This window comes from Acidisphaera sp. L21 (assembly GCF_009765685.1).
In the GTDB taxonomy this organism is placed as follows: domain Bacteria; phylum Pseudomonadota; class Alphaproteobacteria; order Acetobacterales; family Acetobacteraceae; genus LMUY01.
On the sequence record NZ_LMUY01000142.1, the window covers coordinates 9078 to 64352 of the forward strand.

At 66.9% G+C, this 55275-nt stretch carries 58 protein-coding genes and 1 tRNA gene (1 of these 59 cut by a window edge); 27 read left to right on the top strand and 32 right to left on the bottom strand.

Going from position 1 to position 55275, the window contains the following annotated elements; all coding sequences use genetic code 11:
• Positions 1-66: 66 nt before the first annotated feature.
• Together GSQ76_RS26165 and GSQ76_RS26170 are read right to left on the bottom strand one after the other, a co-directional pair.
• Positions 67-1218: an MFS transporter gene (locus tag GSQ76_RS26165; RefSeq protein ID WP_158747023.1), complete on the bottom strand. Its 1152-nt coding sequence runs from the start codon at positions 1216-1218 to the stop codon at positions 67-69.
• Entirely contained in the window at positions 1215-1658 is a 444-nt protein-coding gene (locus tag GSQ76_RS26170; protein WP_158747024.1) for a SufE family protein, read from the bottom strand. Before GSQ76_RS26170 ends, GSQ76_RS26165 begins: the two co-directional genes overlap by 4 nt.
• Positions 1659-1676: 18 nt before the next feature.
• Between GSQ76_RS26170 and GSQ76_RS26175 the strand changes: the two genes are divergently transcribed.
• Entirely contained in the window at positions 1677-2198 is a 522-nt protein-coding gene (locus tag GSQ76_RS26175; protein WP_158747025.1) for a hypothetical protein, read from the top strand.
• Between the two features lie 47 nt (positions 2199-2245).
• On the opposite strand, the gene hslU is transcribed toward GSQ76_RS26175, so the two are convergent.
• On the bottom strand, positions 2246-3559 hold the full coding sequence (hslU, locus tag GSQ76_RS26180; RefSeq protein WP_158747026.1) for an ATP-dependent protease ATPase subunit HslU: 1314 nt from the start codon (positions 3557-3559) through the stop codon (positions 2246-2248).
• A gap of 3 nt (positions 3560-3562) precedes the next feature.
• The gene (hslV, locus tag GSQ76_RS26185; RefSeq protein ID WP_158747077.1) at positions 3563-4123 is read right to left on the bottom strand and encodes an ATP-dependent protease subunit HslV; all 561 of its coding nucleotides are present in this window, start codon (positions 4121-4123) and stop codon (positions 3563-3565) included.
• 125 nt (positions 4124-4248) lie between these two features.
• Between hslV and GSQ76_RS26190 the strand changes: the two genes are divergently transcribed.
• Together GSQ76_RS26190 and GSQ76_RS26195 are read left to right on the top strand one after the other, a co-directional pair.
• Complete coding sequence (locus GSQ76_RS26190) at positions 4249-5616, top strand: MFS transporter (RefSeq protein WP_216851313.1); 1368 nt, start codon at positions 4249-4251, stop codon at positions 5614-5616.
• On the top strand, positions 5613-6509 hold the full coding sequence (locus GSQ76_RS26195) for an alpha/beta fold hydrolase (RefSeq protein ID WP_158747028.1): 897 nt from the start codon (positions 5613-5615) through the stop codon (positions 6507-6509). Before GSQ76_RS26190 ends, GSQ76_RS26195 begins: the two co-directional genes overlap by 4 nt.
• Here the strand turns inward: GSQ76_RS26195 and GSQ76_RS26200 are convergent.
• The 4 genes from GSQ76_RS26200 to GSQ76_RS26210 all read right to left on the bottom strand — a co-directional run bounded on the left by GSQ76_RS26200 (position 6502) and on the right by GSQ76_RS26210 (position 9898).
• Entirely contained in the window at positions 6502-7503 is a 1002-nt protein-coding gene (locus GSQ76_RS26200; protein ID WP_408837312.1) for an ABC transporter permease, read from the bottom strand. The genes GSQ76_RS26195 and GSQ76_RS26200 overlap by 8 nt on opposite strands.
• A 19-nt stretch (positions 7504-7522) precedes the next feature.
• On the bottom strand, positions 7523-7966 hold the full coding sequence (locus GSQ76_RS32185; protein WP_254070642.1) for a hypothetical protein: 444 nt from the start codon (positions 7964-7966) through the stop codon (positions 7523-7525).
• Positions 7848-9104 carry an ABC transporter substrate-binding protein gene (locus GSQ76_RS26205; RefSeq protein WP_254070643.1) on the bottom strand — a complete coding sequence of 419 codons (1257 nt, stop codon included), beginning with the start codon at positions 9102-9104 and terminating at the stop codon, positions 7848-7850. The genes GSQ76_RS32185 and GSQ76_RS26205 overlap by 119 nt, the downstream gene beginning before the upstream one ends.
• 77 nt (positions 9105-9181) lie before the next feature.
• Entirely contained in the window at positions 9182-9898 is a 717-nt protein-coding gene (locus tag GSQ76_RS26210) for a DsbA family protein (protein WP_158747030.1), read from the bottom strand.
• A gap of 136 nt (positions 9899-10034) precedes the next feature.
• Between GSQ76_RS26210 and GSQ76_RS26215 the strand changes: the two genes are divergently transcribed.
• Genes GSQ76_RS26215 through GSQ76_RS26230 form a run of 4 tightly spaced genes read left to right on the top strand, consistent with a single transcriptional unit; the run spans position 10035 to position 13381 of the window.
• Entirely contained in the window at positions 10035-11474 is a 1440-nt protein-coding gene (locus GSQ76_RS26215) for a gamma-glutamyltransferase (RefSeq protein ID WP_254070644.1), read from the top strand.
• The gene (locus GSQ76_RS26220) at positions 11474-11830 is read left to right on the top strand and encodes a hypothetical protein (RefSeq protein WP_158747032.1); all 357 of its coding nucleotides are present in this window, start codon (positions 11474-11476) and stop codon (positions 11828-11830) included. Before GSQ76_RS26215 ends, GSQ76_RS26220 begins: the two co-directional genes overlap by 1 nt.
• 35 nt (positions 11831-11865) lie before the next feature.
• Positions 11866-12213, top strand: a complete 348-nt coding sequence (locus GSQ76_RS26225) for a hypothetical protein (protein ID WP_158747033.1) — start codon at positions 11866-11868, stop codon at positions 12211-12213.
• A gap of 10 nt (positions 12214-12223) precedes the next feature.
• Positions 12224-13381 carry a pyridoxal phosphate-dependent aminotransferase gene (locus GSQ76_RS26230; protein ID WP_158747034.1) on the top strand — a complete coding sequence of 386 codons (1158 nt, stop codon included), beginning with the start codon at positions 12224-12226 and terminating at the stop codon, positions 13379-13381.
• Here GSQ76_RS26230 and GSQ76_RS26235 read toward each other — a convergent pair.
• Positions 13378-13890, bottom strand: coding sequence for a GNAT family N-acetyltransferase (locus tag GSQ76_RS26235; RefSeq protein WP_158747035.1), 513 nt, complete (start codon positions 13888-13890; stop codon positions 13378-13380). The two genes, GSQ76_RS26230 and GSQ76_RS26235, sit on opposite strands and share 4 nt — an antisense overlap.
• A 96-nt stretch (positions 13891-13986) precedes the next feature.
• On the opposite strand from GSQ76_RS26235, the gene GSQ76_RS26240 reads away from it, so the two are divergent.
• Together GSQ76_RS26240 and GSQ76_RS26245 are read left to right on the top strand one after the other, a co-directional pair.
• Positions 13987-14457: a nuclear transport factor 2 family protein gene (locus GSQ76_RS26240; RefSeq protein WP_158747036.1), complete on the top strand. Its 471-nt coding sequence runs from the start codon at positions 13987-13989 to the stop codon at positions 14455-14457.
• Positions 14454-14996, top strand: coding sequence for a TetR/AcrR family transcriptional regulator (locus GSQ76_RS26245; RefSeq protein ID WP_158747037.1), 543 nt, complete (start codon positions 14454-14456; stop codon positions 14994-14996). The genes GSQ76_RS26240 and GSQ76_RS26245 overlap by 4 nt, the downstream gene beginning before the upstream one ends.
• 10 nt (positions 14997-15006) lie before the next feature.
• On the opposite strand, the gene GSQ76_RS26250 is transcribed toward GSQ76_RS26245, so the two are convergent.
• The 10 genes from GSQ76_RS26250 to GSQ76_RS26295 are packed head-to-tail and all read right to left on the bottom strand — an operon-like array spanning position 15007 to position 25864.
• Positions 15007-16533 carry an ABC transporter substrate-binding protein gene (locus tag GSQ76_RS26250; RefSeq protein ID WP_158747038.1) on the bottom strand — a complete coding sequence of 509 codons (1527 nt, stop codon included), beginning with the start codon at positions 16531-16533 and terminating at the stop codon, positions 15007-15009.
• Positions 16534-16552: 19 nt separating this feature from the next.
• A complete protein-coding gene (locus GSQ76_RS26255) occupies positions 16553-17485 on the bottom strand; it encodes an ABC transporter ATP-binding protein (RefSeq protein ID WP_158747039.1) in 933 nt (310 codons plus the stop codon).
• Complete coding sequence (locus tag GSQ76_RS26260; RefSeq protein WP_158747040.1) at positions 17482-18480, bottom strand: ABC transporter ATP-binding protein; 999 nt, start codon at positions 18478-18480, stop codon at positions 17482-17484. The genes GSQ76_RS26255 and GSQ76_RS26260 overlap by 4 nt, the downstream gene beginning before the upstream one ends.
• Positions 18477-19307 carry an ABC transporter permease gene (locus GSQ76_RS26265; RefSeq protein WP_158747041.1) on the bottom strand — a complete coding sequence of 277 codons (831 nt, stop codon included), beginning with the start codon at positions 19305-19307 and terminating at the stop codon, positions 18477-18479. The genes GSQ76_RS26260 and GSQ76_RS26265 overlap by 4 nt, the downstream gene beginning before the upstream one ends.
• Entirely contained in the window at positions 19307-20224 is a 918-nt protein-coding gene (locus GSQ76_RS26270) for an ABC transporter permease (RefSeq protein WP_158747042.1), read from the bottom strand. Before GSQ76_RS26270 ends, GSQ76_RS26265 begins: the two co-directional genes overlap by 1 nt.
• Positions 20225-20259: 35 nt before the next feature.
• Complete coding sequence (locus tag GSQ76_RS26275; RefSeq protein WP_216851314.1) at positions 20260-21258, bottom strand: ABC transporter ATP-binding protein; 999 nt, start codon at positions 21256-21258, stop codon at positions 20260-20262.
• Positions 21246-22256: an ABC transporter ATP-binding protein gene (locus tag GSQ76_RS26280; protein WP_158747043.1), complete on the bottom strand. Its 1011-nt coding sequence runs from the start codon at positions 22254-22256 to the stop codon at positions 21246-21248. The genes GSQ76_RS26275 and GSQ76_RS26280 overlap by 13 nt, the downstream gene beginning before the upstream one ends.
• A gap of 1 nt (position 22257) precedes the next feature.
• Positions 22258-23154, bottom strand: a complete 897-nt coding sequence (locus GSQ76_RS26285; RefSeq protein WP_216851315.1) for an ABC transporter permease — start codon at positions 23152-23154, stop codon at positions 22258-22260.
• Complete coding sequence (locus tag GSQ76_RS26290; protein WP_158747045.1) at positions 23141-24115, bottom strand: ABC transporter permease; 975 nt, start codon at positions 24113-24115, stop codon at positions 23141-23143. The genes GSQ76_RS26285 and GSQ76_RS26290 overlap by 14 nt, the downstream gene beginning before the upstream one ends.
• 12 nt (positions 24116-24127) lie before the next feature.
• On the bottom strand, positions 24128-25864 hold the full coding sequence (locus tag GSQ76_RS26295; RefSeq protein WP_216851316.1) for an ABC transporter substrate-binding protein: 1737 nt from the start codon (positions 25862-25864) through the stop codon (positions 24128-24130).
• Between the two features lie 272 nt (positions 25865-26136).
• Between GSQ76_RS26295 and GSQ76_RS26300 the strand changes: the two genes are divergently transcribed.
• From GSQ76_RS26300 to GSQ76_RS26315, 4 genes are read left to right on the top strand one after another with little or no spacing between them, the layout of a single operon-like run.
• Entirely contained in the window at positions 26137-27795 is a 1659-nt protein-coding gene (locus GSQ76_RS26300) for a M28 family peptidase (protein ID WP_158747046.1), read from the top strand.
• Positions 27792-29147: an LLM class flavin-dependent oxidoreductase gene (locus GSQ76_RS26305; RefSeq protein ID WP_158747047.1), complete on the top strand. Its 1356-nt coding sequence runs from the start codon at positions 27792-27794 to the stop codon at positions 29145-29147. The genes GSQ76_RS26300 and GSQ76_RS26305 overlap by 4 nt, the downstream gene beginning before the upstream one ends.
• Positions 29140-30486 (top strand): LLM class flavin-dependent oxidoreductase, encoded by a 1347-nt coding sequence (locus tag GSQ76_RS26310; RefSeq protein ID WP_158747048.1) that lies wholly within the window; start codon positions 29140-29142, stop codon positions 30484-30486. The genes GSQ76_RS26305 and GSQ76_RS26310 overlap by 8 nt, the downstream gene beginning before the upstream one ends.
• A 32-nt stretch (positions 30487-30518) precedes the next feature.
• Entirely contained in the window at positions 30519-31565 is a 1047-nt protein-coding gene (locus GSQ76_RS26315; protein WP_158747049.1) for an acyltransferase, read from the top strand.
• A 6-nt stretch (positions 31566-31571) separates the two neighbouring features.
• Here GSQ76_RS26315 and GSQ76_RS26320 read toward each other — a convergent pair whose 3' ends face one another.
• The gene (locus tag GSQ76_RS26320) at positions 31572-32801 is read right to left on the bottom strand and encodes an allantoate amidohydrolase (protein ID WP_158747050.1); all 1230 of its coding nucleotides are present in this window, start codon (positions 32799-32801) and stop codon (positions 31572-31574) included.
• Positions 32802-32986: 185 nt separating this feature from the next.
• Here GSQ76_RS26320 and GSQ76_RS26325 point away from each other — a divergent pair, with 185 nt between their 5' ends.
• Positions 32987-33211 carry a hypothetical protein gene (locus GSQ76_RS26325; RefSeq protein WP_158747051.1) on the top strand — a complete coding sequence of 75 codons (225 nt, stop codon included), beginning with the start codon at positions 32987-32989 and terminating at the stop codon, positions 33209-33211.
• Between the two features lie 8 nt (positions 33212-33219).
• Here GSQ76_RS26325 and GSQ76_RS26330 read toward each other — a convergent pair whose 3' ends face one another.
• Both GSQ76_RS26330 and GSQ76_RS26335 read right to left on the bottom strand, forming a co-directional pair.
• Entirely contained in the window at positions 33220-34293 is a 1074-nt protein-coding gene (locus GSQ76_RS26330) for a hypothetical protein (RefSeq protein ID WP_158747052.1), read from the bottom strand.
• 79 nt (positions 34294-34372) lie between these two features.
• Positions 34373-34543 carry a hypothetical protein gene (locus tag GSQ76_RS26335; protein ID WP_158747053.1) on the bottom strand — a complete coding sequence of 57 codons (171 nt, stop codon included), beginning with the start codon at positions 34541-34543 and terminating at the stop codon, positions 34373-34375.
• A gap of 208 nt (positions 34544-34751) precedes the next feature.
• Here GSQ76_RS26335 and GSQ76_RS26340 point away from each other — a divergent pair, with 208 nt between their 5' ends.
• On the top strand, positions 34752-35006 hold the full coding sequence (locus tag GSQ76_RS26340) for a hypothetical protein (protein ID WP_158747054.1): 255 nt from the start codon (positions 34752-34754) through the stop codon (positions 35004-35006).
• A 526-nt stretch (positions 35007-35532) separates the two neighbouring features.
• Positions 35533-37074 (top strand): class I SAM-dependent methyltransferase, encoded by a 1542-nt coding sequence (locus GSQ76_RS26345; protein WP_158747055.1) that lies wholly within the window; start codon positions 35533-35535, stop codon positions 37072-37074.
• Positions 37075-37084: 10 nt separating this feature from the next.
• Here the strand turns inward: GSQ76_RS26345 and GSQ76_RS26350 are convergent.
• Positions 37085-37160 (bottom strand) — tRNA-Ala (locus GSQ76_RS26350).
• Positions 37161-37294: 134 nt separating this feature from the next.
• Between GSQ76_RS26350 and GSQ76_RS26355 the strand changes: the two genes are divergently transcribed.
• From GSQ76_RS26355 to GSQ76_RS26365, 3 genes are all read left to right on the top strand, one after another.
• Positions 37295-37612: a YggT family protein gene (locus tag GSQ76_RS26355; RefSeq protein ID WP_158747056.1), complete on the top strand. Its 318-nt coding sequence runs from the start codon at positions 37295-37297 to the stop codon at positions 37610-37612.
• Positions 37613-37616: 4 nt separating this feature from the next.
• Complete coding sequence (locus GSQ76_RS26360; RefSeq protein ID WP_158747057.1) at positions 37617-38486, top strand: bifunctional 5,10-methylenetetrahydrofolate dehydrogenase/5,10-methenyltetrahydrofolate cyclohydrolase; 870 nt, start codon at positions 37617-37619, stop codon at positions 38484-38486.
• A 70-nt stretch (positions 38487-38556) separates the two neighbouring features.
• On the top strand, positions 38557-38919 hold the full coding sequence (locus tag GSQ76_RS26365; RefSeq protein WP_158747058.1) for a hypothetical protein: 363 nt from the start codon (positions 38557-38559) through the stop codon (positions 38917-38919).
• Here GSQ76_RS26365 and GSQ76_RS26370 read toward each other — a convergent pair.
• From GSQ76_RS26370 to GSQ76_RS26405, 8 genes are read right to left on the bottom strand one after another with little or no spacing between them, the layout of a single operon-like run.
• Positions 38916-39062, bottom strand: a complete 147-nt coding sequence (locus GSQ76_RS26370; RefSeq protein ID WP_174247407.1) for a DUF1674 domain-containing protein — start codon at positions 39060-39062, stop codon at positions 38916-38918. The genes GSQ76_RS26365 and GSQ76_RS26370 overlap by 4 nt on opposite strands.
• A 35-nt stretch (positions 39063-39097) precedes the next feature.
• Positions 39098-39814 carry a c-type cytochrome biogenesis protein CcmI gene (ccmI, locus tag GSQ76_RS26375; protein WP_158747060.1) on the bottom strand — a complete coding sequence of 239 codons (717 nt, stop codon included), beginning with the start codon at positions 39812-39814 and terminating at the stop codon, positions 39098-39100.
• On the bottom strand, positions 39811-40275 hold the full coding sequence (locus tag GSQ76_RS26380; RefSeq protein ID WP_158747061.1) for a cytochrome c-type biogenesis protein: 465 nt from the start codon (positions 40273-40275) through the stop codon (positions 39811-39813). Before GSQ76_RS26380 ends, ccmI begins: the two co-directional genes overlap by 4 nt.
• Positions 40257-40805: a DsbE family thiol:disulfide interchange protein gene (locus tag GSQ76_RS26385; protein WP_158747062.1), complete on the bottom strand. Its 549-nt coding sequence runs from the start codon at positions 40803-40805 to the stop codon at positions 40257-40259. The genes GSQ76_RS26380 and GSQ76_RS26385 overlap by 19 nt, the downstream gene beginning before the upstream one ends.
• Entirely contained in the window at positions 40805-42766 is a 1962-nt protein-coding gene (locus GSQ76_RS26390) for a heme lyase CcmF/NrfE family subunit (RefSeq protein ID WP_158747080.1), read from the bottom strand. Before GSQ76_RS26390 ends, GSQ76_RS26385 begins: the two co-directional genes overlap by 1 nt.
• Positions 42763-43260 (bottom strand): cytochrome c maturation protein CcmE, encoded by a 498-nt coding sequence (ccmE, locus tag GSQ76_RS26395; RefSeq protein WP_158747063.1) that lies wholly within the window; start codon positions 43258-43260, stop codon positions 42763-42765. The genes GSQ76_RS26390 and ccmE overlap by 4 nt, the downstream gene beginning before the upstream one ends.
• Positions 43257-43394 (bottom strand): hypothetical protein, encoded by a 138-nt coding sequence (locus GSQ76_RS26400; protein ID WP_158747064.1) that lies wholly within the window; start codon positions 43392-43394, stop codon positions 43257-43259. Before GSQ76_RS26400 ends, ccmE begins: the two co-directional genes overlap by 4 nt.
• Positions 43391-44158 (bottom strand): heme ABC transporter permease, encoded by a 768-nt coding sequence (locus tag GSQ76_RS26405; RefSeq protein WP_158747065.1) that lies wholly within the window; start codon positions 44156-44158, stop codon positions 43391-43393. Before GSQ76_RS26405 ends, GSQ76_RS26400 begins: the two co-directional genes overlap by 4 nt.
• Before the next feature lie 101 nt (positions 44159-44259).
• On the opposite strand from GSQ76_RS26405, the gene GSQ76_RS26410 reads away from it, so the two are divergent.
• The 7 genes from GSQ76_RS26410 to GSQ76_RS26440 all read left to right on the top strand — a co-directional run bounded on the left by GSQ76_RS26410 (position 44260) and on the right by GSQ76_RS26440 (position 52190).
• Entirely contained in the window at positions 44260-44544 is a 285-nt protein-coding gene (locus GSQ76_RS26410) for a YciI family protein (protein WP_158747066.1), read from the top strand.
• Positions 44544-44951, top strand: coding sequence for an EVE domain-containing protein (locus tag GSQ76_RS26415; protein WP_158747067.1), 408 nt, complete (start codon positions 44544-44546; stop codon positions 44949-44951). The genes GSQ76_RS26410 and GSQ76_RS26415 overlap by 1 nt, the downstream gene beginning before the upstream one ends.
• 49 nt (positions 44952-45000) lie before the next feature.
• Complete coding sequence (gene acs / locus GSQ76_RS26420) at positions 45001-46935, top strand: acetate--CoA ligase (protein WP_158747068.1); 1935 nt, start codon at positions 45001-45003, stop codon at positions 46933-46935.
• Positions 46936-46951: 16 nt separating this feature from the next.
• Complete coding sequence (maiA, locus tag GSQ76_RS26425; protein WP_158747069.1) at positions 46952-47596, top strand: maleylacetoacetate isomerase; 645 nt, start codon at positions 46952-46954, stop codon at positions 47594-47596.
• Between the two features lie 183 nt (positions 47597-47779).
• A complete protein-coding gene (locus GSQ76_RS32190) occupies positions 47780-47986 on the top strand; it encodes an entericidin A/B family lipoprotein (protein ID WP_254070645.1) in 207 nt (68 codons plus the stop codon).
• A 136-nt stretch (positions 47987-48122) separates the two neighbouring features.
• Positions 48123-48728, top strand: a complete 606-nt coding sequence (locus GSQ76_RS26435) for a DsbA family protein (protein ID WP_158747070.1) — start codon at positions 48123-48125, stop codon at positions 48726-48728.
• Between the two features lie 3 nt (positions 48729-48731).
• Positions 48732-52190 (top strand): chromosome segregation SMC family protein, encoded by a 3459-nt coding sequence (locus GSQ76_RS26440; protein ID WP_158747071.1) that lies wholly within the window; start codon positions 48732-48734, stop codon positions 52188-52190.
• Positions 52191-52232: 42 nt separating this feature from the next.
• On the opposite strand, the gene GSQ76_RS26445 is transcribed toward GSQ76_RS26440, so the two are convergent.
• Positions 52233-54683 (bottom strand): glycogen/starch/alpha-glucan phosphorylase, encoded by a 2451-nt coding sequence (locus GSQ76_RS26445; RefSeq protein ID WP_158747072.1) that lies wholly within the window; start codon positions 54681-54683, stop codon positions 52233-52235.
• A 122-nt stretch (positions 54684-54805) separates the two neighbouring features.
• Here GSQ76_RS26445 and GSQ76_RS26450 point away from each other — a divergent pair, with 122 nt between their 5' ends.
• Positions 54806-55275, top strand: the 5' end (the start) of a protein-coding gene (locus tag GSQ76_RS26450) for a TIM44-like domain-containing protein (RefSeq protein WP_158747073.1). The gene runs 487 nt beyond the window's last position; only the first 470 of its 957 coding nucleotides appear in the window; the start codon lies at positions 54806-54808; the stop codon falls past the right edge of the window.

The following is a 55275-nucleotide window of genomic DNA, read 5'->3' on the forward strand; positions in this document are numbered from 1 at the left end:
CTGATGCGTGAGGCGGATGAACTCGCCCAACTGACCGACCGCTTTCAAACCAGGGAGGAGCCCGCCCTACGCCGTGCGCGCGCCGCCTGATCCCGCAACCCGTGACAGCGGGCCAGCCAGTAACAGGCCGGCCCCGCCCAACGCCGCCATCGGCAGGAAGCACAACCCGCCGAACCGGTGATAGCCCAACCCGACCAGCCAGATCAGCAATCCCGTCGGCGCGGAAAAGCCGAGCGCGGCGTGCAGCGCCTGTGCCCCAGCCGCGCGGCCCGGCGGCACATGGCGCCCCAGCATCGTCATCGACGACAGATGCTGCATGGCGAAGGTCGCCGCGTGCAGCAATTGCACGACGACGAGGATGGGGAGCGCCGTGGTGGTGGCCAAGGCCGTCCACCGCACCAGGCAGGCGCCCGCCGCAAGGCCCGTCAGCCGGCCCGGCCCCAGCCGCGCGACCCATTTGCCGCCCCACACGAACAGCACGATCTCCATCACGATGCCCTCCGCGATCAGCAGGCCGATCACCGTGTCGCCCAACCCGGCGGCCCGCCAATGGATCGCGGCGAACCCGTAATAGGCGGCGTGCGACCCCTGTATCAGCGCGCTCGCCAGGATCGTCAGCCGCAGTGCGGGCAAGCGCAGCAGGCCACCCAGCCGCAGCGGCGGACGGCTCACCCGCACCGGCTCCGGCAGCGCCGGCACCAGCAGGGCGGCGGCGGCATACCCAGTCGCCACCAACCCCGGGACTACCCACGACCCGGCCCAGCCCAGCACCGGCCCAGCCGCGGCCGTCGCCAGCATATACGCGGCCGAGCCCCAGGCCCGTGTGCGCGCATACGAGAGCTTGCCGGCCGCCGCCAACGCCAGGGTCAGCGTATCCGTCAGCGGGGTCAGCGCCGACGCGGCGATGCCCTGCAGCGTCGCCAGCAGTAGCAGCGCCCCGATGTCATGCGCCAGCGGGAAACAAGCGACCGCCCCCGCCGCAGCCATGGCGGCCACCAGCAGCATCGGCCGTGCCCGCCCCACCCAATCCGTCGCCGCGCCCCAGGCCGGCACCGCCAACAGCCGCACCATCGAGGCGATGCCCAATAGCGCGCCGATCTGCGCCGGGTCGAAATGCCGCCCCGCCATCCAGAGCGGCAGGAACGCTGTGCTGACCGCGCCGGCGGCGAAGAACGCGCCCGTGAACAGCCCGACCCGCAACCCCGCCGACTGGCTCACCCAAGCTGCGATTGGGCCGCCTCGCGAATGGCGCGGGCCATGGCGGCGATGCCGTTGCCGCGGTTGGTGGACAACGCCTCCAACAAGCCGAGGTCCTTCAGGAACACCGGGTCGGTCGCCACGATTTCCGCCGGGCTGCGGCCGGAGTAGACGCGCAGCAGCAATGCCACCAGGCCGGACACGATCGCCGCGTCGGACGCACCGGCTAGGCGCAGCACATCCCCGTCCCGCGCCGCCTCCATCCACACCTTGCTCTGGCAACCGGGCACCCGGTGCGCGTCGTTCGCCCAGTCTTCCGGGAAGGGTGGCAGCTTACGTCCAAGCTCGATGATGTACTGGTAGCGGTCCATCCAATCGTCAAACACCTCCAACTCCTCGCCAATCGCGGCGATGGCTTCGGCGGCGGACGGCTCAGCGGGAGTGACGAAGGGATCGGTCATCAGCGGGATGTGACCCCGGTGGAACGCTCCGTCAATCTTGTGCTGCGGCGCAAACAGTGGCGTAAGGCGTCCATGCAGACCAATGCCTTTCTCACCGCCCCGTCCGACCGGAGTGCGGATGAGTTTACTCTCGAGCCCGGCCGTAACGGCAGTCCCGCAACATTGCAGTTCAAGGGCCGCCCTGTCGCCGCCGTGGACGGTGATCGGGTGGAGGCGCAATTCCGCTTTGCCGATCACAATGCGCTGGTGCTGGTCAGCAATAATACCCCGCACCAGGAGGTGTTGAGCGTCATCCTGGTCGGTCCGAACCTGCGCCAACGGGATCGCGTGCTGGTGGGCGGCGCCTACGCCCAGGGCTTCCTCGCCTACGCCGAACGCCAGGGTGAGAACGAGGTCGCCTTTTGCTGGCACGACCTGGACCTGATCGTCAGCGTCGGTCGCTATTGGAGCTGGATGAGCCTCCGCCGCCGCTGGCTGAAGCTGCGGGACACGGTGCCGCAGCGGGAGCCTGGCACGCGCGGACCCCTCCGCAAAAAATAAGTCGATGGGGCGATCCCGGGCATACACCCTAGGATTGCCCCACGACCCTACAGGATGAAGCGGCTCAGATCGCCACGGGCGGCCAGCGGGGCCACCTTGGTGTTGACGTAGGCCGCATCCACCTCGACCGATTCGCCGTTCCGGTCACTGGCGGTGAAGCTCACTTCCTCCAGCAACTTCTCCAGCACGGTGGCCAGCCGGCGGGCGCCGATATTCTCCACTCGCTCGTTGATGTCGGCCGCCAGATCGGCCAGGGCGTCGATCGCGTCCTCGCCAAAATTCAGCGTCACGCCCTCGGTCTTCAGCAGCGCCTCGTACTGCTTCAGCAGGCTGTGCTCCGGCTCCACCAGGATCTGCCGCAGATCGGCGCGCGACAGCGGGGCCAATTCCACCCGGATCGGCAGCCGGCCCTGCAATTCCGGCAGCAGGTCGGACGGCTTGGCCAGATGGAACGCGCCCGAGGCGATGAACAGGATGTGGTCGGTCTTCACCGGGCCATATTTCGTGGTGACCGTCGTGCCCTCGATCAGCGGCAGCAAATCGCGCTGCACGCCCTCACGGGACACGTCGCCACCGCGAAATCCGCCCTCGCTGCGGGCGCACACCTTGTCGATCTCGTCCAGGAACACGATGCCGTTCTGCTCGGCATGGGTCACCGCGTCCTTGGTCACCTGCTCGGTATCCAGCAGATGGTCGGCCTCATCCCGGGTCAGCGCGATGCGGGCGGCGGCGACACTCATCCGCTTGGTCTTCTGCGACCGGCCCATCATGCCCTTCATCATCTCGCCGAGGTTGATCATCTGGCCCGGCGGCATGCCGGGAATGTCCATCTGCCCGACTGGAGAGCCGCTATCGGCCACCTGGACCTCCACGTCCTTGTCCTCCAACTCGCCATCCCGCAGCATCTTGCGGAATTTGGCACGGGTGTCGCCACCGGCGCCTTCACCCACCAGGGCAGTGACCAGCTTGTCCTCCGCCTGCAGTTCGGCCTTGGCCTGCACGTCCTTGCGGCTGGCCTCCCGCAGCATGGTGAGGCTGACCTCGACCAGGTCGCGCACGATGCTTTCCACGTCGCGGCCGACATAGCCGACCTCGGTGAACTTGGTCGCTTCGACCTTCAGGAACGGCGCCTGCGCCAGCTTGGCCAGCCGCCGTGCGATCTCGGTCTTGCCGCAGCCGGTCGGCCCGATCATCAGGATGTTCTTCGGCACCACCTCCTCCCGCATTTCCTCCGGGAGTTGCTGGCGGCGCCAACGGTTGCGCAATGCGATGGCCACGGCGCGCTTGGCGTCGTTCTGGCCGACAATGAACCGGTCGAGTTCGGAGACGATCTCGCGCGGGGAATAGGTTGGAACGTCCATGGTTTATAAGGTCTCGATGATGACGTTGGCGTTGGTGTAGACGCAGATGTCGCCGGCGATGCGCATGGCGCGCCGGGCAATGTCCTCGGCGGTCAACCCGTCGATCTCCATCAGCGCGCGGGCGGCGGACAGCGCGTAATTGCCGCCGGAGCCGATGGCGATGATGCCATCCTCCGGCTCCAGCACGTCGCCGTTGCCGGTGAGCGTGTAGGAGTGGTCGGCATCGGCCACGGCCATCATCGCCTCCAGCCGGCGCAGGTAGCGGTCGGTCCGCCAATCCTTCGCCAACTCCACGCAGGCACGCTCCAACTGATTGGGGTAGCGTTCGAGCTTGGCCTCCAGCCGTTCCAGCAGGGTGAAGGCGTCTGCGGTCGCACCGGCAAACCCGGCGAGTACTCTGTCGCCGGCTCCAATGCGGCGAACCTTGCGGGCATTGCCCTTGATGACGGTTTGTCCAAGCGTGACCTGGCCGTCCCCAGCCATGGCCACGTGCCCGTCGCGGCGCACGCACAGGATCGTGGTGCCATGCCAGCCGACTGGGTCGTAGGGGGTGTTGTTTTGCATGGGCTCGCAAATGGCGCGCCCATACGCGATTTCCAAGCCGCCCTCCCATGCAGCCCAGGGGTGGCAGAGTTGGCGATGCCATGGTCTTTTGCGGCGAGACGACGATTCGGGGAACGGAAGTGACAATGAACGCGGGCGATATCGGCGCCAGGCTCGATCGGCTGCCCGCAACGCGCAGCGTGTGGCGACTGGTCGCCCTGCTCAGCTTTGGCGGCTTTTTCGAATTCTACGACCTGTTCCTCACTGGTTATGTGGCCCCCGGCCTGGTGCGCGACCAGATCCTCACCTCTACCACGCCGGGCCTGTTCGGCACATCCGGCGTCGCCGGGTTCGTGGCGGCGCTGTTCGCCGGCTTGTTCGTCGGCACCCTGCTGTTCGGCTTCGTGGCGGACCGGTTCGGCCGCCGCACCATCTTCACCATGTCGCTGCTATGGTATGCCGCTGCATCCGCCATCATGGCGTTCCAATCGGACGCCTTCACGCTCAACCTGTTCCGCTTCATCGCCGGCATCGGCATCGGCGTCGAACTGGTCACCATCGACACCTACATCAGCGAATTGGTGCCGAAGGCGCTGCGTGGCCGGGCCTTCGCGATCAACCAGACCATCCAATTCGCCGTGGTGCCGGTGGTGGCGTTCCTGGCCTATCTGCTGGTGCCGACGGCGCCATTCGGCGTGTCCGGGTGGCGTTTCGTGGTGTGGATCGGCTCGCTCAGCGCCGTCATCGTGTGGTTCATCCGCCGCGAAGTGCCGGAAAGCCCGCGCTGGCTCGCCTCCCACGGGCAGCTTGCCGAGGCGGACCGCGTCGTCTCCGCCCTGGAGGCACGGGTCGCGGCCGAACACGGCCAGTCCTTGCCGCCCCCCGGCCCGGCGGAAATCGTCATCCCCCGCGGCAGCCTGGCCGAGGCGTTTCGCCGGCCGTATCTGTCCCGCACGGTCATGCTGGTCATCTTCAACGTGTTCCAGACCGTCGGCTTCTACGGCTTCGCCAACTGGGTGCCGACGCTGCTGATCAAGCAGGGCATCACCACCACATCCTCGCTGCTCTACACCTTCATCATTGCCCTGGCCTCGCCAGTTGGCCCGCTGGTCGCCGCCCTGGTCGCCGATAAGTGGGAGCGGAAATGGCTGATCGTGGCCGCCGCGGCCGTCATCGCGGTGTTCGGCCTGCTGTTCAGCCAGGTTACCAACCCGATCGAGTTGATCGTCTGCGGCGTGATGCTGACGATGGCGTCCAACATCATGTCCTTCTCGTTCCATGCCTACCAGGCGGAGCTATATCCGACCCGTATTCGCGCGGTGGCCGTGGGCTTCGTCTACTCGTTCAGCCGCATTTCCGCGGTGTTCAGCGCCTTCATGATCGCGTTCTTCCTGAACGAATTCGGCACGCTGGGCGTGTTCACGTTCATCGCCGGCAGCATGGTGATGGTGATGCTCGCCATCGCCACCGGCCCCAGGGTGAACAACCGTCCGTTGGAGGAGATCTCGCGTTGAGCGGGGCCGAGCCGTTTCTGCCCGGCTTCACCAGCCAGGACATCGAACTGCCCGGCGCCCGTATCCACGTGGCAGCCGGCGGCAGCGGGCCGCCTTTGCTGCTGCTGCACGGCCACCCGCAGACCCACGTCACCTGGCATAAGATCGCCCCCACACTGCAGCAGCACTTCACCGTGGTGGCACCCGATTTGCGCGGCTACGGCGATTCCTCCAAGCCCGAGGGCGGGGAGGGCCACGCCAACTACAGCAAGCGCGCCATGGCAGCGGACCAGGTTGCCGTCATGCGCCGCCTCGGCTTCGACCGCTTCGCCCTGGTCGGGCATGACCGCGGCGCCCGCGTCGCGCACCGGCTTACCCTGGATCATCCTGCCGCCGTGGAGCGCGTCGCGCTGTTCGACATCGCACCGACGGCAACTATGTACGCCCGCACCAACCAGGACTTCGCCACCCGCTATTTCTGGTGGTTCTTCCTCATCCAGCCCGCGCCGCTACCGGAACGCCTGATCGCCGCCGACCCGGAATTCTTCCTGCGCACCCATATCGACGGGCAAAACAAGACGCCCGGCGCCACCAGCGAGGCTGTGTTTCAGGAATACCTCCGCTGCTACAGCGACCCGGCCTGCCGCCACGCCATCTGCGAGGATTACCGCGCCGCCGCCACCATCGACCTGGAGCACGACGCCGCGGATGCCGACCACCGGGTCGAAGCGCCGCTGCTGGCACTCTGGGGGGCCAAGGGCACGGTCGGCGCGCTGTATGACGTGCTACAGACCTGGCGGGAGAAGGCGAGCGACGTCCGCGGCAAGGCACTCGACTGCGGCCACACCCTGCAGGAAGAGGCACCGGACGCCGTATTGGCCGAACTGCTGCCGTTCCTGACCGCCGCTACCTGACCCGCGGGTCCAGCACCCGATACGCCAGGTCTGCCAGCAGGTTCAGCAGCACGTAGGTCAGCCCGATCACCAGCGTTGCGCCCAGCACCGCGTTCATATCGGCGTTCAGCAGCGACCCCGTGAGGTATTGGCCAATGCCGGGCCAGGAGAACACCGTCTCCGTCAGCACCGCGCCCTCCAGCAACCCGGCATAGGTCAGTGCCAGGACCGTCACCAGCCGCACCCCGATATTGGCGAAGGCGTGCCGCCAGACCACACGCGCGGCGGATAGGCCCTTCGCCCGGGCGGTGACGATATACTCGCTGCCCAGCGCATCCAGCATGAACGCCCGGGTCATGCGCGCGATGGTGGCCAAATTGGTCACCGCCAGCACCAGCGAGGGCAGGATCAGATGGGCCAGCGCATCGCGAAACGCGTCCCAATCGCCCGCCAGCGCCGTGTCGATCGTCAGAAACCCGGTGACTGTCGGGTCCATGTCCTGGAACACCACATCCTGCCGCCCCGGGCCCGGCGACCAGCCGAGCGTGGCGTAGAACACCAGCAACGCCAGCAGTGCCAGCACGAACACCGGGACCGACCAGCCGCACAGCGTGCCGACCCGGATCGCCTGGTCCGCCCAACTGCCGCGCCGCACCGCCGCCAGCACGCCCAGCGGAATGCCCACCGCCGTCGCCAACAGAATGGCCAGCGTCGCCAGTTCCATCGTGGCGGGGAAGAACGTGCCGATATCGCTGATCACGCTATGCGACGTCATCACCGACCGCCCGAGATCGCCATGCAGCAGATTGCCGACATAGCGCGCGAACTGCACTGGCAGCGGCCGGTCCAGCCCCATCTCCCGCCGCGCCTGCTCCACCACCGATTGCGGCGCGCGATCCCCCACCACGGCCAACACCGGGTCGATCGGCACCACGCGGCCAATCAGAAAGGTGATGAACACCAGGCCGAACAGCGTCACCGGCACGCTGCCGAGCGTGCCGGCCAGGATCCGCAATCGCCGCAAAGGAAGTGGCCTAGCTCTTGGTCAGATTGTCGTAGCGCGTGCCGTCCGACAGCGTGCCCAGGTCGAATCGGCTGACCGCCTTGCGCATCGCGACCACGCCGACTTGCTGCTGAAAGATCACGAACGGCGCGCGTTCCATGAAATCCCTCTGCAACTGCTCGTACGCGGCCACGCGCTTGGCGGCGTTGGTTTCCTTCACTGCGTCCTGCGCACGGCCGGTCAGGTCCTTGTCTTCCCATTTGGACCGCCAGGCGACGGTGCGATTGGTCGCGTCATCACCGTTATTCTCGTTGATGCAGAACGTCTGTGCGTTGGAATGCGGGTCCAAATAATCGCTACCCCAGCGCAGCATCGCCATCTGATGCTGCCGCGCCCGCGTCTTGGTGATGACCTGGCGGAACTCCGCCGCCACCAAATTCACCGTGATGCCGATGGCGCCGAGGTCGGCCTGCACCGCCTGCGCAATGTCGCTGGCCGGCGGGGCGGATTGGTGATCCAGCGTGACGGTGAAGCCCTATTTCCATGCCCGCCCGTTTCATCAGCGCCTTCGCCTTGTCCACGTCCTTCTGGAACGGGTTGGTGTTGACGGCGCCGGGGAAGCCCTCCGGCAGAAACGCCTGGTGGGTTTTGTAGATGTCGGGGGTGATGTTGGTGGCGATCGCATTGTAGTCGATTGCCCATTTCACCGCCTGGATCACGTCCGGATGCGCCAACTCGGGCATGCCCTGGTTCAGCGCGATATAGTTCAGCGTGCCCAGGCTTTTGGACACCATGGTGAAGTCCGGCTTGCCCTTGACGGCCTTCAACTGCTCGGGGTTCAGGTTGCGGGCGATGTCGGCGTCGCCCTTCTGCAGCAGCAGCAACTGCGTGGACGGTTCGGATACATGGCGGATCACCATCCGCTTCAACTTCGTCGGCGCACCCGGCGTCGCATCCAGCACCACGCTGTCGCTCGCCTTCCACGACCGCACCTGCCACGCGTTCGACCCGGCGGACGCTGTCTTCAGCCAGCCATTGCCGAAATCGTCGCCCACCGCGTGGCTCATCGCCACCTTCTTCTCGATAACGCTGCCGACGTTGGCGGACAGGCAGTAGAACAGGAACGTGGGCGCCAGCGCGTCGGCCACCTTGATGGTGACGGTGTGGTCGTCCACGGCCTTGATGTTGGTAAGTGCGGTGTCCTTGTTGAACCCGAACTGCGTCAGGATGAAGCCCGGCGCCTTGTTCATGATCGCCGCCCGCTGCAGCGACCACGCGACGTCATCCGCTGTAATCAGCGCGCCCGAGGCGAACTTGCGATCCTGCTTCAGGTGGAACGTGTAGGTCAGCCCGTCGCCGGCCACTTCCCAATGATCTGCCAGCACGCCGGTGATCTTGGTCGGGTCCGCCTCGTCCGGCTCCACCAGCTTCTCGTAGCAGTTGGAGCCGATTTCGTTGCCCGAGAACTCGAAGCTCTCGCCCGGATCCAGGCTGATGATGTCGTCGATCTGCATCGCCATCACCGCGACATCGCGCGGCGTTTCGGCGAAGGCGGTATTCCAGATCAGCGGTGTGGCGGCAGCGGAGCCGAGCAGGGTGCGGCGGGACAGCATTGGGGTGGACACTCCGGAAGGTTGGACGTTTTGCACGGACCATAGCCGGGCGTGACCCGGCCGCAAATCGGGGGGCGTTATCGGGCGCGTACAGCGCCCACCGCGTCCTGCAACTCGGCCAATTCCACTGCGCCGGGCAGCATGCGCTTGCCGACGACGATGGCGGGCGTGCCTTCCACATGCAGCGCGGCGGCCAGGCGCAGATTTTCCTCCAGCCGCGCCTGGATCGCCGGGTCGGCCAGGTCGCGGTCGAACTGGGCGCCGTTCATGCCCAGCCTCTCCGCCTCCGCCCGAAGCGAGGCGGGGGTCGGCGTCGCGCTGCTATGCATGATCGCATCCTGCAGCCGCATGTAGCCGCCCTGGCGCTGCGCCGCGAGCAGGGCGCGGGATTCCAGGACCGAGGCGGGGCCGAGGATCGGGATGTCCTTGAACACCAGCCGTACCTGCGGATCGGCCTTCACCAGCGCGGCCATGATCGGCAGCATCTGCCGGCAATACGGGCAGCGCGGGTCATAGAACTCCACCACCGTGACGCTGCCCTCGGGGTTGCCCACCACCTGGTCGGCCGGGCTGGACACCAGCGCGGTCTGCTGCGCCGCGATCGCGCTGGCCGCCGCCTCATCCTTGCGGGCGGAATCCTCGCTGCTCATCGCCGCCAACGCGTCGCGCAGGATTGATGGATCGTCCTTCAGCGCCTGTCGCACGATCTGCACGACCTCCGCCCGCTGATCCGGGCTCAGCGCTGCCGCATGCGCGGTGCCGGCCAAGCCTGCCAGCGCCAAAATGCCAGCCATTCCCCACTGCCTGACCATGCCGGCTCCTGCCTTGAATGCTTTGGCGAACGGGAACACATTGCCGCTCGCCGCGAAGACGGTTATGGCACGGGTCCCGGCCGAACGGATATGGGCCGATGGAGGACGTGACACGCCGATGCCAGCCTTGAGACGGACGCGCGCCAGCCTGACGCTGGCCCTGTGCGGCACCCTGGCTGCATGTTCCACTTTGTCGGACGTACAGCAGACCTTCTTCGGCGGCGGCGTGGCCGGCCCTGGATCTCAGCAACGCCGCATCAGCGGCTTCGTCGGCGGCGTGGTGTCGGACGAACCGACCGCGGCCCTCGCGGGGCGCGAGGTATTGGTGCTGGGCGGCACGGCAGCGGACGCCGCGGTGGCCGTCGGCTTCACCCTGGCCGTCACCTATCCCTCGCGTGCCAGCCTTGGGGCCGGCGGCGCCTGCATCGCCTACAGCCCGGCCCGCACCGGTGCTGGTGAGGGCGTGCCCGAGGCGATCGTCTTTACCCCCATCGCGTCCACCGCCGCCGCCTCGTCGCGCACCGATCGCCCAGCCGCCGTGCCGATGCTGGCGCGTGGGCTGTTCGCGCTGCACGCTCGCTACGGCCGCCGCCCATTCGAGACGCTGATCGCCCCGGCGGAGCAGCTTGCCCGGTTCGGCACCCCTGCCTCCCGCGCATTCGTGCGCGATCTGCAACTCGTCGCCGGGCCACTGATGGCGGACCCAAATGCCCGCGCCGTGTTCGCCCCCAACGGCAACGTGCTGACCGAGGGCACGAGCATGGTGCAGCCCGATCTGGGCGCCACCCTGGCCCAGCTTCGCGTGGCCGGTGTCGGCGATCTGTATCAGGGCGCGCTCGCCCGGCGGTTCGAGATCGCCACCGCGACGGCCGGCGGCGGCATCTCCGCAAACGACCTGCGTGCCGCCCTGCCAAAGACCGTGTCCCCGATCATCCTGGCCGCCGGGCGCGACCAGGTGGCATTCCTGCCGCCGCCCGCCGATGGGGGATTGGCCGCCGCGGCAACGTTCCAATCGCTGCAGGCAAATGCCGGCGACTACAGCGGCGCGTTGAACCACGGCCTGGCCACCGCCGCACGCTGGCGCGCCGGTGGCGTGGACGCTGCCGCGCTGCTAGGCGGCCAGGCACCCGCAAGCGGCAGCCTGCCGTCGCTGCCTGCCTCCACCACCTTCGCCACGCTGGACCGCGACGGGAACGCCGTGGTGTGCGCGATCACGATGGACAATCTGTTCGGCACCGGCCGAATCGCACCCGGCACCGGCATCGTGCTGGGCGCCTCACCGGCCAGCAGCACGCCGCCTCTGCTGGCCGCCGCCGTCGCCTGGAACCCCAGCGTGCGAGGCTTCCGCGCCGCAGTGGGCGGCAGCGGGCAGGAGGGTGCGGCCCTAGCCGTGGCCGCCGGCCTGGCCAACACGCTGGGCAACCACGCTGCCACCCCGGTGCCGGAACCTGGACGCGCCAACATCATTGCCTGCTCGCGCTATCTGCCCGACACCGAGTCCAGTTGTGGCTGGACCGCGGATAGTCGCGGCAGCGGCCTGGCCGCCGGCGGCGAGTGATGCGCCGTCTGCTGCCGATCGCTGTGATCATGGTGGCATTCGGCGCGCAGGCTCGCCCGGTGACGTTGACGCTGGGCAAGACGACCCTGCCAACGACGCTGTACGGACCGGCGGACATGTTGTGCGACCTGCACAAATGCCGCCTGTTCAACCTACCGGCGTCGGTGACGCCGATCCGCAATACCATCGTGGAATTCGGCCTGCCGGACATGTCGGGGCAGGACGGGGTGGAGTTCCGGCGCTGCTTTGCCCTGTGCCGGGCAAGCGTGTTGGGTTATGAGTCGAACCCAACGTCGAAAGCGGAACAATCGAACCCGACGCTGTTTATTACACCTATCGAATTGCGGCTTGAGTGAAATATCTAATGGCATTGCAGCAAAGGAACGCCTTCATGCGCCGGCTCGTGATTTTCTCGGTGTTTCTGATGGCGGCGGCGCCGTTGCCGCCCGTGACGTTCCACCTGGCGCCCCCCCAGGCGGGCTCGACCGATTACGGTCCCGCCGACATGCTGTGCGACCTGGACAAGTGCCACATGTTCAAGGTTCCGGGCATGCCGTCCAACGGGACGGTCGATTTCCAGATGCCGTTCCTGAAAGGGCAGGAGCGAACCGATCTGCGTCGCTGCTTCTCACTATGCCGGGCCAAGGCGACTGGCTACCCGTCCGAGCCGGAGCATCGCACGCCGGACCAGCGCAACCCGTCCATCAGCATCGCCGTGACGGAGTTGTCGATCCAGTAGGCCGCATTCCATGCTGAAGGTGGGCCGCACCGCCTCGGTGCCGCCCTTTCGGGTGATGGACGTAATCGCGGCGGCCAATGCGCGACAGGCCGCGTTGCCGCCCGGTGCGCCCGGTATCATCCGGATGGAAGTCGGCCAACCCGGCACCGGCGCGCCCCGCGGGGCCGTTGCCGCCGCGCAAGCCGCACTCGCCGGCGGCGCCTCGCTTGGCTATACCGAGGCATTCGGCCGCCCATCCCTGCGCGCCCGCATCGCCGCCCATGGCCAGGACTGGTATGGCCATGCCGCCGACCCGGCGCGGATCGCCGTCACGATGGGCGCGTCGGCAGCCTTTCCGCTGGTATTCCTCGCGGCCTTCGACCCTGGCGACCGCGTGGCGATGGCGGCCCCCTACTACCCGCCCTACCGCAACATCGTCGCGGCGTTGGGCCTGGTCCCCGTGGTGATCGAGACCGGGGTCGAAACCCGCTACCAGCCGACCATCGCCGCGCTGGAACGGTTGGACCCGCGCCCGGACGGGTTGATCGTCGCCTCTCCCTGCAACCCGGCCGGCACTATGCTGCACCGGGACGAATTGGCCGCCATCGCCACCTGGTGCCACACCAACGGCGTGCGGTTGATCAGCGACGAGATCTATCACGGCCTGCAATACGGCCAGCCCATCGCCACCGCGGCGGCCTTCAGCCCCAGCGCGGTGGTGATCAACAGCTTTTCCAAATACTTCTCGATGACCGGCTGGCGCATCGGCTGGACCGTGCTGCCGGAGGAGTTGGTGCGCCCCGTGGAATGCCTGGCGCAGAACCTGTTCATCTCCGCCCCGCACATCGCGCAGATCGCCGCCGAGGCAGCCTTCGACTGCCACGATGAATTGCAGGCCAACGTCGCGATGTATCGCCGCTCCCGCGACCTGCTGCTGCGGGAGCTCCCCGGCGTCGGCTTCGCCCACCTGGCCCCGGCGGAAGGTGCGTTCTACGTCTATGCCGACATCGCCGACCGCACGAACGACAGCGCCGGCTTCTGCGCCCGCCTGCTGGCGGAGGCCGGGATCGCCGCTGCCGCCGGCGTGGATTTCGACGCCGCCCGCGGCCACACCACGATGCGCCTCAGCTATTGCGGCCCCGAAGCCGCGATGGCGGAAGCGATCGAACGGCTGCGCGGGTTTCGCTAGCGCGGATCCGTCCGTAGCAGCCCATACATCGCGGTGTCCCAGCGCTCCGGCCCAACCTGGACGGCGGAACGCCGCACGCCCTCCTCGACGAAGCCGAGCCCGCGATAGGTCCGAATTGCGGCGTTGTTGAAGGTGTAAACATTCAGTTCGACCCGCTTGAACGCCGGGTCGGCGAAGATGCGGTCGATCACCTGGCGGAGGAACGGCGCAGCCAGTCCCCGCCCGCGGAACGCCGGATTGACCGCGACCCGCCCCAACCGCGCCACGCCATGCCGCCAATCCAGCGCCGCCTGGCAGTGCCCGGCGGTGGCCCCACCCACCACGCCGCTGAACAACCACCGCGCCGCCCGGTCGCCGGCGCCCTCGCGCAGCATTGCGCCAAGCTGCGCGTCGTCCAAGGGGAAGCGCATGTCCGCCCCACCCCATTGGACCAACGCCGCCTCGCTGGCGAACCAGTCGATGAGCGTTCCGAAATCGGCCTCGGTAAACGGGCGGAGTTGCAAGGTCATGCGGCCAGTGTGACGTCACGCGCCTTACGAGGGAAGCTGCTTGACGCGTCGGCAAACTTCTGTACCAATCAGTACAATCCTAACCAGGAGCGCGCCGTGTCTGACTCCCGCCCGCCTTTCCCGCCCTTCACCCGCGACACCGCCATCCAGAAGGTGCGTGCAGCCGAGGATGGCTGGAACACGCGTAACCCCGAGCGTGTATCTCTCGCCTACACCCAGGACAGCCGCTGGCGAAACCGGAACGAGTTCTTCCACGGCCGCCTGGCCATCGTCGAATTTCTCACCCGCAAGTGGCAGAAGGAACAGGAATACCGTCTCATCAAAGAACTATGGGAGTTCACCGAAAACCGCATCGCCGTCCGCTTCGCCTACGAATGGCACGATGTTGCCGGTGCTTGGTTTCGTTCCTACGGCAACGAGAATTGGGAGTTCGATGGCGCCGGCCTGATGCAGACGCGCCATGCCAGCATCAACGACCTGGCCATCCAGCCAACCGATCGCCTGTTCCACTGGCCACTCGGCGCCCGCCCCCAGGACCATGCGGGGCTCAGCGAACTGGGCCTGTGACACCATCGCCAGCGCTTTTGGCCCAATTGGGGGAAGTGTTTCGCGAATACGGGTTCGAAGGCGCGAGCCTATCGCAGATCACCCGCGCCACCGGGCTGGGGAAGGGCAGCCTGTACCACCAATTCCCCGACGGTAAGGACGAGATGGCCGCGTGCGTGCTGGACGAAATCGGCGCGTGGTTCGAGGCACAGATCTATGCCCCGCTCCGCATCGCGCCCGACCCGGCAGCGGCCATCGCCTTGATGATGCGCAACGTGGAAACCTATTTCCGCTCCGGCCGCCGTGTCTGCCTGGTGGGCGTATTCGCGACCGGCGCGGTGCGCGACCGCTTTGCCGATCGCATCGCGGCCTATTTCACCGCCTGGCGCGACGCCCTGGCCACGGCGCTGGGCCGCCTGGGCCGCCCGGACCCGGCGGGCCTAGCAGAAGACGCCGTGGCCGCGATCCAGGGTGGCCTGGTCGCGGCCCGGGCGTGGGACGATCCAGCCGTGTTCGCCCGGGTGTTGCACCGGGCGCAGGCACGGCTTTTGGGTACTTAGGCCAACCCTACTATTTCCACTTGCATAGATAGTAGCGCGGCAGCTCGTCCGGGAAGGCCGGGAAGTCGAGGTTGGCGTCGAAGGCGTAGTAGGTGACGAAGGTGAACAGCGGCAGCCAATACGCCTGGTCCGTCGCGATCTTGATCGCCTCGGCATAATTCTTCTGCCGCTCCGCCGGCTCGGTGACCGAACCACCGGCCTTCACCAGATCCATCACCTTCTGGTCGCGCGAGTAATCGTTGGAGCCACCGCCGAAGTAGTACGGCAGGATCGCCGACACGTCGTTGATGGAATAGCTGCCCCAACTACCGGCATTCATCGGCGTCTGCCCGGCCATCACCTTCTGCACCACGGCGCCGACCTGCAATTGCTGGATGTCGACATTGATGCCGATCGCCTTCATGTAGCTCTGAAGCGCCGCATTCCAAGCCGGCAGCAGGTAACTCACCAGCGTGGTGTTGAAGCCCTGCGGGAAGCCAGCCTCCGCCATCAGTTTCTTCGCCAACGCCGGGTCGTAGCTATAATCCGTCGCCGCCTTCTGGTCGCAGCCGAACTGGGTCGGGTAGCACGGCGCGGCCACCGGATGGCTGTCGCCCTGCACCAAATTCTTCGCCATCGATGCACGATCGATCGAGTGGAAGATCGCCTGGCGCACCTTCTGGTTGGTCAGCGGGCTGTCCTTGGGCACCGCACGCGCCGCGGCGTCCAGCTCCAGATACCCCATCCGCATCGACCCGGCGCGCAGCACGCTCTTGCCCGGCAGGCCCTGCAGGCTTTGGAACTGGTCGGGGTTGAACTGCCAGATCCAATCGGCCTGGCCGCTGATGAACGCCGTCAACTCCCCAGCCTCGTCCAGCACTTCGGTGATCTTCAGGTATTTGATCGCCGGTCGGCCCTTAGGGCTTTCCTTATAGTAATCCTCGAACCGCTCGAAATCGACATTGCTGGTGCCGTTCACGCGAGTGATTTTGTAGGGCCCCGTGCCGACCGGCGCCTTCGAATACCCGGTGGGCCCCACCTTCTCGCGATACGCCTTCGGGTAGATCGCCAGCGTCATGGCGAAATATTCAAGCGCCGCCGGGAAGATGTTCTTGAACTTGATCCGCACCTTCATGTCGCTGATCTTTTCAGCGCCGGCCATGAAGGCGAGGTTGCTGGGCACCGCGACGAGCGGGTCCTTCAACACCGTCTCGAACGTATAAACCACGTCGTCGGCGGTCAGCAGGTCGCCGTTATGGAACTTCACGCCCTCACGCAGGGTGAAATCCATGCTGAGCGAGTCCGCTGCCAACGTCCATTCCTTCGCCAGCGCCGGCACGATCTTGAAGGTGTTCGGGTCGCGATACACCAACGTGTCCCAGGCCTCGTGCGCCAGCACCAACCCGGTACGCAGGCTGTTGCGATACGGGTCCACGTCCGGCACAGCGTCGCGCCAATAGACGCGCAACGTGTCGCGGGCCTTCTGTGCGAAGGCGGGCTGCACCAGTCCGGCGCTGATCGTTACGGCGGCGCTGCCCAGGAATGTGCGTCTCTTCATGGTCGGTTTCTCCCCTATTCTATGCGGCTAGATGACATTCCACCGCACGGCGCGCGGGGGGCTCGGTTCGGCATCGGTCGATCGCAATCGGGCAGCGCGGATGAAACCGGCAACCCGGCGGAATATTCGAGGGATCGGGATACCCTTCGCCCAGCGGCACCTCCGGCAGCCCCAACCCCGGCTCCGGCGTCAGGACGGAGGCGAGCAGGGCGCGGGTATACGGATGCTGCGGCGCGCGAAATACATCCTCGCTGGGCCCATGCTCCACGATGCGGCCAAGATACATCACTGCCAATTCATCTGCGATGTGTTCCACCACGGCCAGATTGTGGCTGATGAACACCAGCGTCAGGTCGAACTCGGCACGCAGATCGCCCAGCAAATTCAGGATCTGCGCCTGCACCGACACGTCCAGGGCGGAGGTCGGTTCGTCGCACACCAAAATTCGCGGCTGGTTCACCAAAGCCCGCGCAATGGCCACCCGCTGGCGCTGCCCGCCCGAAAGCTGTGCTGGGTAGCGTGTGCCGGTTTCGGGGCTCAGGCCGACGCGCTCCAGCATCTTCGCCACCCGGCGCTGCTGTTCACCGCCCCTGATGCCCTGCACCATCAGCGGCAGGCCGATCAGATCATTGACCCGGCGTCGCGGATTCAACGAACTCATCGGGTCCTGGAACACTGGTTGGATCAGCTTGGCCCGTTCGCGACGGTCCATATTCGCCAGGTTTTGCCCATCGACCCGCACCGTCCCATCGCTGGGCGGCAGCAGCCCCAGCAGCACGCGCGCCAGGGTGGACTTCCCGCAGCCGGACTCACCCACGATTCCCAAGGCGCGGCCCGGCGCGATCTTCAGATTGATGTCGTCCACCGCCACCACATGCGCTTGCGGCCCAAACAGCCCCTGGCGTTGGTCGAACACCCGGTGCAGCCCGACGGTTTCGATCGCCGCGTTCATGCCGTCGCGCGCCACCAATCGGGGGCCATGCGGCAGCGATAGGCGTGGTCGGGGCTGGCAAACTGCGGCGGGATATTGCTGGCGCACACCGGCTCGGCAAAGGCGCAGCGGTCGCGAAACGCGCAGCCGACGAACCCGGCGGGAATACGCGGCACGATGCCGGGGATGCTGCCCAATTTGTCGCCCCGGCGCACCTTGCCGGGCACCGGAATCGCATCCAGCAGGCCGCGCGTGTACGGGTGGGTGGGGGCGGCGAACAATGCCTCGGTCGTCGCCTGTTCCACGATTTCGCCCGCATACATTACCGACACGCGATGCGCTACGCGAGCGACGACGCCCAGATCATGCGTGATCAGCAGCACCGCCAACCCCAACTCGCGCTGCAATTCGGCCAGCAGCCGCAGCGTTTGTGCCTGCACCGTCACGTCCAGCGCCGTGGTCGGTTCGTCCGCGATCAACAGCGTCGGCTCGCACAGCAGCGCCATGGCGATCATCACCCGCTGCCGCAGCCCGCCCGAAAGCTGATGCGGAAACTGCCCCAGCCGCATGCCCGGCGCCGTGACGCCCACCCGGTCCAGCATCGCCACGGCACGCTCCGCCGCCTTGTCCCGTGCCAGGCCACGATGGCGGCGCAGCACCTCGGTCATTTGCGAGCCGATCGTGTAGGCCGGGTTCAGGCTGGTCATCGGGTCCTGGAAGATCATGCCGATGCGGTCGCCCCGCAGCCGCGCCATCCGCCGTTCCGACAGCTTGCCGATCTCGTCGCCCGCAAACCCCAGCCGCCGCACCGACCGCCTTGCGCCGCCGGGCAGCAGGCCCATGATCGCCAGCGCGGAGGCGGATTTGCCGCAGCCCGACTCGCCCACCAGGCAATGCGTCTCCCCCCGCTCGACCGACAGGTCGATGCCCCGCACCGCCTCCATCCCGCCGAAGCTGACGCGTAGACCCTCAACCTCCAGCGTCGCGTTCGTCGATCGCTTCAGCGTCGCGCTCATCGGTCGGTATTGGCCCCCAACGAGTCCCGCAATCCGTCGCCCAACAGGTTGATCCCCAACACCAGCACGGCCAGTGCGATGCCGGGTATCTCGATCACCCAGGGCTTGAAGTACATGTAATCCTTGCCCTCGGCGATCATCAGCCCCCAGGACGGCAGCGGCGGCGGCACACCCAACCCCAGGAACGACAACGACGCCTCCAGTAAAATCGCGATCGCCATATCCACCGTCGCGATCACCACCAAATGGTGCACGATATTGGGTAGGACCTCGCGGGTGATGATCCATAGGCGGGAGCACCCGGCGGCCCACGCGGCGGCCACGTAATCCAACCCGCAAACCTGCCGCGTCACCGCGCGGGACACCACGGCAAACCGCTCCCACAACAGCAGCCCGATCGTCAGCACCACCACGGTCAGCGAACTGCCCACCATGAACACCACCGTCAGCGCCACCAGGATCAGCGGGATGGCCAGGCGGCAGGACACGATGAACATCACGAACGCGTCCACCTTGCCGCCGAAATACCCGCCCAGCACGCCCAGCACCGTTCCGATCGTGCCGGACAGGATGATGGTCGCCACCCCGATCAGCATCGAAATCCGCGCACCCAGGATCAGCCTCGACAGGTAATCCCGCCCCAGCCCATCCGTGCCGAACCAATGCTCCGACGAGCCGCCAGCCATCCACGCCGGGGAGATGTAGCGTTGCGCCAAATTCTGCGCGAATGGGTCATGCGGCACCAGCAGCGGCGCCGCCAGGGCGACCAGTGCAGTCACCCCGACGATGACCGCGCCGACCAGTAGCGGGATTTGCCGTGTCCGCATCAGCGCCCCCGCAACCGCGGGTCCAACGCCGCGCCCACCAGATCCGACAGCAAGGTCAATCCGACGAAGATGATGGAAAACAGCAGCACCACCGCCTGGATGACCGGGAAGTCGCCCTTGCCGATCGACTCCCACGCGAGGTAGCCGACGCCGCGAATATTGAACACGACCTCCGTCACCACCGAGCCGCCGAGGATGAAACCGAGTTGCACGGCAGACACCGCCACCACCGGCATCGCCGCATTGCGCAGCGCGTGCTTGGCCACGATGGAAATTCGCGCCAGCCCCTTGGCCCGCGCGGTGCGCACATAGTCGGACCGCATCGCATCCACCATGCCGCTGCGGGTCATGCGCAGCATCACCGGAATGGCCACGAAGGCCAGCACGATGGAGGGCAGGATATACCCCGTCCAATCGTCCAGCCCGGCGATCGGCAGCCATTGTAGCCCTACGCCGAACCACAGGATCAGCATCAGCCCCAACCAGAAACTCGGGATCGCCTGCCCAGCCAGCGCCACCACGCCGACGGCGACATCGATATACGTGCCCTCATACAACGCGGCCAAAATGCCGAACGGCACCGCCACGACCACGGCGACCGCAATCGCGATCAGCCCCAGCGTAATCGTAACCGGCAAATGCTCCTCGATCAGGCTCGACACCTTTTCGTGGAACAGGAACGACTCGCCGAAATCGCCATGCGCCGCCCGGTTCGCCCAATCCACGAACTGCACCGGCAGCGGCCGGTCCAATCCCAATTCGTGGTTGATCTTGGCAATGTCCTCGGCCGACGCGTCCGCCCCGGCGATGCTGATCGCGAGGTTGCCGGAGGCGCGGGATAGGCCAAAGCTGAGGATGAGCACGGTCAAGCAGACCATCGCCGCAAGCACGACCGATCGGACGATGAATCGTATCACGCCGCGCTTATAGGGTTGCGCATCACGCGGGGCAACTATGCGGCCGCCGCGTTTGCCGGTGAAGTCAGGTGGCAGGCGGCGCGGTGACCCGGCGCCACCTCCAGCAGCGCCGGAACCTCCTGGGCACAGCGGGCGAACGCGTAGGGGCAACGGTCCCGCAGCCGGCAGCCGGAGGGTGGCGACACCGCATTGGCCAGGCCGCCAGAAATCGGCAAATCCTCCCGCGATTGGTCGGTGCGTGGGCGCGGCACGGCCTTGATGAGCGCCTGGGTGTAGGGGTGCGCCGGGCGGCTGATGACCTCGCTGGTCGGCCCGTCTTCGACGATGCGGCCGAGATACATCACCAGCGTCCGCTCGCACACATACCGCACCAGCGTCAGGTCGTGGGAGATGTACAGCGCAGTCAGCCCAAGCCGATCCCGCAACTCCCGCATCAGGTTCAGGATGCCCGCCCGCACCGACACGTCCAGCATCGACACCGGCTCGTCCGCGACCAGGAAGGATGGGCGCCCCACCAGCGCCCGCGCCAGCACCACGCGCTGCAACTGCCCGCCCGATAGTTCGGAGGGGTGCTTGTCGGCATAGCGATGGAAGTCGCCCAAATGCACCAGCCGCATCGCCTCGGCGATCCGCCCATCGCGTTCGGCACGGGGAACGCCCGTATTGATCAGCGGCTCGGCCACGGCGCGGCGGATGGTGAAGCGGGGGTTCACCGAATCGAACGGGTTCTGGAACACCAATTGGGCCTGCTGGCGAAACCGCCGCAGACTGTCCCCGGACAGGCCGGACACGGCGGCGCCATCGAAATTCAGCGTTCCGCCGGATGCCTCCGTCAGCTTCAGCAGCAGCCGCCCGACCGTGGTTTTGCCGCTGCCGGATTCGCCCACCAGACCCACGCTCTCGCCACGCTGGATCACCAGGTCGATCCCGTCGACGGCACGCACCACCGGCCGCTCCCCCCGCAGCATCTGCCGCGTGGTGCGGGATGTCGGGTAGTGCTTGGTCAGGTTGGCGGCGGCGATCAGCTCTGCCACGTCGCCGCCTCCGTCGCCTGGGCGCGCAAGGTCTCGGCCTCCCCCACGCGATGGCAGGCAGCCCAATGGTCGGGTGCCACGTCCGTGGGCGCCGGGTAGGTGGTGGTGCAGACCGGCTGCACGAACGGGCAGCGTGCGGCGAAGCGGCAGCCGGTGGGCGGCGTGTGCAGATCGGGCGGGCTACCCTCGATCGGCGCCAGATCCTGCGTCGGGCCTTCCAGGTCGGGGAACGCGTTCATCAGCCCCATCGTGTAGGGATGCGCCGGCCGCGCCAGCACATCCGCCGTCGGGCCGTATTCCACGATGCGCCCGGCATACATCACGGCCGTCACGGTACACAGATAGGCGACCACGGCGATGTCGTGGGTGACGAAGATCGCCGTCAGGTTCATGTCCTCGCCCAGCCGGCGCAGCATGTCCAACACCTGGCGCTGCACGATCACATCCAGCGCCGTCACCGGTTCGTCCGCGATCACCAGCTTGGGGTGCAGCGCCAACGCCAGCGCAATTGCCGCGCGCTGTCGCATGCCGCCGCTGAATTGGTGCGGAAAATCATTCAGCCGCACCGGGTTCAGCCCCACGGCCTGGAACAAGTCCGCCGCCCGCGTGTCGGCCGCCCCACGCGACAAATCGCCCCGCCCGCACAACACCTCCCGCATCTGCGTGCGCATGCGGTATACCGGGTCCAGCGAGTTCATCGACGATTGCGGCACGAAGCTGATATCGCGCCACAGCAGCGCCCGGCGCTTGGCTGCGGACAGCGCCTGCAAATCCGTACCATCCAGCACGATCCTGCCGCGCGACACCCGGGCATTACCCGGCAGCACCCCCATCAACGCCCGCGCCAGCGTGGTCTTGCCGCAGCCCGACTCCCCCACCAGGCCCAGCATGGCGCCCGCCGGCACCTCCAAATTCACGCCATCCACGGCGGCGACGAGCCCGGCCTGGGTGCGGTACGTCACGGCCAGGTCGCTGACCGATAGAAGCGCCGTTGTCACGCTACTGCTTCAACTTCGGGAAAATGAGGTTTTCATAGCCGCGGCTGAGGAAGAACCCGGCGGCTACCACGAACACGATGCACAGCCCCGGCGGCACGAACCAATTATACTGCGCCTGGCTTAGCGCTTGGGACGCATAGGCGTCCTGCAGCATGAACCCCCAGGAGATGGTGTCCTGGTCGCCGAATCCCAGGAACGACACGCTGGCCTGCGTCAGGATCGCCCAGCCGACCGATATCGAGCCGTATAGCAGCGACAGCGGCAGGATATTGGGCAGGATGTGGACCAGGATAATGCGGCTATGGCTGGCCCCCGTCACTCGCGCCGCCTCGATGAATTGGCGCTGCATCAGCGTCAGCAATTGCGCCCGGATGATGCGCGCCGCGTTCGGCCAAAGCAGGATGACGACGGAGAACACGACGTTCTGAAGGCTCGGCCCCAGCAGCGCCGCCAGCACGATCACGAACGGCAAAAAGGGCAGCCCCAGCACGACGTCCGTCAGCCGCATCAGCAGCGTGTCCACGACGCCGCCAAAATACCCGGCCAGCACGCCCACCGCCGTGCCCAGCGCCGACACACCCACCGCCGCGGTGATGCCGACGAACAGCGACGGCCGAATCCCCATCACCAATTGGGAGAAGATGTCCCGCCCCAAATTCGTCGTGCCCAGCCAATGCGCCGCGCTCGGCGGGAGAGAGGCTGCCAATTGTCCGTCATCGGTGAACAGGATCTCGGTCGGGTCGTACTGCGCCAACCATCCCGCGAGGATGCCGAGCACGATGAACACGACGTAGATCACGCAGCCGACCACCGCATACGGGTCGGCGAAATACCGGCGCAGCGCCGTGCGCAAACCGCGCCGTTTGGCCGGCAGGACGATGGTGCTACCGCCGTCCATGCGCCACCCTCGGGTCCAGCAGGCCATACGCGATGTCCGCCAGCAAATTCATCGTCACCAGCACCGCCGCGATCATCAGGAACGCGCCCTGCGCCAGCGGATAATCGCTGCTGCTGACGGCGTCGACCAGCATGCGGCCCAACCCGGGCCAACTGAACACCGTCTCCACCACGACATCGCCACCCAATGTCGCGCCAAAGCCGAGCGCGAATGCCGTCACCAACGGCAGCAACGCATTGCGGGCGGCGTGGCGCAGCATGATCGTGCGCTCCGGCAGGCCCTTCATCCGCGCCATGATGACGAACTCCTCGCCCATCACCTCCAGCATGTTGGACCGCATCAGCAACAGCGGCAGCCCTTGCAGATAGATCATCAGCGTGAAGGCCGGCAGGACCAGGTGGCGCAGGAAGTCGGCCGAGCTATAGCGCGCCAGATTGGACGTAAACACCGCGCCCGGCGACGTCGCACCGCCAGCGGGAAACCAGCCAACGCCGAACGCGAACACCGCCAGCAGCACCATGCCGATCCAGAACTCCGGCGCGGCCCTGGTCGCCAGCACCAGGGGGATGCCGATCGTCTCCAACGCGCCGCCGCGCTTCCATGCCATCAGCGCGCCCACCAGCGCCCCGAACGCATAGGCCGCGATCAAGGCGACCAGCGTCAGCAGCAGGGTATTGGGAAGCACGCTCAGGATCATGTCCGTCACCGGCAGACGCTGGCGGAAGGACAATCCGAACTGCCCGTGCAGCAAATTGCCCAGGAACAGCACATACTGCCACCATAACGGCTGATCCAGGCCGAAATCATGCAGGATCATCTGCCGCTGCTCGCCCGTGAAGCTGGGGTCCAGATAGGCGATGGTCGGGTCGCCGGGCAGCAGGCGGAACATCAGGAACAGGATGGTCGCAATCGCCCACAGCACGAACACCATGTGGGCGAGGCGCTTCGCATAGAACACCATAGGGGAGGGTGGCTAGCCGGCGGCTAGCGTCTCCTTCTTGCCCGCCGGGTAGTGCAGCACGTTGCCGTCCAGCACGTAGCCGGCTTCCTTCAGCATGTCCGCCGACTTCTTCACGTCGCCGCCGTCGATCAGCGAGCCCGGCTCGTGCCAGAATGGCAGCGCCGTCGACACGCACGACCCGGCGGGAACGCCGAACCCGTTATACGCCGCCGCCGCCATCAGCTTGCGGCTGACCGAGGCTGACAATGCGCGACGGAACGCCGGGTCATCGAACGGGGCGCGGCGCAAATTCATCGCCAGGAATTGGAAGCCGAGATCGGTCTCCGTCACAACTGTGATCTGTGGCGCGCTCTTGGGCAGTTCGGCCAGCACGCGCGGGTCGCCGGTGAACAGCGACAGGAAGTTCATCTCCCCCGTCTTCATCATGCCCAGCGTCGCTTCCTGATTGGGCACGATGCGCAGGATCCAGCGCGCCAGTTTCGGCGCCGCCCAATGGTCGGGGTTGGCCTCCAGCATCACCTCTTCGCTGTTGCGCCAATGGACGAAGCGGAACGGGCCGGAGCCGACATGCTTCTCCTCGTTGAAATTCTCCAGCATGTCCGGCTTGCCTGTCATCCCCGTCAGCAGCGGCTCCCACACATGCTTGGGGATCAGGTTGATCTTGGACAGGGTGGTGGTGGGGAACGAGGCCTGCGGTGCCTTCAGCGTAAAGACGATGGTGCGCGGCCCGGTCTGCTTCACGCTGTCGATATTGCTGACGAAGGGGAAGAATTGCGGCGTCTTGTCCTTATGCGTCGGCAGTTCGAAGGAATACAGCACGTCCTCCATCGTGATCGGCGTGCCGTCGTGGAACTTCATGCCGTCGCGCACCACGACCTCCATCGTCGTGTCGCTGGTCCATTTGAACGAATCCGCACCCCAGGGCCGCGGCTCCCCATCCAGGCCGACGCGGGTCAGCTTGTCCCATACCAGATCGGTCACCCAACTGCCGATCGCGTCCATGCGGACGGGGCTGATGTAGTCGATCTCGTTGTTGCAGTTCAGCACCATGTCCTTCTGCGCGCCCAACGGCTCGGCGCCGATGAAGGTCCAGAAGTTTCGGATGCCGATCCCGGCCTCGGTCACGATGCTGGCGGCCTTCCACACAGTGTTGTTGAACGCGGCGGAGCGGCGGGGATAGACGAGGTAGATGTAGGGCACGTCCTTGCCGATCACGTCCTGCGCCTGCTTCACCAGCACCTGGCGCTTCGGCCGATCCAGTTCCTGCCGTTGCGCCTGCGCCAGCGAGTCGTATTCGGGGTTCTGGTAGCCGACGAAATCGTAGCCGTTATCGGCCAGCGAGGAGTTGAACAGGCTGAACACCAATTCGTCCGGGTCGCTCCGCTCGGGCCGGCCGACCATTTCCCAGGTCGTCATGTCCCATTTGTCGCGCTTGTTCCACACCGTGGCGTTTTGTTCGGATGCGCTGACCACCTGCACCGTCACCTGCAGGCCCAGCTTGCGCCATTGCTGCGCCGCCAATTGGGCCGCCTGGAACAGCGACGGGTCGCTCGCCTGCGGCTTGGACAGCAGCACGATCGGCCGGATCTTATCCCCCGGCGACCCGGCGGCCTGCGCCCCCACGGCATGCACCGCCAGCGCGGCGGTGGAGGCGGCCAGCATGGCGCGCCGCGTCGTCTTGATCGGGTGGTTGATCGACATGGTGAAACCCTCGCGTCCTACCCGGCCGAACGACCGGACAAACTCCATCGGCCCCCCGAACACGGTCCGGGTGGCGCATAGCAACTGGTGTCATCCCGAATGCGTCGCGGTCGGAAGCCTGCCGCGCCACTTGTTCGAACATTGCTAGGCAGCGCCGGGCTTTGTCAACGCGGCTGGCAGGAATATTGCGTATCTGAGGCGTGCCTCGTCACGTGCCCGGGCCGAATGGGCCGTGCGGCGAAACATCAGCAATGCTGCCCAGTTGACGGGCAGCCCCGCAAGGTTTTGGGTTCGGGCCGCGTATCAGGCGGGAGGGTGAAATGGACATCGCAACTTTTGAACCGGCGAACCAGGTGGATCGCGATCGGCTCATGGGCCACTGCCAGGATTTCGCCCGCTGGGTCAAACTTTCCGGATCGCCCGACGAACTGGCCAGCATGAAGGAAGTGCAGGCCAAGATCGCCAATTACGGCTATCGCACGAAGCTGATTCTGCACGACGCCTATATCAGCCTGCCCGGCACCGCCCGTGTGGTCGTCGATGGTGTGGATCTGACCGCCATCACCCATTCGTTCTCCCGCCCCTCGCCGGAGGGCGGCCTGTCCGCACCACTGGCCTATCTCGGTGAAGGCACCGACGTCGATTTCGCCGGGCGCGACGTGCGCGGTTGCATTGTCATGGTGGAAGGCATCGCCAGCCCGGCAGTCGCAGTGCGCGCGGCGCGGGCCGGGGCGGTCGGCCAACTGCACATCAGCCCGCACGAGCATCTGCACGAAATGTGCATCTCCCCCGTCTGGGGCAGCCCGTCACTGCAGACGCTGGGCGACCTGCCGACCACCGTGACCTGCACGATCTCTGACGCTGACGGTGGTAAATTGCGCGACCGCCTGGCCGCCGGGGAGGCGCCGGCGGTCACGCTGCACGCCACCGTCGACACCGGTTGGCGCAAGACGCCGATCCTGCAGGCCGACCTGGACGGCCCGGAGCCGAACGGCCCCTTCGTCCTGTTCAGCGGCCATCACGACACCTGGTATTACGGCGTCATGGATAATGGCAGCGCCAACGCCACCATGCTGGAAACGGCGCGACTACTGGCGCTCGGGCAGCAATCCTGGCGTCGCGGCGTGCGGTTCTGCTTCTGGTCCGGGCACTCGCATGGCCGCTACTCCGGCTCCGCCTGGTACGTCGACAACCATTGGGCTGAGTTGGAGCGGCGTTGCGCCGTGCACGTGAACGTCGATTCCACCGGCGGCATCGGCGCCAGCGTCATGACGGAGGGCGCCGTCGCGTCCGAACTCGCCGCGCTCGCGGCCGGCGTGGTGAAGGCCGAGACCAATGCGGAGCACGAAGGTCGCCGGGTCGGCCGCAATAGCGACATGTCGTTCTGGGGCGTGGGCATCCCGACGCTATTCGGCAGCCTCAGCCACCAGCCGCCCAGCCCGGTGAAGATGCGCAACCCGCTCGGCTGGTGGTGGCACACGCCGCACGACCTGCTGGACAAGATCGACCCCGACAATCTGGCGCGCGACACCCGGGTGTTCGTCTCGGCGCTGTGGCGGCTGGTGACCGATGCGCGCCTGCCGATGAATTACGACGACCATGCGACGGCGTTGCAGGCCGAACTCGGCAAGCTCACCGCGGCCCTCGGCGACCGCATGGACCTGTCCGACTTGGTCGCCGCCACCACTGCCCTGCAACGCACCGCCGCTGCCGTGAAGGGAGAAGACACCGCCGTCAACAACGCGCTGATGGCCGCCTCCCGCGCCCTGGTGCCGGTCGACTACACCGCCGGCGACCGCTTCAGCCACGACCCGGCGCTGCCGCAGAAACCATGGCCCGTCATGGAGCCAATTCGCACGTTGGCCGCGGCAAAAAGCAATGACGACATCCGCTTCGCCAGGGTCGAGGCCGTGCGAGCCCGCAACCGCATGGTGAACGCGGTGCAAGCAGCGACCCGCGCCCTAGCCAAAGTTGCATGAGCAAGAAGATGCTGCGCTTCGGCGCGTTCATGAGCGTGCCGGGCTGCCATCCCACCGGCTGGCGCCACCCGGACGCGATCTGCGAAACCGACATCTCGTTTCGCTGGCTGGCCCACATGGTGCGTGTGGCGGAGCGGGGCAAGCTGGATGCGATGTTCTTCCAGGACAGCGCCGCCGTGGTCGGTAGCAACGTGGCCTATAACGCCGAGCCGTTCAACGTGCGCAACGGCCGCCAGGCGCATATCGAACCCGTCAGCGCCATCGCCGGGCTGGCGGCGATCACCAGCCATATCGGCCTCATCTCCACCTGCACCACCACGTATAACGAGCCGTACAATCTGGCCCGCCGCTTCCTCACCATCGACCACATCAGCGGCGGCCGCGCCGGGTGGAATTTGGTCACGTCGCAGGCGGAGGACGAGGCGGGCAATTTCGGCCAGCCCGCGCATCTGGAGCACGGCGCCCGCTACGACCGGGCCTCCGAATTCTACGATGTGGTGCGCGGCTTGTGGGATAGCTGGGAGGACGATGCCTTCCTGCGCGACAAGGCAAGCGGCATCTGGTTCGACATCGACAAGATGCACATTCTCAACCACGAAGGCCCGCATTTCCGCGTGCGTGGGCCGCTGAACGTCTCCCGTTCCCCGCAGGGTCGCCCGGTGGTTGCGCAGGCCGGTTCGTCCGGCGTGGGCATGGATCTGGCGGCCCGCTCGGCCGACATGGTGTTCACTGCCCAGCGCACCATCCCCGACGCACAGGCCTTCCGCAGCCAGATGCACGCGCTGATGGCCAAATACGGCCGGGCGCCGGACGAGGTCCGCATCTTCCCCGGCATCATGCCCATCGTCGGGCGCAGCGCCGCCGAGGCGCAGGACAAATACGAGCAACTCCGCGACCTCGTGGACGACAACACGGGGCTCCGCGGCGTGGCGCGGCTGGCCGGCGGCGTCGACATTCTGTCGCTGGATCCCGATGGCCCGCTACCCGAACTGAAGCCATCCAATGCCGCGCGTGCCCGGCAGGAAATGATCATTGCCATGGGCCGCAGCGGCATGACGATCCGGCAGATCGGCCGCGTGCTCGGCATGTCGCAGGCGCATCGCGTGCTGTATGGCACGCCGCAATCCATGGCCGACGATATGGAGGAATGGCTCGACGCCGGGGCCTGCGACGGTTTCAACCTGCTATTTGCCCACTACCCGAAGCCGCTGGAGGAATTCGTCGATCTGGTGGTGCCGGAATTGCAGCGTCGCGGCATCTTCCGCACCGAATACGAAGGCAACACCTTGCGCGGGAATTTGGGCGTTCCTATTCCCCGCAACAGCTTCGCCCGGGTGCCCGAACATGCCTGAGCCGCGGATGCTGAAACTGGGCGCCTTCCTCAGCGTGCCCGGCAATCATCTCGCCGGCTGGCGCCATCCGGACGCGGTGGCAACATCCGACATGGACTGGAAGCAGTATCTGCATTTGGCCCAGGTGGCGGAGGCGGCGAAGTTCGACACCATCTTCTTCCAGGACACTGCCGCGGTGAACGGCAGCCGCGCCCTGGCCAAGGGCGACACCAGCCGCGCCAAACTCAGCCGCACCGTCAAGTTGGAGCCGACAGCCGTGCTGGCAGCCATGGCGGCACTCACCACCAATATCGGCCTCATCGCCACCGCCACCACCACCTATAACGAGCCGTACAACATCGCCCGTCGCTTCGCCGCCATCGACCTGATCAGCGAGGGCCGCGCGGGTTGGAATCTTGTCACCAGCCAGATCGAAGACGAGTCGGAAAACTTCGGCTTCGACGCGCATATGGACCACGCCAGGCGCTATGCTCGCGCCAGCGAATTCTACGACGTCGTCATCGGCCTGTGGGATAGCTGGGAAGATGGCGGGCTGCTGCGCGACAAAGAATCCGGCATCTACATGGACCGCGCGAAAGTGCATTTCCTGGACCATGAGGGCCCCAACTTCAAGGTCCGCGGCCCGCTGAACGTCCCGCGTTCCCCACAAGGCCGTCCCGTCGTAGCCCAGGCCGGCTCGTCCGAGGCCGGGCGGGAGTTGGCGGCGAAAACAGCGGACGTCATCTTCACGGCCCAAACCGAAATAGGCCGCGCCAAAGAGTTCTACGCCGATGTGAAAGCCCGCACCGTGCGCTACGGCCGCTCGCCGGACGACGTGAAGGTGATGCCCGGCATCACCCCCGTACTCGGCGCCACCGAAGCCGAGGCATGGGAGAAATACGAGGAACTGCAGGCTCTGCTACCAGACGACGTGGCGCTGCAATCCCTCTCCCACATCAGCGGCGGGCTGGACCTCCGCAACTATCCGCAGGACGGCCCGCTGCCGGACCTCCCGCCGTCCAACGCCGCCAAGGCCCGGCAGGAATTGGTGGTCCGCACCGCGCGGGAGAAGAACATGACCCTGCGGCAAATCGCTCGCCACACCGCCGCCGGCACCGGCCATCGCGTGCTGGTCGGCACTGCCGAATACATGGCGGACGAATTGGAGACCTGGCTGAAGCAGGAGGCCGCGGACGGGTTTAACGTCATTTGCAACCATTATCCCGTTCCGTTTGAAGACTTTGCCCGCCAAGTTGTTCCGGAATTGCGCCGCCGTGGTATATTCCGAAACGAATATGAAGGCACCACTTTGCGAGAAAATTTAGGCCTCAAGGTACCCCCTAATCGATACGCCATGTGATACACCGGCGCCGGCATGGAGTAGCAGCCGGCATGAACCGCAACATCCAGGGTCTTCGCGCCCTGGCCGCGTATGGCGTTGTGGGTCACCATGTGGTGGATAGCCTGAAAAATTACATCGCGGTCGGCCGCTTCACCGCCAGTCCGCAGATTGGCGCCACCGGGGTGCAGATCTTTTTCGTCATCAGCGGCTTCATCATGGTGATGACCACGATGCGACGGCCGATTACGCCAGCCGCCTTCCTCCAGCACCGGATCATCCGCGTGGTGCCGACCTACTGGATCTTGACCTCGGTCGCCACGGTGTTGCTGATGGCCGGGTTGCATATCCTGGGGCAGGGCGGCGTCGCCCCCGTGCAATTGCTGAAATCACTCGCCTTCGTGCCGGATTTCACCGCCGAGGCTTCGATGCGTCTGCCGGTGCTGTTCGTCGGCTGGACGCTGAATTACGAGATGATGTTCTACGTCCTGTTCGCCCTGTGCCTGTTCGTGCCGGTGCCGACGCAGCGCCTATGGGCAATTTCGGTAGCGTTGCTCACCCTATGGATCGCCGGGCAAAGCGGGATCAGCGACTATCTGGCCTATTGGGGCAACGACATCATCCTTGCCTTCCTGGTGGGCATCCTGCTGTGTCCGTTGGACCGGGCAAGGGCATTGCCGCCACGGCTGGCCATCGCGGCGCTGCCGGTTGCCCTCGCCGGACTGGCGTTGCCGGATCTGCTGCCGGCGCTGGGGGTCGCACCTCATGGCCTGCTGGTGGTGACGATGGCGGCCGGCTTGCTGGTGTTCGCCGTGCTCAGCCTGGAACGGGCGGGCATTCGCCTTCCCGTCGGCTGGATCACCCGGCAGGGCGACGCCAGCTACGCGTTGTATCTGGTTCATCCGTTCGTGCTGCAAATCATCAACAAGCTGGTGCTGAGGCTTGGGCTCAACGCCAGCCTCATCGGGCTGGTGGGCACGGTGGTCGCGATGATGGTTGCCTGCGGCGTGTGCGGCAGGCTGTTCCATCTGTGGGTGGAAATGCCGCTCTACCAGCGCGTTCGCCGCCCGCGGGAGGTCCCTATCCTGGCCGTGTCGTAGCCCGGCCTATGTCGCGCGGGCCAGGATCGCCCGCAACAGCACGGTCGCACCGGCCTCCACATGCTCGGGCGTGCACCACTCCAACTCGTTGTGCGACAGGCCATCGCGGCAGGGCACGAAGATCAGTTGCGTCGGGCACAGCCGCGTCATGTTGAACGCGTCGTGCCCTGGCTTCGTACGCATGCGGGTGACGCTGTGGCCGGATTGGGTGGCAATCTGCTCCACCAACGCGGTCAACGCCGGGTCGAACCGCACCACGTCGCGCTTGCGGTTGTTCAGCATGCGGAATTCGAGCCCCGTCTCGGCGGCAACCGCGCCGGCGGCCTGCTCCACCTCGGCCGCCATCTGCGCCAGCCCCTCCGCATCGGTATGGATCAACCCGTAGGAGAAGGTGGCCCGGTGCGGGATGTTGATGCGGTTGTTCGGCCAGATGTCGATCACCGTGGCGCTGGCTGCCCCGTTGGCCGCGCGGGCGCGCCCGATGCGATCGATCTCGGCGATCATCCGCGCCGCGCCCACCAGCGCATTGCGCCGCCGCAACATCGGCATGCTGGAGATATGGGCATTGTCGCCCAGCCACTCGATATCGGCGTACAGCGAGTAGTTGCTGTGCGTCACCACCCCAATGGTGATCCCCGCCTCCTCCAGTTCCGGCCCTTGTTCGATATGCAGCTCGAAATAGCTGTCGACCGGGCGGCCGCCCAATGCTGCCGAGCCATTGGCGCGGATGCGCACCAGTTCCTCGCCGGCGGTGCGGCCGCTGCGGTCGGCGGCGGCATGCGCGGTTTCCAGCGGCAACACGCCGGCGAATACCGCCGATCCCATCAATCCGGGGAAGAAGCGGGCGCCTTCCTCATTGGTCCAATTCACCACCTCGATCGACCGGGCTGGCGCGACCCCGGCCGCATCGATGGCGCGAATGGCGGCCAGCGCGGCCAGCACCCCCAGCGGCCCGTCGAACCGGCCGCCCGGTGATTGCGTGTCCAGATGGCTGCCGGCGAACACGGGGGGCAGGCTCGGATCCGTGCCCTCCCGCCGCGCGAACATGTTGCCCATCCCGTCCACCGTTACGGCCAGCCCGGCCTCCTGGCACCAGAACGCGAACAGGGCGCGACCGTCACGGTCGGCATCGGTCAGCGCCAGCCGGTCGCAACCGCCACGCGGCAGGGCGCCGATCTGCCCCAGGGTCATCAGGTCCGACCACAGGCGGCCCGCGTCGATGGTGGGGGATGACATGCCGGCGGTCTCCGTCTGGATCGGGGTTAACGCCGTGGAAGGTTGGCGGCGATCGGGTTGCGAGACAATGCCGGTCAGTGGCAAACCGCGCGCCCGGCTCGGCCGAATGCGGCTGAGCGGCGAGGTCTGAACGAAAAATTAAGAAATCCACGTCAGGATCGCAACGGATTTGGGATTTCAGGGTGATGACGCAGGACAAGCTGAACGACATTTGGATCCTGCTCGCCGCGAACTCGATCGTGTGGGGCTGGGTCGGCGCCACGCATGGCGACCTCCAGACCCTGGTGCTGAACGAGCGGCAACTCTGGTCCCGCCGGGCCGTCGGCGGGCAGCAGCCGGGCGAATGGGTCGAAATCCCGCTGGCCCTGCGGGACCTCAGCCGTGTCGCCAGCACCACTGGCGCCCGATAGCGGACGGGCTACTTGGCCGGATGCTCGACGTGGCTGTCGATCCAGCCAAGCAGCAGGTCGGCGATTTGCAGGTTGTTCTTGTCCAGCATGAACATGTGGGTGTTGCCGTGGATCCCCATCTCCGGCAGGTGCATGAACGTCACGTCACCCCCCGCTTTCTGGATGCTCGCGGCAAAGTCGCGGCACTGCCCCATGGACGTCGTCCAGCGTGACCCGAACGGCTCGGGCGCATCGGCATGGTGGTCGGCAAACACGATCAGCATCGGGATCTTCGCCAGCGTCGCACGCTCCTGCTCGGTAAACGACGTGGCACAGGCGTAGCCGCTTTCCAGGCTGATGATGCCCTTCACCGCCGCCGGGTTCAGCAGGGCCGACCGCTCGGGGAACATGAAGGATTCCGAGTGCCCCATCAGCACCGCGCCCCCGGCTTTCTGGGCCAGGGCGGCCAGGTCCGAATAGCTGGGATCCTGCGCCGGCAGGGCGGCGTTCAGGTCCGGGATCCACATCTTGTAGAACGCATCGATCGCGTCGACCGGGAACTGCGTGTCTGGGTAGGGCGTGCCGAATTTCGGCCCGATCCGGAACCAGGTATAGGCGTATTCGTGGCCGATGATCTGCACCGGCGGCTGGTCCGCCGCGGCCTTCGTGCCCAGCTTGGTCGCGTTGTAAAGGCTGCCGTCGAACCCCGATCGGCCGCGCCCGGCCTGGTCCACGACGTAGACGGGGCGCCCGGCACGCAGGAAATACTCGTTCCACCCCATGCGGCCATCCGGCGTCGTCTCGTAGCCCTGTCCGCTCAGCCCGCCGCCATGGATCATGACGACGGGCACGTGCTGCGGTGAAACCGGGATCTGATACTGCACGTACATCTGCCCGGTGGTGACATCGCCGGCCCGCGTCACGTCGGGCCCCGTGGTCAACCCGCTGAGCCCGTCGGCGTGCTGCACGGTGCCGCCGATGAAGAAGCTTCCCTGCGATTGGATCGTCAGCGTCCCCTTCGTGTCCACCGGCTCCGCCGCGCGGGCAGGGGTTATCAGGCCGCACAGGCCCGCAATGGCCGCGTAGCGGAGCAGAGTGTTCATGATATCGTTTCCCAGCCTTGCCATTTATTGATCTGCGCTCGGCAGATCATGCCATACGGCGCGGTGGGTCAGAAGGCCCCTAGGCGATGTAGAGTGCGAACAATGCCCCGATCGCCATCAGCAACGGTAACTCCGCCACCCATTCCGGGACGTGAGGGTTCAAGCTGGGCTGCCCGGCCCGCATTTCCTGCAATGCATCATCGAACGGCGCCATGTCGCTGTCGTGGATCGCGTCGGTTTTGTCGCTCATCGTGGCCTCCTGCCGCGGGTGAAAACTCCGCGCGCAGTCTGCCGGAAGGATTATTACCAAGTCGTTTCCAAACTTCCGTCCAGCGCCGCGAAACCCGGGCATCCTCATCATTGTTTCCCAAACCAATCGGCCCTAGCGTTACGGGAACGCGGCCAGTGCCGACCCATGGCGCGATCATCGTGCCGGCTCCGACAAGAAAGGGTTTTGTATGCGACGCATCATTCATCTGACGTTCGCGATCGTCATGGCCACCGGCGTTGCAGGCACCCCCGCCTTCGCCAACTCCTGCCAGGCCGGGCGCCTGATGTGCGCCACGGCGATGCCAGCCGGCGGCTACTGCGAATGCACCTCCCACGGCGCGACCGAAAGCGGAACGGTTGTCGACCGGCCGATGTCCCGCCGCCCGGTCAACGCGAAGGCCGGCGGTTGCGGCGCCCATCCGGACGCCCCAGGGTGCCACTAACAGCGCCGGTCTAACGAGCCGGAGCGGCATCCCGTTTGGGGTGTCGCTCGCAGCCCACTGGCTCGGCATCTCGGGGGCAAATGGCGCCCGCGCCGCCTGCTTGTGCTCCATTGATTGCCTGACTACCGTCCGGGACCGAGACGATACGCCACATAAGGTGAGCATGCCCGGCGAGACCGAGTCCGACCCCCGCCAGCCACTCGTCAGCCCAGCGACCGTGCGCAGCGAGTTCAACGGCTTCGCGTTTGCTGGCAGCCATGGTGCGTTTGGCGATCATCTCGGGGCGGGCATACTGTATTACGCCCTCGCGCAGATGGTTCGTGCGCAGGTTGCCGTCTGTATCGGTTCGGGTGGGGGCTTCGTTCCGGCGCTCGTGCGACGTGCCCAACTCGACGCCGGGATCGCCCCGGCGGCCACCTACCTCGTCGATGCGAACCTGCCCGACCTGGCATTCGGCAGCCCGGTCCAGCTTGGCGGCTGGATGACGGCGGAGAATCCCTTCCTTGCCCGGGAGTCCGACATCGTCGTGCTGCCGATGCTGTCGAGCGACGCTGCCAAGCTGTTTGCCGCGCAGCGGATCACGATCGATTACCTGCACATCGATGGCGACCATTCGCGCGACGGCATGCTGGCGGATTTCCGCGATTACGCGCCGCTGGTGAGTTCCGAAGGCGTGATCACCTTCCACGATCTCGCAATGCCGAGCATCGGCGCCGCGCTCGCCACCATCGCCGCCGAGTATCCAGAGTGGGAGCATGTCGGCTTCGCGGAGATCGGCGCCGGCACGGGCGTCCTCCGGCGGCGCCAGCGTGGTCCGGTGCAGCGGCGGACGCAGAACAAGGAAGGTTTCGTCGACGCAGGCCGTTGCGTGACCCTGCAAACGGCACCGGTCCGGGACGCGATCGTCGAAAGCCAGGAACGCGCCCGCTACGAACGGTGGCATTACCTCGCCAGCCCGGCCTACCAACTCCGCTATCGGCTCGCAGCGACGGAGATCGATACCTCGGGGGCAACGATCGTCGAGATCGGCGGCTTTCCCAATTCGGTCGTCGGGGTGATCGCGCAGGCGCTCCGCGTGCATGCGATCGAGCCCTACGCGCCGGACGCCTATCGGGCGAAGACGGAAGCGGACGCGCGCGCGAAAGGCATCGACTGGCTGTACCATCCGGTCGCGCTGTCCGCGTTATCGCTGCGGCCAGCCGATCTTGGCGCCTACAACCTGTTGGCGCTCGGCTTCGATTTGACGGCCGGGGAGGACAGTGTCGAAGGGCTGGCGTCCGCGCTGCACAACTTTGCCAGGTTGCTGGCGGCGGCCAAGCGTGCCGTCGTCGAGATTCCCGGCTACCGCCCGTCGGAAGCTGCGTGGGAAGCCGTCGCAGCCGCACTGGAGCCGAAGATCGTTTTTGACGTCACGATGGATTTGCGCCGAGACCCGGTCGCCAGCGTCTATTTCGTGCGCGACGAACGTGCCTTGCGGCGGATGATCGTGATCGACGGCACCGCCTGCGCCGACGTGGATGCCGCATCTGTCCAAGCGGCCCTGCATGCCACCGCGGTGGTGCTGATCGGTGCAAAACAGGCCCAGGCGGCGCCGGTCGATCCGGACTACGCGATTGGCACGGTGATCACCTTCAACACAGTCGGCAATTCGGATCTTTTCGTCCGCAGCGGCTGGCGGGGCGCGGAAGCGCGGTTCCGCTGGTCCACCGGCGAGGAGGCGAGGTTATCCCTGCGCCTCGCGGAGGACGATCTCGGTCAGGCATCGATGTTCATCGCGCGAGTGACGATCGAGCCCTTCGTCGTGCCTGTGATCCATCCCAGCCAGCGCATCCAGATCGCCGTCAACGGGCAAGCATTGGCCGAACACACCGTCACCGAACGCACCACGCTGACGGTCCCGGTTTCACGAGCCAGCTTGCTGAGCCAGCCGGTCGCCCAGTTCTCATTCATGCAGCCAGACTATCGCCGCCCGTTCGACATTCTTCCCGGCAACAAGGACAAAGCCCAACTCGCCTTCCGCTTTTTCGACTTCGTGCTGTTGCCTGTCACGCCGGGGAATGAGCGATAGGCAAGGCGGATGGTGGAGTTGAGGGGAATCGAACCCCTGACCTCCTCATTGCGAACGAGGCGCTCTACCAACTGAGCTACAACCCCGCCTTGCAGGGGCCGGGGTATGCCCAGCACCGCGGTGCGAGTCAAGCGCCCGGGCGTGCCAGACCGGCAGAGTTCACGTTGCGAATGACGAAAAGCAACGCTAGGGTCCGGCGCCGCGCAGGGGGTTGTATCGCTTGGTCACCATTATCTATCAGTTGCTTGACCAGATTCTGAATCTCTACTGGTGGGCCGTCATCCTCGCCGCCGTCATGAGCAATCTGATCGCGTTCGGCGTGCTGGACACCCGTAACCGGCTGGTTTGGACCATCGCGGATTTCCTCTACCGCATCACCGAGCCCGCCTTGCGCCGGATCCGCAACGTCGTGCCCAGTTTCAGCGGCATCGACCTCAGTCCGCTGGTGCTGCTGCTGCTCATCTGGGTGCTGCGCAACGTGTTGGCGCGTGTGTACCAGGCGGTGGTGTTCGGCGGCCTGCAACCGCTGTTCTACTAGCCGGATGACCGCCCAGCCGATCGACGGCAAAGCCCCGGCCGCCCTGTTGCGCGGTCGGGTCGCCGCGCGGGTGGCCACGCTGGCGTTTCAGCCCGGACTAGCCGTGGTGCTGGTGGGCGACGACCCCGCCAGCGCCGTCTACGTCCGCAACAAGGACAAGGCCGCCCAGGCCGCTGGCCTCGCCGTGCAGACGATACGCCTTCCGGCGAACAGCACCCAGGCCGAGATTCTGGCAGTCGTTGCCGGGCTGAATGCCGACCCGGCAGTCGATGGCATCCTGGTGCAACTGCCCTTGCCGCCGCAACTGGACGCCGACGCCGTCATCGCCACGCTGGACCCGGCCAAGGATGTGGACGGGCTGACCACGCAGAATGCTGGCCGCCTAGCCTCCGGCGCCGCCGTCTTGTCGCTGGACGCGCCGGGTGGCACGGCGCTCGCGCCCTGCACCCCGCGGGGCGTCATGGTGCTGCTGGCCTCGGTTCAGCCATCGCTTTCTGGCGCCCGGGTGATCGTGATCGGCCGGTCCGCCCTGGTGGGTCGCCCGGTGGCCCAAATGCTGACGGCGGCGGACGCGACCGTCACCATCACCCATTCGCGCACGCGGGATCTGCCGGCGGAGTGTCGCCGGGCGGACATTGTGGTGGCCGCTGTGGGCCGGCCGGAAATGGTCCGCGGCGACTGGCTGGCACCAGGCGCCGTGGTGATCGACGTTGGCATCAATCGCCTGGCCGATGGCCGCCTAGTGGGTGACGCCGCCTATGACGAATGCGCCGCCGTGGCGTCTGCCATTACACCGGTGCCCGGCGGCGTCGGGCCGATGACGATCGCCTGTCTGCTGGAAAACACCGTCGCGGCTTCCATTGCCCGACGTTAGCCTCGGCGCGTTAACGGTCCGGTAGCGTTTCGCCGATTACCCTCGCCTCCGGCTCTCAAGGAGGCGAAAAATGCGTCGTTCGTGCCAGGCTATTGCCATTGCATCGCTGGTTCTGCTGCCCTTAGCGGCCCAGGCAGCCGGCGGGGATTTCACCCTCACCAACCGGACCGGCCAGCAGATCGACCGGATCTCCGTCAGTCAAAGCAACGACCGCCAATGGAGCGGCGACGCCGTAAATCCGCCGCAGGTGCAGGATGGCGGGCGGGTCAGCATCAACCTGCCGACCGGGACCCGGCAGTGCCAGTTCGATTTGGAGGTTGAATATCACGGCGGCCGCACCGCAAGCTGGAGTGGCCTGAACCTTTGCGCGACCCCGCGCGTATCCCTGTATTGGGACACGAAGACCCGAACGACCAGCGCCCAACCCGGCTAGAAATCGGTGCAGCGGCCCTTCTGTTCCCAATCGCCGTAGCGCGTGGGTTCGGGGCCGGCGGGGCCGCCATATTCCTTGGGCATCGGCGCAGGCGCCGGCTTCGGGGCGGGGGCAGCGGGCTTGGGCTCGGTTGTGTCGTCCATTTTGCCTATGTGGGCGATGGCCGCGCCCATCGCAACTAGGGCGGTGGTGCGGTCGCGAGGCGTTGTTCGATCTCGCCCCGCCACGGCGCGTCGGCCGGCGCGGCAGCCAACGCCTGGTGATACAGCGCGGCGGAGGCGGGGCTGATCTTACCCTCTGCCCGGCTTGCCGCATCGGCCGTCATCGCGGCCAGCACCGGGTCGAAATGCTGCGCCAGGGCGGTGCGCCAGGCGGTCGCGGCCTGGGCGAACCGGCCACGGCTGGCCTCCACGTTGCCGAGCATGATCTGGCCCTCCCGCGCGCGGGGGGACGCCGGGTCAATCGCAGCCAGCGCCGCGCGGAGTTGGGTGGCGGCCTGGTCTGCCTCCGCCAAGTGGGCATCGGCCGCCTGGATACGCTCGGCCAGCGGCTGGGACGGCAAATCGGGCCGCCCGCTAATGAGGTACAGCACCAGAGCCAGCATCGGCACCAGGATCAGCCCCAGCACTAGCGGCCCGCGATCCGGCGTTTGGCCGGGCCGCTCCACGGCCTCGGACGCGGCCAGCAAACGACGCTGTAGTTCCAACATTGCGGTCGCGTGGTCGGTGGGGGCGATCCGCTGTTCGGCCAGGTCGCGATCCAACTCGACGATCTGCGCCCGATACAAGGCGATGGCGGCCTCGTTCCGGCCGCGCACGCGAATGCGGTTGCGCAGCATCCACCCCGCGGGGCTCAGCGCGCACAGGGCCAGGATGGCGGCGGCCAGCCAGATCACGGACGGGTCAACTCCGCCAGGCGTGCCCGCTCGGCGTCGGTCAGGGGGGCCGGTGGGGCAAGGCGTGCGCGGCGCCCCAGAATCGCCAGGCCCAGCCCGATACCGACCGCCAGCAGAGGCGACAGCCACAGCAGCGCCGTCACCGCATTGAACGGCGGCCGCAGCCGAACGAAGTCGCCGTAGCGGGCCACCATCCAGGCCGTCACCTGGGCGTCCGTGTCCCCGGCCACAACGCGCTGTCGCACGATGCCGCGCAAGTCGCGGGCCAGGTCGGCGCCAGAATCCTCTATGCTCTCGTTCTGGCACACCAGACAGCGCAATTGCCGGCCGATCTGTTCGGCGCGGGTCTCCTGCGCCGGGTTTGGCAGCATCTCCGCCGGGTCGTTGATGGCGTGCGCCGGCCAGGCGGCCAGCAGCACCCAGGCCACCAACGCCGGCGCGATCAGCCGAGCGCGCGCCATGCCGGTTGCAGCCGATCCTGGATCACGCTGGCATCCAACGGGCCGGGCCAATGCCAGCGCACCACGCCCCCGCCATCCACCAGAAAGCTTTCGGGCACGCCGGACAGGCCGAAATCGATCGCCACCCGGCCCGGCGTGTCGCGCCCGATGCGCTGATACGGGTCGCCATGGCGCTGGATGAACTGGGCCGCCTTGTCCTCCGGGTCCTTGTAGGCGATGGCCCAGATTGGCATCCCCGACTTGGCCAGCGCCAGCAGCGCCGGATGTTCCTGCACACACGGCACGCACCAGGACGCGAAGAAGTTCAGCAGCACCGGCTTGCCCTGCGCCAACTCGGCACTGGTGAAGCCCTGGCCTGGCGCCTGGGCCGGCAGATCGAAATGCGGCACCGGTTGCCCGGTGATCGGGCTCGGCACACCGCGCGGGTCGAACGTGCCGCGCTGCATGCCGCGCAGCATGGTCCAAAACGCGGCTCCGCCGAGCGCTGCTACGCCCAGCGGCGCCGTCAGCAGGACCTGCCGCCGGTTCATCAGGCCGATACCCCCAGCGGCACCGTTTTGCGTGCCGGCGCACCGACCCGCAGGCGCCGATCGGCCAGGGACAGCCCACCGCCGATCGCCATCACCAGCCCACCCAGCCAAATCCACGGCGCCATCGGATTGTAGTGCAGCCGCATGACAGCGGCGCCGTCCCGTTCCTCGCCCAGTACCGCGTAGATGTCGGCGAACCCGGTGGTGTGGATCGCCGCCTCGGTCGTGGTCACGGTTTGGGTGGTGAAGGCGCGGCGAGAGGGATGCATCTCCAAATCCGGCTCACCCGGGCGGATCACGCGGATATTGGCAACGCGCTCATTATAGTTCGGGCCCGTTCGGTCGGTCAGCGAGTCCAGCGCCCAGGTGAGCCCGGCGGCCTGGATTTGCTCGCCAGGGTGCACCAGCACCACTTGCTGCCGGGCCAGCGACATGCCGGCGATCCCGGCCACCGTCACGCCCAGCCCGGCATGCGCAATGGCGGCGCCGAATGCCGCGATCGGTAGGCCGCGCAACCGCGCCATGCTGTTGCCGGCGGGCAGGCGGAACAGGCGAATACGCTCCACGATATCGGCGGCTGCCCCGGCGATCATCCAGGCCGCACCTCCGAAGGCGAGGGCCGGTAGCACCGGCGCCTTGGTCAATGCGATCAGCCCGACCATCACCGCGATCAGCGCCGCCCACCAGATCCGCAGCAGCGCCGGTAGCAGCGCGGCTCGCTTCCACGGCATCACCGGCCCAATCGTCATCGCGGCAAACACCGGCACCGCCAGGGGGATCACCGTCGCGTTGAAGAACGGTGCCCCGACGCTCAGTTTGTCATGCAGGATCAGATCGCTGAACAGCGGATACATTGTGCCCGTGATCACCACGGCGGCGATCGAGCACAGCAGCACGTTGTTCAGCACCAGCGCGCCCTCCCGCGACACGGGCGCGAAGATGCCGCCGGCCGACAAAGCGGGCGCGCGGATTGCGAATAGCAGCAGGCTGCCGCCAATCACCACGCCCAGCAGGCCCAGAATGAACACGCCACGCGCCGGGTCGTTGGCAAAGGCATGCACGGAGTTGAGGATGCCGGACCGCACCAGGAACGTGCCGGACAGGCTGAGCGAGAACGTCGCGATCGCCAGCAGCACGGTCCAGATCTTCAGCGCCTCCCGCTTTTCCACCACGATGGCGGAATGCAGCAGTGCCGTCCCGGTCAACCACGGCAGCAGGGAGGCGTTTTCCACCGGATCCCAGAACCAAAAGCCGCCCCAGCCCAGCTCGTAATAGGCCCACCACGAGCCCAGCGCGATCCCGCAGGTCAGCAGGCACCACGACGCCAGCGTCCACGGCCGCACCCAGCGGCCCCACGATGCATCGACCCGCCCCTCGAGCAGCGCCGCGATCGCGAACGCGAACGGCACCGCGAACCCGACATATCCGGCGTAGAGCATGGGCGGATGGAAGGCGAGGCCAGGGTCCTGCAGCAGCGGGTTCATGTCGCGCCCGTCGATCGGCGCCGGCCATAGCCTGGTGAACGGGTTCGACGTCAGCAGCGAAAACAACAGAAACCCGGCGGACGACGCACCCAACACCCCGATCACCCGCGCCCGCAACGCCCCCGGTAGATTGCGACCGAATCCGGCAACCGCCCCGCCGCACAACGCCAGGATCAGCGCCCACAGGATGATCGACCCTTCGTGGTTCCCCCAACTCCCGGTGATTTTGTACAGCAGCGGTTTCAGGCTGTTGCTGTTCTCCGCTACATTCAAGACGGAAAAATCGTCCACTACGTTGGACCACACCAGGCAGAACGCCGACACGCCCAATGCCAGCAACTGCCCGCAGGCCAGGCCGGGCGCCGCCGCAATCAGCCGCTCGTCACGCCGCCAGGCGCCATAGATCGGTAGGATCGCCTGAGCAAACGAAAGCGCGCAGGCCAGCGCAAGCGCGAAATGGCCGAGTTCCGGGATCACCCGGCCGTCCTCGTCGCCATGGCGTTCCAGGTGGCGGCGGGCGGCGGCGGCCCCTTGGTCGGGTCCCACATGCCAGCCTTCTTAAGCGCGTCCGCCACGTCTTTCGGCATGTAGGTCTCGTCGTGTTTGGCCAGCACCTCGCTGGCGCGGAATGTACCATCCGGCCGCAGCGTGCCCAACGTTACCACGCCCTGGCCCTCGCGAAACAGATCCGGCAGGATGCCGGTATACGACACATCCACGCTCGCCTTACCGTCGGTGACGCGGAAATGCGCTACCGGCTCCCCACCTTCCGACACCCGATGGACCGAACCGGCCTCCACCAGCCCACCGAGCCGGAGCGATCGTCCCGGCTGGCCGTTGGCCGCCAGGTCGGAGGGTGCGACGAAGAACACCATGTCGCTGCTGAACGCCAAGAGCGACAGCGCCGTCGCCGAACCCAGTCCAACCCCGCACACGAGCACGATCGCCCAGCGTCGTCCCTTGCGGGTCATTGCGCTGCCCGCGGATCGATCGCGGCCAGCCGGCGCCGCGCTAGCGACAGACGGCGTGCTGCCCCCAACCCAAATCCCAAAGGCACGATGAGGGCCAGCGCATAGGACAGCGCGATGAATCCCAGATGCGTCATGCCGAAGCCTCGCTCCGCGCCATCAGTAGCGCCCGGATCCGCCGCTCCATCACCGCCGCCCGGGTGCGCGCCACCACCAGCGCCGCGAACACCAGGGTGAACCCGATGGCGCACACCAGCAGCGGCCACAGCATGGTCAGCGCCATGGTGGGCGCGCCCATCAGCGTGATCGTCGCCGGCTGATGCAGCGTGTTCCACCAATCGACCGAAAACTTGATGATCGGCAGGTTCACCACCCCCACCAGCGCCAGGATCGATCCGGCGCGATACCCGCGCTGCGGCTCGTCGAACGCGCGCACCAGCGCGATATGGCCCAGATACAGGAAGAACAGCACCAACACCGACGTCAGCCGCGCATCCCACACCCACCAGGCGCCCCACATCGGCTTACCCCACAGGCTGCCCGTCGCCAGGCACAACGCGGTAAATCCAGCCCCCACGGGCCCGATCTCCGCCGCCGCCAAATCCGCCAGCGGGTGCCGCCAGATGATCGACGCCAGCGAGCAGAGTGCCAGTCCGGCATACCCCATCGAGGCGAGCCAGGCGGCCGGCACATGCACATACATGATCCGCACCGCATCGCCCTGCTGCCAATCCGCCGGCGAGATGAACAGCGCCCAATACAGCCCGATCGCAGTGACGATAATGGCGCTCCCAGTCAGCCAAGGCTGCACGGCGCCGGCCAGCCGCAGGAACCGGCCCGGGTTGGCGAAGCGGTGCAAGCCCCGGCCAGCGCGCGGGGCAATGAGGGCGATGGCGTCCACGCTGCCAATATAGCACGCGCGGCATACGACTTAGAAGCCACGCGGTTTGCCGGTGGCCCCAGATGACATAGTCTTAAAGATACGTTTTTGGGAGGACCGCCATGCTGTTTGCCATCACGTGCATCGACAAGCCCGACAGTCTGGACCTGCGCATGGCCACCCGCCCGACGCATGTCGACTACCTGGCCGCGAATAACCTCGTCATGGCCGGCCCGCTGCTGGACGACGCGGGCAAACCCTGCGGCTCCCTGCTGGTGATCGACGTGGCGGACCACGCCGCCGCCGCCGTGTTCGCGGCCGACGATCCGTATGCCCAGGCCGGCCTGTTCGCCAGCACGACCATCCGGCCCTACCGAATCGTCTTCAAGGACGGTGTTGCCGTCTGATGGCCTACTGGCTCATCAAATCCGAACCCGACGCCTTCAGCTGGGACCAGCAGGTCGAACATGGCGTCGAGCCATGGACCGGCGTGCGCAGCCACCAGGCGAAGAACAATCTGGCCGCAATGCGCAAGGGCGACCGCTGTTTCTTCTACCATTCCAACATCGGCAAGGAGATCGTCGGCGTGGTGGAGGTGGTGCGCGAGGGCTACCCCGACCCGACCGACGAAAAATGGGTCTGCGTCGACATGAAGGCCGTCGGGCCGCTGCCAAAACCCGTCACGCTGGTCACCGTGAAAGCCGACCCCGCGCTCGCCGAGATGGCGCTGGTCCGCCTGTCCCGCCTCTCCGTCGGCCCGGTGACGGCGGCCGAGTGGGCGCATGTCTGCAAGTTAGGCGGCTTTAAGCGCTAGCCCCGATCCGCTAGCGTGCCTGCAAAAGAACCCCCCGGGAAGTTCCACCATGTCCGAGCCGACAACATTCCACGTGAAGCCCGACGCTGCCGCCAACGCGCACGTCAACGGCGAAAAATACCGGCTGATGGTGAACCACGCCACCACCAACCCGGACGCATTCTGGGCCGAGGAAGCCAAGCGCATCGCCTGGATTCGCGAGCCGACGCTGATTAAGAACACCAGTTTCGAGGGTGACGTCGCGATCAAATGGTTCGAGGACGGGCGGCTCAACGCCTCCGCCGTGTGCCTGGACGCCCACCTGAAGGCCCGCGGTAACCAGGTCGCCATCATCTGGGAGGGCGATGACCCCAACAGCAGCCGCAGCGTCACCTACCGCCAGCTGTACGAAGAGGTCTGCCGCCTCGCCAACGTGCTGCGCGAGCGCGGCGTCAAGAAGGGGGACCGGGTGACGATCTACCTACCCATGGTGGTGGAGGCCGCGGTCGCCATGCTGGCCTGTGCCCGCGTCGGCGCGGTGCACGCCGTAGTGTTCGCCGGCTTCTCCCCGGACAGCCTGTCCAACCGCATCCAGGATTGTGGGTCCACCCTACTGATCACCGCCGACGAGGGCCGTCGCGGTGGCCGCAAGGTCGCGCTGAAGGCCAATGTGGACGAGGCGCTGAAGACCTGCCCGACCATCAAGGACGTGCTGGTGGTGAAGGTTACCGGCGGCGACGTCGCCATGCAGGAGGGTCGCGACCACGACTACGCGACCCTGCTGGCCGCCGCCGAGCCCACCTGTGAGCCGGAGGCGATGGGCGCCGAGGACCCGCTGTTCATCCTCTACACCTCCGGCAGCACCGGCAAGCCGAAGGGCGTGCTGCACACCACGGGCGGCTACATGGTCTGGGCCAGCTTCACGCACGAGCTGGTGTTCGACTACCGCGCTGGCGAGGTCTACTGGTGCACCGCCGACGTCGGCTGGGTCACCGGCCACACCTATATCGTGTACGGCCCGCTCGCCAACGGCGCCACCACGCTGATGTTCGAGGGCATTCCCAGCTACCCGGACGCCTCCCGCTTCTGGCAGGTGGTGGACAAGCACCAGGTCAACATCTTCTACACCGCCCCCACCGCCATCCGTGCCCTGATGCGCGACGGCGACGCCCCCGTGAAGGCCACCAGCCGCGCCAGCCTGCGCGTGCTGGGCAGCGTCGGCGAGCCGATCAACCCCGAGGCGTGGCTCTGGTACTACCGCGTCATCGGCGACGAGCGTTGCCCGATCGTCGACACCTGGTGGCAGACCGAGACGGGGGGCATCCTCATCAGCCCGCTGCCCGGCGCCACCGCGCTAAAGCCCGGCTCCGCCACCCTGCCGCTGCCCGGCGTGCTGCCGGCGCTGGTGGATGCGGAGGGCAAGATCCTGGAGGGCGCGGTCGAGGGCAATCTCTGCATCACCGATAGCTGGCCGGGACAGATGCGCACGCTGTATGGCGATCACGAGCGGTTCGTGCAGACCTACTTCACCACCTTCCCCGGCAAATACTTCACCGGCGATGGCGCGCGGCGGGATGCCGACGGCTATTGGTGGATCACCGGCCGGGTCGACGACGTCATCAACGTCTCCGGCCATCGCATGGGCACGGCCGAAGTCGAATCCGCCTTGGTGGCCCACCCGAAAGTGGCCGAGGCCGCCGTGGTCGGCTTCCCGCACGACATAAAGGGGCAAGGCATCTACGCCTACGTCACCCTCAAGACCGGCGCGGAACCGACCGAGGAATTGCGCAAGGAACTGGTCGCCTGGGTCCGCAAGGAGATCGGGCCGATCGCCTCCCCCGATGCGATCCAGTGGGCGCCGGGTCTGCCGAAAACCCGCTCCGGCAAGATCATGCGGCGCATCCTGCGCAAGATCGCCGCCAACGAGACGGAGGGGCTTGGCGACACCTCCACCCTCGCCGATCCGGCGGTGGTTGACGAACTCATCGGCAACCGCGTCCCATAGCATGGAGCTATACGGCATGGACCTCTACGGCTACTGGCGCTCAGCGGCGACCTACCGGGTGCGGGTGGCGCTGAATCTCAAGGGCATCGGGGTGCACGAAATCCCGATCGATTTGGACAAGGGCGAGCAAGACGCACCGTATTTCCGCGCGATCAACCCGCAAGGGGCCGTGCCCGCCTTGGTAGAACCCGGCCTACCGCCGCTGACCCAGTCGCTCGCCCTGCTGGAATACCTGGAGGAACTGCACCCGCATCCGGCCCTGCTGCCAGCCGACCCGCGCGGCCGGGCGAGGGTGCGCTCGCTCGCGGCAGGCATCGCCGCCGACAGCCACCCGCTGATCGTTCCACGCGTCCGCAACTACCTGATGCAACGTGAGGGCTTCGATGCGACCCGCTGGAAAGCCTGGCAGACCCAGTGGTTCGGCGAGGGCCTGCGCACCCTGGAAGCCCGTCTGACCACGGAGCCCGGCACTGGCAAGTTCTGCCATGGCGACATGCCAACCTTCGCCGATCTGTGCCTGATGAGCTGCGTCATCGGCGTGCGCGTGTTCAAGCTGGATATCGGCCCGACCCCGACGGTGGATCGCATCGCAACGGCATGCGACGAGTTGGAGGCTTTCGCCCGGGCACATCCCAAACTACAGGCCGGCGCCCCCACGTAGCGCGTCCTCGCGATGGCGAAGCTGCGGCCCCCTTGTATCCGATGATCGCCGCGCTGCCGTCCGAGAACCACGGGGTCAATGCAAAGCTGATCGAGGCCTCCGGCGGCATGATGATCTCACGAGCGTTGCAACCGCCGTTATGGCAACGCGTTCTTCGTCCCGTAACAAACGGGAATAAGACCAATGTCCACTCATCGTCCCAACCGGCCTGTCGCAACTGTGGCGGGTCCCGCGGCGCAACGCCGGGTTGGGCTACTCGGGTTGGCCGTCGTGATGGCGGCAGGGCTAGCGCTCAGCGGCTGCAACACCACCGCAGGCGTTGGCAAGGACGTCTCCGCAACCGGCAGTGCCGTTACCCGCGGTGCGAACGACGTCAAGAGCGGCCTCTAACCTCTAGCCTGGAGCATGCCCGGTTGGATGAACCGGGCATGACTTTCGCGTAGGGAGCCTCGCGCGATTGCGGGCGTGCTTTGGCGCTGTGCTAAATGCACAGCGCCGACTCGGCACTCACCTGTAAGAGGCTCCGATGCTCCTCTCCCGACGCGTTCTGATCGCCACCTCCGCCGCCATCGCCGTGGTTCCTGGGCTTGCCCGGGCTGCGGATGCCGACCCCCGCATGTCCGACCGCATCCTCGGCAAGGCCGACGCACCGGTGACCATGCAGGAATGGTTCTCGCTCACCTGCACGCATTGCGCCGCCTGGGGCAAAGAAGTGTTCCCCGAGGTGAAGGCCAAGCTGATCGACACCGGCAAGCTACGCTACATCTACCGCGATTTCCCGCTGGACCAGGTCGCGCTGACCGCCGCCATGGTGGCCCGCGCCCTGCCGCCGGAGCGCTACGAGGCGTTCGTCAGCACCCTGCTGGCCAGCCAGGACCGCTGGGCTTTTGCCCGCGACATCAACCCGACGGACGAGATCTTCAAGCGGGCGGCGCTGGCGGGCATGCCGCGCGCGCTATTCGACACCACGGTGGCCGATCAGCCCCTGAAGACCGCTATCCTGGCGGAGCAACAGGGTGGGGCAGACAAATATAAGGTCGACAGCACCCCGACCTTCATCATCAACGAGAAGGCGTATTCCGGCGAGCAGCCCTACGAGGCGATCGCCAAATACGTCGCAGCGGCGAGCTAACCCTTGCCCATCGCGTTCAGCCGCCTGCGGATCGCCGGCTTCAAGAGCTTTGCCGAGCCGCAGACGGTGGAGATCCTGCCAGGGCTGACCGGCGTGGTCGGCCCCAATGGCTGCGGGAAATCGAACGTGGTGGAGGCGCTGCGGTGGGCGATGGGCGAGAGCAACGCCCGTTCCCTGCGCGGCGGCGAGATGGACGACGTGATCTTCGCCGGGACCGCGGGCCGCCCCAGCCGGAACCTCGCCGAAGTGACACTGACGCTGGAGGAAGCGGCGGGTGCCGCCCCACCGCCCTTCCACGAGGCCAACGAGCTACAGATCAGCCGCAAGATCGAGCGCGGCGCTGGCAGTGCCTTCCGCGTCAACGGCAAGGAAGTCCGCGCCCGTGACGTCCAGACGCTCTTCGCCGACCTGGCGAGCGGCGCACGATCCTCCGCCATGGTCAGCCAGGGCAGGGTCGGCACCATCATCAACGCCCGCCCGGACGAGCGGCGGGCGGTGCTGGAGGAAGCCGCAGGGATCACCGGGCTACACGCCAGGCGGCACGAGGCGGAGCTGAAACTGCGCGCTGCCGAGTCCAATTTGGAGCGCGCGGAGGATCTGCGCACCCAGTTGGACGGCCAATTGGCCGGGTTGCAGAAGCAAGTGCGGCAAGCCAATCGCTGGCGCACGCTGTCGACCACGGTGAAGGAATCCGAGGCCGAACTGCTCGCCTTGGCCAAGGCCCGGGTCGAACTGGCCCGCGCCGAAGCCGCCCAGGCGCTTGCCACCGCCCAGGCCTCCGTCGGCCAGGCCGCGGAGGCTGCCGCGAATGCGGCACAGCAAGCGGCGGACGCCACAGCATCCGTGCCGGCCTTGCGCGCGACCGAGGCCGAGGCCCGCACCGCGCTGGAACGCCACCGCATCGTGCGCGAGCAGGTGGCCGCCGAGATCTCCCGTGCCAAGGACGCCTTGGCCGCCGCCACCGCGCGGCAGAACCAGGTCAGCCGCGATCTGCAGCATGCCGAGCAGGTGAAGGCAGACTCGGACTCTGCCTCCGCCCGCCTGGCCGCGGAGGAGACGAGGCTGCGGGACGCCGATGCCGGCTCGGCCGAGAAGATCGCCGCGGCCGATGGCGAGGTCGCGGCTGCCAAGGACGCCGTGCGCGAGGCCGAGGCGGCCGCCAACACCGCAACCGAGCGCGCGGCGGAATTGACCGCGACCAGCCAGGCCCTGAACCAGGGCCTGGCCCAGGCCGAAGCCCGGGCGAAGCGCCTGTCCGGCCAAGTGGCGCAATTGCGTGGCGAGAAAGACCGTGCCGCCGTCGGCCAGGTCGACCCGGCGCGTGTCGCCGAAGCCGCCGCCCTGGCCACCAAGACCGAGGCCGAGGCAAAGCAAGCCCGCGAGACGCAGGACGAAGCCGAACGCGCCCGCTCCCGCGCTGGCGAGGCTGCATCGCTAGCGCGCCAAAAGGACGCGGTCGTCGCCACCGCCCTGTCCAAACTGTCCGCCGAAACCTCCGCCCTGGCCGAAGTCCTGGGCGTGAAGGATGGCGAGCGTTGGCCGCCGATGGTCGACGCGCTGACCGTGCCGCCGGGGTTGGAAGCCGCCCTGGGCGCGGTGCTGGGCGAAGAATTGGGCGGGTCCGCCGATCCGACCGCCGCCCGCCACTGGGTCGAATTGCCAGATCTGGCGCCCGCGCCGCTGCCTGGCACGCCACTGGGCGAACTGGTCGCCGGGCCAGTGGCGCTGCGCCGGGCATTGTCCGGCATCGGCTTGGTGGAAACGGATGCGGAGGGCGATGCCAAGCACCCGCAACTCACCGCCGGGCAAACCCTGGTATCGCGGGCCGGCGCGGTCTGGCGCTGGGACGGCTACACCATCCGGGGCGGCACGCCGACCGCGGCAACCGTCCGGCTGCAGCAGCGCAACCGCCTAAACGGTCTGCGCACCAAGTTGGCCGAGGCGAAGGCGAGCGCTGCGGAATCCACGGCTGCCCGCCAGGCTGCAGACCAGGCCGACAAAGCCGCCGCCGCTGCCGATGCCGCCGCCCGCACTGCCCGCCGCGATGCCGAGCAGCGCTGGGAACGCGCCCGCACCGACAGCACCCGCCTCGCCACGCAGTCCGAGGCCGCCGGCGCCAAACTGGCCGCTCTGGACGAACAAATGGCGCGCCTGGCGCCCGAGGCAGCGGAGGCGGACGCTGCCCTGGCCGCCATCCAGGCCGAGCGGGCAAAGCTGCCCGACCTGACAATGCTGCGGCAAACCGTGGACCGTGCCCGCGCCGCCCTCACCACGGCCCGAAGCCGGGACAACGCGGCCGAGGCGGCCCTGCGCGACCGCAACCGCGAGGCTGCCGCCCGCGCCGCTCGGTTGAAGGCCATAGCCGCCGAAATCGCCGACTGGACCCTGCGTGCCTCCGGCGCTGGAGGCCGTGTGGTCGACCTACGCGCCCGCGCCGCCGAAGCCATTGCCGAGCAAGCCCGACTGGAAGACGGCCCGGCCACGGTCGCCACCCGCGCCGCCGAAGTGACGGAGGCGCTGAAGACCGCCGAACTGGAGCACCGCCGCGCCGCCGACACGCTGAATGTGGCTGTCGCTGCCGAAACCAAGGCCGCAACGCTCGCCCGCACCACCGAGGCTGCGCTTTCCACCGCGCGTGAAAACGTCGTCCGGTCCGAAGCCGCCGCCACCCAGGCCGACCACGCCTGGGGCACCGTCGCCGAGCGCATCCTGGAACGGCTGGGTGCCAACCCGGCGCTGCCGCCCCCGCCCGCCGATCTGTCGCAGGAGGCGGAGGAAAAAGCCCGCCGCCGCCTGGAACGCTTGACCCGAGAACGCGAGGAGATGGGCCCGGTCAACCTCCGCGCCTCCATCGAGGCGGAGGAAATGGAAGGCCGCATCGCCGGCATTACCGGTGAAAAGGAGGAACTGGGCACCGCCATCTCCAAACTCCGCGGCTCCATCGGCCACATCAACCGCGAAGGGCGCGAGCGGCTGACCCAGGTGTTCGCCGAGGTCGACCGCCACTTCCAGACACTGTTCGCCCGCATGTTCGGTGGCGGGCGCGCCCATCTGGCCCTGGTCGGATCCGATGACCCGCTGCAGGCCGGGCTGGAAATCTACGCCCAGCCCCCCGGCAAAAAGCTGGCAACGCTCTCCCTGCTGTCAGGCGGCGAACAGGCGCTGACCGCTCTGTCGCTGATCTTCGCGGTGTTCCGCTGCAACCCGGCGCCCGTCTGCGTGCTGGACGAGGTCGACGCCCCGCTGGACGACGCCAATGTCGAGCGGTTCTGTAGCCTGCTGAGCGAAATGGTGAAGGACACCGGCACCCGTTTCCTGGTCGTCACCCACCACCATCTGACGATGGCGCGGATGGACCGGTTGTACGGTGTCACGATGCAAGAGCGCGGCGTGTCCCGCCTGCTCTCGGTCGACCTGGCGCGTGCGTCCGAAATGGTGGAACAGCGAGTGGCGGCGGAGTAACCCGCCGCCCAGGTGCGACACCCAATTGCGATAGCGCGGGTGCTACAGCCCCGGTTTGACGTTCCAGGTGCCCGCCGCATACTCGCCGATCGTCCGGTCGGAGCTGAACCAGCCCATATTGGCCGTGTTGATCACAGCCGAGCGCCACCAGGCCACCGGGTCGCGCCACTTCGCGTCCACCAAGTCCTGCGCCCTGTCGTAGGAGTCGAAATCGGCGCAGACGAAGAACGGGTCGGAATGGATCAACCGATCGGCGAGCGCGGCGTAGCGTTGGGGCTCTTCCGGACTGAATACGCCGCTGCGCATCGCCTCCACCACGTCGCGCAACGCCGGGCAGGCCGCAACGGTGGCGGTTGCGTCGAACCCAGTGCTGGTGCGGCGCGCCTCCACCTCCTCCGTGCTCATCCCGAAGATGAACATGTTGGCGGCGCCGACCCGCTCGCAGATCTCGACGTTGGCGCCGTCCATGGTGCCGATGGTGAGCGCCCCGTTGAGCGCCAGCTTCATATTGCCGGTGCCGCTGGCCTCCATTCCCGCGGTGCTGATCTGCTCCGACAGGTCGGCCGACGGGATCAGTAATTCTGCCAGGCTGACGTTGTAGTTCGGCATGAACACGACCTGCAGCAGCCCCCGAACCGTGGGGTCGCTGTTCACCACCCGCGCCACGTCGTGCGCCAGGCGGATGATCTGCTTGGCCAGGGTGTAGGATGGGGCCGCCTTGCCGGCAAAGAACTTCACCCGCGGACGCCAATCCCGCGTCGGCTGCGCACGGATCGCGTTGTACTGGCTGATCGCGTGCAGGATGTTCAGCAACTGCCGCTTATACTCGTGGATGCGCTTGATCTGAATGTCGAACAGCGCCTCCGGGTCGACGACCAGCCCCAATTGTGCCGCGACCAGCCGCGCCATCGCCTGCTTGCGTGGCACACGTTGCGCCTTGAACGCCGCGCGAAAACCGGCATCCTCCGCATGCGGCATCAGATCGGTCAGCGTCATCGGATCGCGCAGCACACGGTCCCCCAGCGTGTCGACCAACAGCCTGGTCAGCCCCGGGTTGGTTTGGTGCAGCCAGCGGCGGAAGGTGATGCCGTTGGTGCGATTGACGATTCGCCCACCCACCGCGGCGTCCAGATCGCGGAAAATGGTGCGGCGCATCAGGTCGGTATGCAGGGCGGACACGCCGTTGACGGAGTGGCTGCCCAGGAACGCCAAATGCCCCATCCGCACCCGGCGTCCGCTGCCCTCGTCGATCAGGCTCAACCCGGCCAACAGCCGGTCATCTGCGCCGGCAGCGCGCTGCGTGTCCAAATGCCGGGCGTTCAGCAGATAGATGATCTGCATATGCCGGGGCAGCAGCCGCTCTAGCAGCAGCACCGGCCACATCTCCAACGCCTCGGGCAGGAGGGTGTGATTGGTGTAGCTGATGCAGCCCTGGGTGATCCGCCACGCCTCGTCCCACTCCAGTCCATGCACGTCCAACAGCAGGCGCATCAGTTCGGCGATGCCGATGGCGGGGTGGGTGTCGTTCAACTGGATAGCGACGAATTCGGCCAGGTTGCGAACGGTGTCGTGCTCCACCAGGTGGCGGCGTAGCATGTCCTGCAGGCTGGCGGAGGCGAAGAAATACTCCTGCCGCAGCCGCAATTCCTGGCCGGCGGGGCTGTCATCGCCGGGATACAGCACGCGGCTGACGGCTTCGGCCCGTACCCGGTCGGTCAGTGCGCCAACGTGGTCGCCACGGTTGAACGCGTCCAGCGCCAGCGGGTCGGCGGCGCGGGCGGACCACAGCCGCAGCGTGTTGGCATGGTGGCCGCCATAGCCCACCATGGGCGTGTCGAACGCGACGGCGAACAGGGTTTCCCCCGGGTTCCAGGTAAACGCCGTGCGCCCCGCCTCGATCGCGCCGGTGACGCTGCCGCCAAACCCTACGCGATAGGACAGTTCCGGCCGCTGGAACTCCCACGGGTTGCCGGAACTGAGCCAATCCTCCGGGATCTCCTGCTGCCAACCATCGGTAATGGTCTGCCGGAACAACCCGTGGTCGTAGCGAATGCCGTAGCCGAAGGCGGGGATGGCAAGGGTGGCCATGCTCTCCATGAAGCACGCCGCCAGCCGGCCCAGCCCGCCATTGCCGAGGGCGGCATCCGGCTCCAGCGTACGCAGATGGTCGAGGTCGATCCCCTCCAGCGCCAGGGCATTGCGCAACATCTCGACCATGCCCAAATTGCCGGCAGCGTCGAACATCAGCCGGCCGATCAGGAATTCCAGTGAGAAATACGCCACCCGCTTGGCGCCCTGCGCCCGCGCCCGTGCCGCGGACGACGTCCAAACATCGACGATCCGATCCCGGATGGTCAGCGCGGTGGCGGCATACCAATCCCGCTGGCTAGCCCGGCTGGGCGTCTTTCCGATGTTGTAGAGCAGTCGCGCCAGGATTGCGTCGTGCAAGCTTTCGACGGAGTGCTCGGCAGTCGGCTCGGCGGGCACGTCCATACGGGAAGCTCCATGCGGTCACGTCTGGCAGCATGCCATAAATCGCAACCCCGGTCAGGCGGTGATCTCCTTTTCTGCTGCGAGACGCACTATATGATCGGTGCCATTGGAGAATGACGCCCATGAACCGCCTTCGGCTCCCGCTTGCAGCCGTCCTCGCTCTCGCTATCGCGCTGGCTCCCGGCCTCGCCCTCGCAAGGGTCGGCGGGGGCGCGTCGATGGGCAGCCGGGGTGGCAACACCTACTCCGCCCCGCCCTCCACCGGTACCGCACCCTATTCCGCGGCGCCCATGCAGCGCAGCTATACCCCGCGATCCGAACCGTCGATCGGCGCACCGAGCCCTGGCTACTCGCCCGGCTATGGCGGCGGTTTTGGCGGCATGCGCGGCGGCTTTGCCTCCGGCCTGCTGGGCGGCCTCGTTGGCGCTGGCATTGGCGGGATGCTGTTTGGACATGGCATGTTCGGTGGCATCGACGGTGGTGGCAGCATCATCGGCCTGCTGATTCAGTTCGCGCTGATCTTCTTCATCGGCCGTTGGCTGCTGCGGATGTTCTTCAACCGCCAGCCGATGTTCGCCGGGTTCGGCGGCGG

What these genes read in the sequence shown, in the direction of transcription:
- GSQ76_RS26330 (WP_158747052.1), bottom strand. Translation starts at nt 34,293, where the DNA reads ATGAACACTCTGCTCCGCTACGCGGCCATTGCGGGCCTGTGCGGCCTG.
- GSQ76_RS26190 (WP_216851313.1), top strand. Translation starts at nt 4,249, where the DNA reads ATGAACGCGGGCGATATCGGCGCCAGGCTCGATCGGCTGCCCGCAACG.
- GSQ76_RS26365 (WP_158747058.1), top strand. Translation starts at nt 38,557, where the DNA reads ATGCGTCGTTCGTGCCAGGCTATTGCCATTGCATCGCTGGTTCTGCTG.
- GSQ76_RS26360 (WP_158747057.1), top strand. Translation starts at nt 37,617, where the DNA reads ATGACCGCCCAGCCGATCGACGGCAAAGCCCCGGCCGCCCTGTTGCGC.
- GSQ76_RS26265 (WP_158747041.1), bottom strand. Translation starts at nt 19,307, where the DNA reads ATGCGGACACGGCAAATCCCGCTACTGGTCGGCGCGGTCATCGTCGGG.
- GSQ76_RS26290 (WP_158747045.1), bottom strand. Translation starts at nt 24,115, where the DNA reads ATGGTGTTCTATGCGAAGCGCCTCGCCCACATGGTGTTCGTGCTGTGG.
- GSQ76_RS32190 (WP_254070645.1), top strand. Translation starts at nt 47,780, where the DNA reads ATGTCCACTCATCGTCCCAACCGGCCTGTCGCAACTGTGGCGGGTCCC.
- GSQ76_RS26305 (WP_158747047.1), top strand. Translation starts at nt 27,792, where the DNA reads ATGAGCAAGAAGATGCTGCGCTTCGGCGCGTTCATGAGCGTGCCGGGC.
- GSQ76_RS26300 (WP_158747046.1), top strand. Translation starts at nt 26,137, where the DNA reads ATGGACATCGCAACTTTTGAACCGGCGAACCAGGTGGATCGCGATCGG.
- GSQ76_RS26215 (WP_254070644.1), top strand. Translation starts at nt 10,035, where the DNA reads ATGCCAGCCTTGAGACGGACGCGCGCCAGCCTGACGCTGGCCCTGTGC.
- hslV (WP_158747077.1), bottom strand. Translation starts at nt 4,123, where the DNA reads ATGCAAAACAACACCCCCTACGACCCAGTCGGCTGGCATGGCACCACG.
- GSQ76_RS26325 (WP_158747051.1), top strand. Translation starts at nt 32,987, where the DNA reads ATGACGCAGGACAAGCTGAACGACATTTGGATCCTGCTCGCCGCGAAC.
- ccmE (WP_158747063.1), bottom strand. Translation starts at nt 43,260, where the DNA reads ATGACCCGCAAGGGACGACGCTGGGCGATCGTGCTCGTGTGCGGGGTT.
- maiA (WP_158747069.1), top strand. Translation starts at nt 46,952, where the DNA reads ATGGACCTCTACGGCTACTGGCGCTCAGCGGCGACCTACCGGGTGCGG.
- GSQ76_RS26320 (WP_158747050.1), bottom strand. Translation starts at nt 32,801, where the DNA reads ATGTCATCCCCCACCATCGACGCGGGCCGCCTGTGGTCGGACCTGATG.
- GSQ76_RS26435 (WP_158747070.1), top strand. Translation starts at nt 48,123, where the DNA reads ATGCTCCTCTCCCGACGCGTTCTGATCGCCACCTCCGCCGCCATCGCC.
- hslU (WP_158747026.1), bottom strand. Translation starts at nt 3,559, where the DNA reads ATGGACGTTCCAACCTATTCCCCGCGCGAGATCGTCTCCGAACTCGAC.
- GSQ76_RS26170 (WP_158747024.1), bottom strand. Translation starts at nt 1,658, where the DNA reads ATGACCGATCCCTTCGTCACTCCCGCTGAGCCGTCCGCCGCCGAAGCC.
- GSQ76_RS26400 (WP_158747064.1), bottom strand. Translation starts at nt 43,394, where the DNA reads ATGACGCATCTGGGATTCATCGCGCTGTCCTATGCGCTGGCCCTCATC.
- GSQ76_RS26225 (WP_158747033.1), top strand. Translation starts at nt 11,866, where the DNA reads ATGCGCCGGCTCGTGATTTTCTCGGTGTTTCTGATGGCGGCGGCGCCG.
- GSQ76_RS26445 (WP_158747072.1), bottom strand. Translation starts at nt 54,683, where the DNA reads ATGGACGTGCCCGCCGAGCCGACTGCCGAGCACTCCGTCGAAAGCTTG.
- GSQ76_RS26235 (WP_158747035.1), bottom strand. Translation starts at nt 13,890, where the DNA reads ATGACCTTGCAACTCCGCCCGTTTACCGAGGCCGATTTCGGAACGCTC.
- GSQ76_RS26250 (WP_158747038.1), bottom strand. Translation starts at nt 16,533, where the DNA reads ATGAAGAGACGCACATTCCTGGGCAGCGCCGCCGTAACGATCAGCGCC.
- GSQ76_RS26255 (WP_158747039.1), bottom strand. Translation starts at nt 17,485, where the DNA reads ATGAACGCGGCGATCGAAACCGTCGGGCTGCACCGGGTGTTCGACCAA.
- acs (WP_158747068.1), top strand. Translation starts at nt 45,001, where the DNA reads ATGTCCGAGCCGACAACATTCCACGTGAAGCCCGACGCTGCCGCCAAC.
- GSQ76_RS26385 (WP_158747062.1), bottom strand. Translation starts at nt 40,805, where the DNA reads ATGAACCGGCGGCAGGTCCTGCTGACGGCGCCGCTGGGCGTAGCAGCG.
- GSQ76_RS26230 (WP_158747034.1), top strand. Translation starts at nt 12,224, where the DNA reads ATGCTGAAGGTGGGCCGCACCGCCTCGGTGCCGCCCTTTCGGGTGATG.
- GSQ76_RS26295 (WP_216851316.1), bottom strand. Translation starts at nt 25,864, where the DNA reads ATGGAGTTTGTCCGGTCGTTCGGCCGGGTAGGACGCGAGGGTTTCACC.
- GSQ76_RS26380 (WP_158747061.1), bottom strand. Translation starts at nt 40,275, where the DNA reads ATGGCGCGCGCTCGGCTGATCGCGCCGGCGTTGGTGGCCTGGGTGCTG.
- GSQ76_RS26415 (WP_158747067.1), top strand. Translation starts at nt 44,544, where the DNA reads ATGGCCTACTGGCTCATCAAATCCGAACCCGACGCCTTCAGCTGGGAC.
- GSQ76_RS26210 (WP_158747030.1), bottom strand. Translation starts at nt 9,898, where the DNA reads ATGGCTGGCATTTTGGCGCTGGCAGGCTTGGCCGGCACCGCGCATGCG.
- GSQ76_RS26335 (WP_158747053.1), bottom strand. Translation starts at nt 34,543, where the DNA reads ATGAGCGACAAAACCGACGCGATCCACGACAGCGACATGGCGCCGTTC.
- GSQ76_RS26260 (WP_158747040.1), bottom strand. Translation starts at nt 18,480, where the DNA reads ATGAGCGCGACGCTGAAGCGATCGACGAACGCGACGCTGGAGGTTGAG.
- GSQ76_RS26340 (WP_158747054.1), top strand. Translation starts at nt 34,752, where the DNA reads ATGCGACGCATCATTCATCTGACGTTCGCGATCGTCATGGCCACCGGC.
- GSQ76_RS26370 (WP_174247407.1), bottom strand. Translation starts at nt 39,062, where the DNA reads ATGGACGACACAACCGAGCCCAAGCCCGCTGCCCCCGCCCCGAAGCCG.
- GSQ76_RS26410 (WP_158747066.1), top strand. Translation starts at nt 44,260, where the DNA reads ATGCTGTTTGCCATCACGTGCATCGACAAGCCCGACAGTCTGGACCTG.
- GSQ76_RS26220 (WP_158747032.1), top strand. Translation starts at nt 11,474, where the DNA reads ATGCGCCGTCTGCTGCCGATCGCTGTGATCATGGTGGCATTCGGCGCG.
- GSQ76_RS26315 (WP_158747049.1), top strand. Translation starts at nt 30,519, where the DNA reads ATGAACCGCAACATCCAGGGTCTTCGCGCCCTGGCCGCGTATGGCGTT.
- GSQ76_RS26205 (WP_254070643.1), bottom strand. Translation starts at nt 9,104, where the DNA reads ATGCTGTCCCGCCGCACCCTGCTCGGCTCCGCTGCCGCCACACCGCTG.
- GSQ76_RS26310 (WP_158747048.1), top strand. Translation starts at nt 29,140, where the DNA reads ATGCCTGAGCCGCGGATGCTGAAACTGGGCGCCTTCCTCAGCGTGCCC.
- GSQ76_RS26285 (WP_216851315.1), bottom strand. Translation starts at nt 23,154, where the DNA reads ATGGACGGCGGTAGCACCATCGTCCTGCCGGCCAAACGGCGCGGTTTG.